This window comes from Pseudomonas putida, assembly GCF_003228315.1.
In the GTDB taxonomy this organism is placed as follows: Bacteria; Pseudomonadota; Gammaproteobacteria; order Pseudomonadales; family Pseudomonadaceae; genus Aquipseudomonas; species Aquipseudomonas putida_S.
The window spans coordinates 1,892,349-1,950,019 of the sequence record NZ_CP029693.1; the positions used below are offsets into that span (position 1 = coordinate 1,892,349).

Genomic DNA, 57,671 nt, shown 5'->3' on the forward strand with positions numbered 1-57,671 from the left:
CACCTTCAATATTATTCAGGGGCCCAAGGGCCTGCATGCGGTCGAGATTCATGACGCTGCGATCAAGAATACTGATGCGGCGGCAGTCGCGGTGCCCGACAGCGCCCATGACACGGCCCTGAGCTGATCGACCCGCTCGCAATCCAGTCATAAAAAACCGCCCGGCTCAATCACTTGAGCCGGGCGTATTTTTTTGCAGCCTGGACGGGCTTACATGTGCTTGATCAGGGCTTCACCGAATCCGGAAGACGAAACCAGCGTGGCGCCTTCCATCAGACGCTCGAAGTCATAGGTCACGGTCTTGGCCGCGATCGCGCCGTTGGTGCCCTTGATGATCAGGTCCGCCGCCTCGGTCCAGCCCAGGTGACGCAGCATCATCTCCGCCGAAAGAATCACCGAACCCGGGTTGACCTGATCCTTGCCGGCGTACTTCGGCGCAGTGCCATGGGTGGCCTCGAACATGGCCACGGTGTCCGAAAGGTTGGCGCCCGGTGCGATACCGATACCACCCACTTCCGCCGCCAGGGCGTCGGAGAGGTAGTCGCCGTTGAGGTTCAGCGTGGCAATCACGTCGTATTCGGCCGGGCGCAGCAGGATCTGCTGGAGCATGGCGTCGGCGATGGCATCCTTGACGATGACTTCGCGACCGGTTTTCGGGTTCTTGAACTTCATCCACGGGCCGCCATCGAGCAGCTCGGCGCCGAATTCGTTCTTCGCCACCTCATAGCCCCAGTCCTTGAAGGCACCTTCGGTGAATTTCATGATGTTGCCCTTGTGCACGATGGTCAGCGACTTGCGGTCGTTGTCCACTACGTACTGCAAGGCCTTGCGCACCAGGCGCTGGGTGCCTTCTTTCGACACCGGCTTGATGCCGATGCCGCAGTCCTGGTCGAAACGGATCTTGGTGACACCCATTTCTTCCTTCAGGAACTTGATGACTTTATTGGCTTCAGGCGAGCCGGCCTTCCATTCGATACCGGCATAGATGTCTTCGGAGTTCTCGCGGAAGATCACCATATCGACGTCGCCAGGCTTTTTCACCGGGCTCGGAACACCCTGGAACCACACCACCGGCCGCAGGCAGACATACAGATCCAGCTGTTGGCGCAGGGCAACGTTGAGCGAGCGGATACCACCACCGACTGGCGTGGTCAGCGGGCCCTTGATGGAAACCACGTAATCTTTCACGGCATCCAGGGTTTCCTGGGGCAGCCAGGTGTCCTGGTCATAGACCTGGGTGGCTTTCTCGCCGGCATAGACTTCCATCCAGGAAATCTTGCGCTTGCCCCCATAGGCCTTTTCCACGGCAGCATCAACCACTTTGATCATGACGGGACTGACGTCGACGCCAATACCGTCGCCTTCGATGAACGGGATGATCGGATTGTCAGGAACATTGAGAGAATGGTCTGCATTGACGGTGATTTTGTCGCCGACGGCTGGAACCTGAATCTTCTTGTAACCCATGCTGAACTCCATCGATTGGATTGAACATCTGGCTTGGTTCGAGCGTAACCCAGTTAAATCAACGCGCAAACCCTATGTTCCGTCGATCTGCTGCAAAGCCCCGTCTTTGGCGAGCTACAAGCCTGAAAGCAAAGGGAAAACCGCCATTCTCAAGCACGACGAATGACGTCGCCTGCGGGTCGCCCCTGCGACCTTTAGACCAATGGACGAGAATCGATCCGCATGAACCATCGGCAGATTGCCAGCTACCTATGTATAATGCCGCCCGCTGACCATCGGGTCACAACGGCTGACCTCTCCTGCTACCGGAAAACGTAGCCGAGACTTTCCGCCAAAAGCCGGGCTGTTACCTCAGCCCACCTGCTTGACGCTCGACTGATGCACCCAACATCACCGCATAGAAACCTCGATATTCGGCTCATGGATGACTTTGAACGAACGCGCTTACCCGGCGCCCCTCGAGTTTCTGCGCACGCTTTAGCAAAGAAGAGAGAGTTAATCCGAATATGCCCACCCGCTCGAAGATCATCTATACCTTCACCGACGAAGCTCCCGCCCTCGCCACCTATTCACTGCTGCCAATCGTAGAGGCCTTCACCGCCTCCGCCGATATCGCCATGGAAACCCGCGATATCTCCCTAGCAGGGCGCATCCTGGCCAGCTTCCCCGAGCAACTGGGCGACAAAGCCGTAGCCGACCACCTCGCCGAACTGGGCGAACTGGCCGTTACGCCTGAAGCCAACATCATCAAGCTGCCGAACATCAGCGCCTCGGTTCCGCAACTGCAAGCCGCGATCAAGGAACTGCAAGCCCAGGGCTACAACCTGCCGGACTACCCGGAAACCGTGACCTGCGACGCCGACAAAGAAGCCAAGGCCCGCTACGACAAGGTCAAGGGCAGCGCCGTGAACCCGGTTCTGCGTGAAGGCAACTCCGACCGTCGCGCCCCGCTGTCGGTCAAGAACTACGCGCGCAAGCACCCGCACAAAATGGGCGCCTGGGCTGCGGACTCCAAGTCCCACGTAGCGCACATGAGCACCGGTGACTTCTACGGCAGCGAAAAAGCCGCCCTGATCGACGCCGCTGACGCCGTGAAGATCGAACTGATCGCGCAAGACGGCACCGCCACCGTCCTGAAGGAAAAAACCAGCGTTCAGGCTGGCGAGATCCTCGACTGCGCCGTGATGAGCAAAAACGCCCTGCGTGCCTTCATCGCCGCCGAAATCGAAAGCGCCAAGCAACAAGGCGTGCTGCTGTCGGTTCACCTCAAAGCCACCATGATGAAGGTCTCCGACCCGATCATGTTCGGCCAGATCGTTGCCGAGTTCTATAAAGAAGCCCTGACCAAGCACGCTGACGTGCTGGCACAGATCGGCTTCAACCTGAACAACGGCATCGGCGACCTGTACGCCCGCATCAAATCCCTGCCGGCCGAGCAGCAAGCCGCTATCGAAGCCGATATCCAGGCGGTCTACGCCGCTCGTCCTTCGCTGGCGATGGTCAACTCCGACAAGGGCATCACCAACCTGCACGTGCCGAGCGACGTCATCGTCGACGCCTCGATGCCTGCCATGATCCGTGACTCCGGCAAGATGTGGGGCACCGATGGCCAGCTGCACGACACCAAGGCCGTGATCCCGGATCGCTGCTACGCCACCATCTACCAGGCAGTGATCGAAGACTGCAAGGCAAACGGTGCGTTCGATCCGACCACCATGGGCAGCGTGCCGAACGTTGGCCTGATGGCCAAGAAAGCCGAAGAGTACGGCTCCCACGACAAGACCTTCCAGATCAAGGTCGACGGCGTGGTTCGCGTGACCGACAGCAAAGGCACCGTGCTGATGGAGCAGGCCGTTGAAGCCGGCGACATCTTCCGCATGTGCCAGACCAAGGACGCGCCGATCCAGGATTGGGTCAAGCTGGCCGTCAACCGTGCCCGCGCAAGCGCCACTCCGGCCATTTTCTGGCTGGACCCGATGCGCGCCCACGACGGCGTGGTGATCGAGAAAGTTCAGGCTTACCTGAAGGATCACGACACTGCCGGCCTGGACATCCAGATCATGGCACCAGTCGCCGCGATGAAGTACACCCTGCAGCGCACCCGCGAAGGCAAGGACACCATTTCGGTCACCGGTAACGTTCTGCGTGACTACCTGACCGACCTGTTCCCGATCATGGAACTGGGCACCAGCGCCAAGATGCTGTCGATCGTGCCGCTGATGAACGGTGGCGGCCTGTTCGAAACCGGCGCCGGCGGTTCGGCTCCGAAGCACGTTCAGCAGTTGCTGGAAGAAAACTTCCTGCGCTGGGATTCCCTGGGCGAGTTCCTGGCCCTGGCCGCTTCCCTGGAACACCTGGGCGTGACCTACAACAACGCCAAGGCGCTGGTTCTGGCCAAGACCCTGGATCAGGCGACCGGCCTGTTCCTGGACAACAACAAGTCGCCATCGCGTAAAGTCGGCAACATCGACAACCGCGGCAGCCACTTCTACCTGGCGCTGTACTGGGCTCAGGCCCTGGCCGCCCAGACCGAAGACGCTGCACTGCAAGCACAGTTCGCACCGCTGGCCAAGACCCTGACCGAGAACGAAGCAACCATCGTTGCCGAGCTCAACGCCGTTCAAGGCAAGCCAGTGGACATCGGCGGTTACTACCACGCCAATGCCGAGCTGATCAGCAAGGCCATGCGCCCGAGCGCCACGCTCAACGCGGCGATTGCTGCGCTGGTGTAAGGTTGTAAGGAAGTAAAGAAACCCCGGCCTCCATGCCGGGGTTTCTGTTTCTGAATTGCCTAAAATCCCCACTGTAGGAGCGAGCCTGCTCGCGATAGCGGTTTATCATTCAACATTGGTGTCGACTGCCCCACCGCGATCGCGAGCAGGCTCGCTCCTACAGTGACTTATGTAATTCTGCTATGGAGGAACCCCATGGACTGGCAACCCCACATCACCGTCGCCACCATCGTCGAAGACAACGGCCGCTTCCTGATGGTCGAAGAATCCAAGGGTGGCCGTAACGTGCTCAACCAGCCCGCCGGCCACCTGGACCCGAACGAAACCCTGATCGAAGCGGCCGTACGCGAAACCCTCGAGGAAACCGGCTGGGACGTCGAGCCGACCGGCGTGCTGGGCATTTACCTCTATACCGCCCCCAGCAACGGCGTAACCTATCAACGGGTGTGCTTCATCGCCAAAGCGCTGAAACACCATCCCGATTACCCACTGGACGACGGCATCGTCGGCGCCAAGTGGTTGACCCACGAAGAATTAATCGAGCAGCGCGACAACTGGCGCAGCGAGCTGATCATTCGCTGCATCGATGATTATCTGGCCGGCAATCACTTCAGCCTCGAATTGATCCGCCCTTCCCTTTAGCCTTGCGCGCGCGAGCCTGATAGAATCGCGTCCTTTTTCAAGACACTCATTGAATTCCTATGCGTGATCCAGCCCCTTCTGATACACAAAAGAAGCGCGTCATTGTCGGCATGTCCGGCGGCGTGGACTCTTCCGTTTCCGCTCTCCTGCTGATCGAGCAGGGCTACGAGGTGGAAGGCCTGTTCATGAAGAACTGGGAAGAAGACGACGGAACCGAATATTGCACCGCCATGGATGACCTGGCGGACGCCCAGGCCGTTTGCGACAAAATCGGCATCAAGCTGCACACCGCCAACTTCGCCGCCGAATACTGGGACAACGTCTTCGAGCACTTCCTTGAAGAGTACAAGGCCGGCCGCACGCCGAACCCGGACATCCTGTGCAACCGCGAGATCAAGTTCAAGGCGTTCCTCGACTACGCGATGATGCTCGGTGCCGACCTGATCGCCACCGGTCACTACGTGCGCCGCCGCGACATCGACGGTCGCACCGAACTGCTCAAGGGCCTGGACCCGAACAAGGACCAGAGCTACTTCCTGCACGCCGTCGGCGGCGAACAGATCGCCAAGACCCTGTTCCCGGTCGGCGAACTGGAAAAGCCCCAGGTGCGCGCAATCGCCGAGAAGTACGAACTGGCGACCGCGAAGAAAAAGGATTCCACCGGGATCTGCTTCATCGGCGAGCGTCGTTTCACTGACTTCCTCAAGCAGTACCTGCCGGCTCAACCGGGTGAAATCAAAACCACCGAAGGCGAAGTCATTGGCCGTCATCACGGCCTGATGTACCACACGATCGGTCAGCGCCAGGGCCTGGGCATTGGCGGCCTGAAAGATGCTGGCGACGAGCCGTGGTACGTCCTGATCAAGGACCTGGAGCACAACGAACTGATCGTAGGCCAGGGCAATGATCATCCGTATCTGTTCTCCCGCGCCCTGCTCGCCTCCGACATCTATTGGGTTAATCCGATCGACCTGAGCCAGCCGCGCAGACTGACTGCCAAGGTCCGCTACCGCCAGTGCGACCAGCCCTGCACCCTGGAAAAAACCGCCACCGGCTACCGCGCAACCTTCGATGACCCGCAACGCGCGGTCACTCCAGGCCAGTCCGTGGTGTTTTACGACGGCGAAATCTGCCTCGGCGGCGGCGTGATCGAAGTCGCCGAGCCATGGACCAGCAAAGGCGCTCTCAAAGGCGAACAGCAATGAGCCCCATTCAGGAGCAACTGACAGCGCTGGGCGGCGTGTTTCTCGCCGCCGTGCTGGTGGACAGAATCGCCAAGACCGGTCAGACCAACGAAGCAGGCCTGACCTGCATGCTCGGCAGCCTGTTGATCCGCGACCCCAAGGACACCCTGGAAGTCTACGGCGGCGACGACATCAATCTGCGCGAAGGTTACCGCGCTCTGATCGGCGCCCTCGAACGCGACCCGAGCGCTCTGCAGCGCGAACCGCTGCGCTATGCACTGTCCATGCTCGGCCTTGAGCGACAGCTGGCCAAGCGCGATGACATGCTCGACATCATCGGCAAGCGCCTGCCGCAGATTCAGTCCCAGGTCGACCATTTCGGCCCGGCCCACGAAAACGTGGTCGCCGCCTGCGGCGCGCTGTACCAGGACACCCTGAGCACCCTGCGCCAACGCATTCAGGTGCACGGTGACATGCGCAACCTGCAGCAACCGAGCAACGCCTCGAAAATTCGCGCCCTGCTGCTCGCCGGCATCCGTTCGGCACGCCTGTGGCGGCAGCTGGGTGGTCACCGCTGGCAGCTGGTAATCAGCCGCCGCAAGCTGCTCAAAGAACTGTACCCGTTGATGCGCAGCAGCTGAAACGCATCGGCGGCACCCTTTTGTAGTCTGTAACGCGTAATACGCTGGTCAGTTGGCGACGGACCCGCGGATATTTTCATGTATGATACGCGCCCCATTTCGTTGCCCGACTGTCCGAGAACACCCCATGCAGCTCTCTTCGCTCACTGCGGTTTCCCCTGTTGACGGCCGCTACGCCGGCAAAACCCAGGCCCTGCGCCCAATTTTCAGCGAGTACGGCCTGATCCGTGCCCGCGTTCTGGTTGAAGTACGCTGGCTCCAGCGCCTGGCCGCTCACCCTGCCATCAGCGAAGTGCCGGCGTTCTCCGCCGAAGCCAACGCTGTACTCAACGCCTTGGCGGAAAACTTCTCTCTGGAACACGCCGAGCGCGTCAAAGAGATCGAGCGCACCACCAACCACGACGTCAAAGCCATCGAATACCTGCTCAAAGAGCAAGCGGCCAAACTGCCGGAACTGGCCAAGGTCAGCGAATTCATCCACTTCGCCTGCACCAGCGAGGACATCAACAACCTGTCCCACGCCCTGATGCTGCGCGAAGGCCGTGATGACGTGATGCTGCCGCTGATGCGCCAGACCGCCAACGCCATCCGCGAACTGGCCCAGCGTTTCGCTGACGTGCCAATGCTGTCGCGCACCCACGGTCAACCGGCTTCGCCGACCACCCTGGGCAAAGAACTGGCCAACGTGGTTTACCGCCTGGAGCGCCAGATCGCTCAGGTCGCCGCCGTTCCGCTGCTGGGCAAGATCAACGGCGCCGTCGGCAACTACAACGCGCACCTGTCGGCCTACCCGCAGATCGACTGGGAAGCCAACGCCCGCGCCTTCATCGAAGACGAGCTGGGTCTGGGCTTCAACCCGTACACCACGCAGATCGAGCCGCACGATTACATCGCCGAGCTGTTCGACGCGATCGCGCGTTTCAACACCATCCTGATCGACTTCGACCGCGATATCTGGGGCTACATCTCCCTGGGTTATTTCAAACAGCGCACCATCGCTGGCGAAATCGGTTCGTCGACCATGCCGCACAAGGTCAACCCGATCGACTTCGAAAACTCCGAAGGCAACCTGGGTATCGCCAACGCACTGTTCCAGCACCTGGCGAGCAAGCTGCCGATCTCACGCTGGCAGCGCGATCTGACGGACTCCACCGTCCTGCGCAACCTCGGTGTCGGCTTCGCCCACAGCGTGATCGCGTACGAAGCGAGCCTCAAAGGCATCAGCAAGCTTGAGCTGAACGCGCAGAAGATCGCCGAAGACCTGGACGCCTGCTGGGAAGTCCTCGCCGAGCCGATCCAGACCGTGATGCGCCGCTACAACATCGAAAACCCGTACGAGAAGCTGAAAGAACTGACGCGCGGCAAGGGCATCAGCCCAGAAGCGCTGCAGACTTTCATCGATGGCCTGGAGATGCCAGCCGAAGCGAAAGCCGAGCTCAAGCAACTGACTCCGGCCAACTACATCGGCAACGCTGTAGCGCAAGCAAAACGCATCTGATCGACTGCTTGACCCGTTTGAGACGCCCGGCCGCGCCGGGCGTTTTTATTCCCGTCTGAAAAATGCTTTTTTTCAATAGGTTACATATGAATCCCGATATTCCTCTTCAACTTCTGGGTGGTCTTACGGCGCGCGAGTTCATGCGCGATTACTGGCAGAAAAAACCACTGCTGATCCGTCAGGCGATTCCTGATTTCGAAAGCCCGATCGACGCCGACGAACTCGCCGGCCTGGCCCTGGAAGAAGAAGTCGAATCGCGCCTGGTGATCGAGAACGGCGAGCGCCCATGGGAGTTGCGTCGCGGCCCGTTCGCCGAAGACGAATTCAGCAAATTGCCGGAGCGCGACTGGACCCTGCTGGTGCAGGCGGTCGACCAGTTCGTGCCGGAAGTCAGCGAGTTGCTGGAAAACTTCCGCTTCCTGCCAAGCTGGCGCGTCGACGACGTGATGATCAGCTTCGCCGCTCCAGGCGGCAGCGTCGGTCCGCACTTCGACAACTACGACGTGTTCCTGCTGCAAGGCCACGGCAAGCGCAACTGGAAAATCGGCCAGATGTGCGACACCGAAAGCCCGCTGCTGCAGCACGCCGACCTGCGCATCCTCGCCGAATTCGAACAGACCGAAGAATGGGTACTGGAACCAGGCGACATGCTGTACCTGCCGCCGCGCCTGGCTCACTGCGGCGTGGCCGTGGACGACTGCATGACCTACTCGGTTGGCTTCCGCGCACCGAGCGCCGCTGAAGTGCTGACCCACTTCACCGACTTCCTCAGCCAGTTTTTGACTGACGAAGAGCGCTACACCGACGCTGATGCGAAACCAGTCAGCGATGATCCACATCAGATCCAGCATGACGCCCTCGGACGCCTCAAGGCCCTGCTCGCCGAACACATGAGCGACGAACGCCTGCTGCTGACCTGGTTCGGCCAGTACATGACCGAGCCACGTTATCCAGAGCTCGTGGTCGGCCCGGAAGACGTCGAAGAAGAAGACTTCCTCAGCGCACTCGAAGACGGCGCCATCCTGATCCGCAACCCGAGCGCACGCCTGGCGTGGTCCGAAGTCGATGACGATCTGCTGCTGTTCGCCAGCGGCCAGAGCCGTTATCTGCCGGGCAAGCTGCGCGAACTGCTGAAGCTGATCTGCTCGGCTGACGCCCTGCATACCGATAACCTCGGTGATTGGCTGAGCGACGAAGACGGCCGCGGCCTGTTGTGTGAACTGGTCAAGCAAGGAAGCCTGGGGTTTGCCGATGAATAAGATTCACGTACGTGTCGCAGACTGGCAAAAGGACAACGCCGAGATCCGGCGCATTCGTGAAGCGGTGTTCGTCGCCGAGCAGTCCGTTCCGCCTGAACTGGAATGGGATGCCGACGATGTGACGGCCGTGCATTTCCTCGCCCTCGAAGGCGACTTTCCCATTGGCACCGCACGCCTGCTGCCTGATGGCCACGTTGGCCGTGTGTCGGTGCTCAAGGACTGGCGCGGTCTGAAAGTCGGCGATGCACTGATGCACGCGGTGATCGACGAAGCCGAGAAGCGCGGCCTGAAGCAGCAGATGCTCAGCGCTCAGGTTCAGGCCACGGCGTTCTATGAGCGCCTGGGCTTCAGCATGGTCAGTGAGGAGTTTCTGGAAGCAGGAATTCCGCATGTGGACATGGTGCGCCATTCCGCCTGAGGCAATCGCGAACAGGCTGTGAAACACACCACAAAACGCCCCGCCATTTTCGGATGCCGGGGCGTTTTGCTGTCTAGGATTCAACTAGACCCAATACAGGCCGACAAACTGGCACTATCAACACATTCACCTTTACCTGTAGGAGCGAGCCTGCTCGCGATGCACTTGAGAGCACCGCGGGGTATCAGGCTTCCCACGTAATCGCTCAACACCATCGCGAGCAGGCTCGCTCCTACAGATCAAGAATTCGAAGTCGGAGATAACGGAAATGTCCCTACGCACCCTGCTCAGCACACTGCTGGTGGCATGCAGTTTTTCAGCCATGGCGGCCACCGAAATCGTGCCCCTGAACTATCACACCAGCGCTGACATGCTGCCGGTGGCGCAAAATTTCATCGGTAAGGAAGGCCAGGTCAGCGCCTACGGCAATCAACTCATTGTCAACGCCGATCAGCGCAAAATCGACGAACTTAAGACCTTGATCGGTCAACTCGATACCGCCCCCAAGCGCTTGCTGATCACCGTCGACACCAACGAAAACAACGTTCAGGGCGATCAGGGCTATTCGGTCAACGGCGCCAAACCCAGCCAGGTCCGCATCATCAATCGTAGCACCGATAGCCGTGACGGCGGCATTCAGCAAATCCAGGCCACCGATGGCATGCCGGCCCTGATCCAGGTTGGTCAGAGCGTACCGATCACCAGCAGCCAGAGCGACTCCTATGGCGGTTACAGCAGCCAGACCCAATACCGCAACGTCACCCAGGGTTTCTACGTCACCGCCAGCGTCACCGGCGAGATCGTCCACCTGTCGATCAGTACCAACCATGACCGCATGAGCCAGGAACGTCCCGATGTAGTGAACGTGCAAAGCACCGACACAACCGTCACCGGCCGCCTGGGCGAATGGATCCTGCTGGCCGGCGTCAATGGCCAGACACAGGCCGACAAACAAGGCATAGCCCGCAGTTACTCTACCCAGAGCCGCAATGACATGACCCTGCGGGTGAAAGTCGATACTTTGGACTGAGACACCGAAAACTGACTGGCGAGTCGTATTAGACCAAAGATGTAGTGCTGAAAAAAAAGCACTACAAAATGTTTGACGAGGCAAAAAAGCGAAGGCATGATGGCCTCGCTCCCGCTAATCAGAGGCCCTGGCAAGGGCCTTCGAGGCGATGTTCGCTACTACCCCCGCGAACCGCTTCGTGTCTGTACCGCCCACAAGGTGTGTTTGACGAGGTTGCCGACTGGAACGAAGTTGTCCCGAGGGACGGAAGCGTAATTAGGTAAACCCGGCACCACACTGATGTTCGTACCAAGGCCCACGACGCCCGAATGCGCCCGCAGTTTCGCCCTTACCTGCTCACTTCCCCTCGAGCCCATCGTTCATCCCGTCGCCATCCCCGCCGATACCGACCTGAGCACCAAAGTCTCTGGTCAGCGAGCGCATGAATATTCCACCGCAGAACAACTTTTCATAAAGACGCGACGAGGTTTATCTCCATGGCACTGACACGCGAACAGCAAATTGCAGCCCTTGAAAAAGACTGGGCTGAAAACCCGCGCTGGAAAGGCGTGACACGCACCTACTCTGCTGCTGACGTCGTCCGCCTGCGTGGCTCGGTTCAACCAGAGCACACCTTTGCAAGAATGGGCGCCGAGAAGCTGTGGAACCTGGTCACCCAGGGTGCCAAGCCATCCTTCCGTCCAGAGAAAGATTTCGTCAACTGCATGGGCGCCCTGACCGGCGGCCAGGCCGTACAACAAGTCAAAGCCGGTATCCAGGCGATCTACCTGTCGGGCTGGCAAGTAGCCGCGGACAACAACTCCGCCGAATCGATGTACCCGGACCAGTCGCTGTACCCGGTGGACTCGGTTCCAACCGTGGTCAAGCGCATCAACAACTCGTTCCGTCGCGCCGACCAGATCCAGTGGAAAGCCGGCAAGAATCCGGGCGACGAAGGCTACATCGACTACTTCGCGCCAATCGTGGCTGACGCTGAAGCCGGTTTCGGCGGCGTACTGAACGCCTACGAGCTGATGAAGAGCATGATCGAAGCAGGCGCCGCCGGCGTTCACTTCGAAGACCAACTGGCTTCCGTGAAGAAATGCGGTCACATGGGCGGCAAGGTACTGGTTCCTACCCAGGAAGCAGTGCAGAAGCTGGTCGCTGCCCGTCTGGCAGCTGACGTTGCCGGTACTCCGACCATCATCCTGGCCCGTACCGACGCCAACGCAGCCGACCTGCTGACCTCCGACTGCGACCCGTACGACCAGCCATTCGTGACTGGCGAACGCACCCAGGAAGGCTTCTACAAAGTACGCGCCGGCCTGGACCAGGCGATCGCTCGTGGCCTGGCCTACGCGCCGTACGCCGACCTGATCTGGTGCGAAACCGCCAAGCCGGACCTGGACGAGGCTCGTCGCTTCGCCGAAGCGATCAAGAAGGAATACCCGGACCAACTGCTGTCGTACAACTGCTCGCCTTCCTTCAACTGGAAGAAAAACCTGGACGACGCGACCATCGCCAAGTTCCAGCGCGAACTGTCCGCCATGGGCTACAAGCACCAGTTCATCACCCTGGCCGGCATTCACAACATGTGGCACAGCATGTTCAACCTGGCGCACGACTACGCCCGCAACGACATGACTGCCTACGTGAAGCTGCAAGAGCAGGAATTCGCTGACGCCGCCAAGGGTTACACCTTCGTGGCTCACCAGCAGGAAGTGGGTACCGGCTACTTCGACGACATGACCACCGTGATCCAGGGTGGTTCGTCTTCGGTGACCGCGCTGACCGGTTCGACTGAAGAAGAACAGTTCCACTGATTCTGCTTCGTCTAAGACATCAGCCGCTGCGGACCGACTGAAAAGCTAACCGCAACGCTGCACATCTGACGCCCCGCCTGGTTCGGGGCGTTTTTTTGCGCGCAATTCACACCGCAAATCCTTGTAGGAGCGAGCCTGCTCGCGATGAGGCACTCACATTTGGCAGAGATGTGGCCTGACAGACCGCTATCGCGAGCGGGCTCGCTCCTACAAGGGGCGGTGGTGTTCGCAGAAAATCACCTACGCAGAGCGCTATCGACGCCAGGAAAGTCCGCTAAAACCTCCACCACCGCTACTTGCAGTAACCCCCATATAAGACAACTTCCCAACTTCAAACCGGATAAACAGTTTAAAATCCAAGCCAAACAATATTGATTATCATTTAGCTAAAACTATCTTCGTTACATTACCTACAAAACATAATTGACGAAAAATCGGCTAATGCCCGCAACGCAAGGGCTACAGGGGTTTTGGGGCATCGCTATGTCCTTATTCCTATAAATAATTTCGCTATAGGAATTTTACTTGCAGGGTGTTTAGCCATAAAATCAGCGGGATTGATTGCTGCGACATATCGTCACTGCATTGTTTCTTTTCAAGCTCAGAGACCCTTGCTCTCTGTTAAGGATTACCAGCATGCCCGAAGCGACAGGACTCATGGCCCACAACTGGGGCTTTGCCATTTTCCTTCTAGGCGTCATCGGCCTCTGTGCCTTCATGCTGGGCGTCTCCAGCCTCCTCGGGTCAAAAGCCTGGGGCCGCAGCAAAAACGAACCGTTCGAGTCCGGCATGCTACCTACAGGTGGCGCCCGCTTGCGGCTCTCAGCCAAATTCTATCTGGTCGCGATGCTCTTCGTGATTTTCGATATCGAAGCCCTCTTTCTCTTTGCATGGTCTGTGTCCGTCCGCGAAAGCGGCTGGACCGGATTCGTCGAAGCTCTCGTTTTCATAGCAATTCTGTTGGCAGGTCTTGTCTACCTATTCCGAGTGGGCGCCCTTGACTGGGCTCCGGAAGCTCGGCGCAAGCGGCAAGCGAAGCTGAAACAATGAGGCTTTGGCAATGCAATACAATCTCACCAGGATCGACCCCGATGCTCCTAACGAGCAGTATCCGATTGGCCAACGGGAAACCGTTTCCGATCCGTTAGAAGATCAAGTCCACAAAAACATTTTCATGGGCAAGCTCGAAGACGTGCTTAGCGGCGCCATCAACTGGGGTCGCAAGAACTCCCTGTGGCCGTATAACTTCGGCCTTTCGTGCTGCTACGTGGAAATGACCACCGCCTTCACGGCGCCCCACGACATCGCGCGCTTTGGCGCCGAAGTTATCCGGGCATCACCGCGCCAGGCGGATTTCATGGTTATCGCCGGTACCTGCTTTATCAAGATGGCGCCGATCATCCAGCGTCTCTACGAGCAGATGCTCGAACCGAAATGGGTTATCTCCATGGGTTCGTGCGCCAACTCTGGTGGCATGTACGACATCTACTCCGTGGTTCAAGGGGTGGACAAGTTCCTGCCCGTGGACGTCTACGTGCCTGGCTGCCCGCCTCGCCCTGAGGCTTTCCTGCAAGGCTTGATGCTGCTGCAGGAGTCGATTGGCCAGGAGCGTCGCCCACTTTCCTGGGTCGTTGGCGATCAAGGCGTCTATCGCGCCGACATGCCATCGGAAAAGGAAAAGCGCCGCGAACAGCGTATTCAGGTAACCAACCTGCGCAGCCCCGACGAAGTCTGATCCAGTTCCGCTGTTTCAAAGAAACGAAAAACTGGCTTCATTCTTTACGTTGACCGAAAGCGATAAATAACCATGACTACAGGCAGTGCTCTGTACATCCCGCCTTACAAGGCAGACGACCAGGATGTGGTCGTCGAACTGAACAACCGTTTTGGCCCCGAGGCATTCACCGCCCAGCCTACCCGCACCGGCATGCCGGTGCTTTGGGTTGCCCGCGCCAAACTCGTCGAAGTCCTGACCTTCCTGCGCAACCTGCCCAAGCCGTACGTCATGCTCTATGACCTGCACGGCGTGGACGAGCGTCTGCGCACCAAGCGTCAAGGGCTGCCCAACGGCGTCGACTTCTCCGTCTTCTATCACTTGATGTCGATCGAGCGTAATAGTGACGTGATGATCAAGGTCGCCTTGTCCGAGAGCGACCTCAGCTTGCCGACCGTCACCAGCATCTGGCCGAACGCCAACTGGTACGAGCGTGAAGTCTGGGACATGTACGGCATCGACTTCAAAGGCCACCCGCACCTGTCGCGCATCATGATGCCGCCGACCTGGGAAGGTCACCCGCTGCGCAAGGACTTCCCGGCCCGCGCCACCGAGTTCGATCCGTTCACCCTGAACCTGGCCAAGCAGCAGCTCGAAGAAGAGTCCGCGCGCTTCAAGCCGGAAGACTGGGGCATGAAACGTTCCGGCCCGAACGAGGACTACATGTTCCTCAACCTCGGCCCGAACCACCCTTCCGCGCACGGTGCATTCCGCATCATCCTGCAGCTGGACGGTGAAGAGATCGTCGATTGCGTACCGGACATCGGTTACCACCACCGTGGTGCCGAGAAGATGGCCGAGCGTCAGTCCTGGCACAGCTTCATCCCGTACACCGACCGTATCGACTACCTCGGCGGCGTGATGAACAACCTGCCGTACGTGCTTTCGGTCGAGAAGCTGGCCGGCATCAAGGTGCCAGAGAAGGTCGACGTCATCCGCATCATGATGGCCGAGTTCTTCCGGATCACCAGCCACCTGCTGTTCCTGGGTACCTACATCCAGGACGTTGGCGCCATGACCCCGGTGTTCTTCACCTTCACCGACCGTCAGCGCGCCTACACCGTGATCGAAGCCATCACCGGTTTCCGCCTGCACCCGGCCTGGTACCGCATTGGTGGCGTCGCCCACGACCTGCCGCGCGGCTGGGAAAAGCTGGTCAAGGATTTCGTCGAGTGGATGCCAAAGCGTCTGGACGAATACCAGAAGGCCGCCCTGGACAACAGCATCCTGCGTGGCCGTACCATCGGCGTCGCCGACTACAACACCAAGCAAGCCCTGGAATGGGGTGTCACCGGTGCCGGTCTGCGTTCCACCGGTTGCGACTTCGACCTGCGTAAGGCGCGTCCGTACTCGGGCTACGAGAACTTCGAATTCGAAGTACCGCTGGCCGCCAACGGCGATGCCTATGACCGTTGCATCGTGCGCGTGGAAGAAATGCGCCAGAGCATCAAGATCATCGACCAGTGCCTGCGCAACATGCCGGAAGGCCCGTACAAGGCGGATCACCCGCTGACCACGCCGCCGCCGAAAGAGCGCACGCTGCAGCACATCGAAACCCTGATCACGCACTTCCTGCAAGTTTCGTGGGGCCCGGTCATGCCGGCCAACGAATCCTTCCAGATGATCGAAGCGACCAAGGGTATCAACAGTTATTACCTGACGAGCGATGGCGGCACCATGAGCTACCGCACCCGGATCCGTACCCCAAGCTTCGCCCACCTGCAGCAGATCCCTTCGGTGATCAAAGGCAGCATGGTCGCGGACTTGATCGCGTACCTGGGTAGTATCGATTTCGTTATGGCCGACGTGGACCGCTAAGCATGAACAGCACGCTTATCCAGACAGACCGTTTCACCTTGAGTGAAACCGAGCGCTCGGCCATCGAGCACGAGTTGCATCACTACGAAGACCCGCGCGCGGCGTCGATCGAAGCTTTGAAGATTGTTCAGAAGGAACGTGGCTGGGTGCCGGACGGCGCCCTGTACGCCATCGGCGAAATCCTGGGCATCCCCGCCAGCGACGTCGAAGGCGTTGCAACCTTCTATAGTCAGATCTTCCGTCAACCGGTGGGTCGCCACATCATTCGCGTCTGCGACAGCATGGTCTGCTACATCGGCGGCCACGAGTCCGTAGTCAGCGAAATCCAGAGCAAGCTGGGCATCGGCCTGGGCCAGACCACTGCCGACGGTCGTTTCACCCTGCTGCCGGTCTGCTGCCTCGGCAACTGCGACAAGGCGCCGGCGCTGATGATCGACGACGACACGTTCGGTGATGTGCAGCCAGCTGGCGTTGCCAAATTGCTCGAGGGCTACGTATGACCCTGACTTCCTTCGGTCCTGCCAACCGCATCAAGCGTTCGGCCGAGACTCACCCGCTCACCTGGCGTCTGCGTGACGACGGCGAAGCCGTCTGGCTCGACGAGTACCAGGCCAAGAACGGTTACGCCGCTGCGCGCAAGGCCTTCGCCGACATGGCTCAGGACGACATCGTCCAGACCGTGAAAGACTCCGGCCTCAAGGGCCGCGGCGGTGCAGGCTTCCCCACTGGCGTGAAGTGGGGCCTGATGCCCAAAGACGAATCCATCAACATCCGCTACCTGCTGTGCAACGCGGACGAAATGGAACCCAATACCTGGAAAGACCGCATGCTGATGGAGCAACTGCCCCATCTGCTGATCGAAGGCATGCTGATCAGTGCCCGCGCTCTGAAAACCTACCGTGGCTACATCTTCCTGCGTGGCGAGTACACCACCGCCGCCAAGCACCTGAACCGTGCCGTGGAAGAAGCCAAGGCTGCGGGCCTTTTGGGCAAGAACATTCTGGGTTCGGGTTTTGATTTCGAGCTGTTCGTCCACACCGGCGCCGGGCGTTACATCTGCGGTGAAGAAACCGCACTGATCAACTCCCTCGAAGGCCGCCGCGCCAACCCGCGCTCCAAGCCACCCTTCCCTGCCGCCGTTGGCGTGTGGGGCAAGCCGACCTGCGTGAACAACGTCGAGACCCTGTGCAACGTGCCGGCAATCATTGCCGACGGCGTGGACTGGTACAAATCCCTGGCTCGCGAAGGCAGTGAAGACATGGGCACCAAGCTCATGGGCTTCTCCGGCAAGGTCAAGAACCCTGGCCTGTGGGAGCTGCCGTTCGGCGTGACCGCACGCGAGCTGTTCGAAGACTACGCCGGCGGCATGCGCGACGGTTACAAGCTCAAGGCCTGGCAGCCAGGCGGAGCCGGTACCGGTTTCCTGTTGCCGGAACACCTGGATGCACAAATGTACGCCGGCGGCATCGCCAAAGTGGGCACCCGTATGGGTACCGGCCTGGCCATGGCGGTGGACGACAGCATCAATATGGTGTCCCTGCTGCGCAACATGGAGCAGTTCTTCGCCCGCGAATCCTGCGGCTTCTGCACCCCTTGCCGTGATGGATTGCCTTGGAGCGTCAAGCTCCTGATGGCGATCGAGAACGGTCAGGGGCAAGCCGGCGACATCGAGACCCTGCTGGGTCTGGTCGGTTACCTGGGCCCGGGCAAGACCTTCTGTGCTCACGCACCGGGCGCCGTGGAGCCATTGGGCAGCGCCATCAAATACTTCCGCCATGAGTTCGAAGCCGGTATCGCGCCTGCAAGCGCCGCCGTCCCGCCTCTAGCAAAGCCGATCGTAGTCGGCGCGTAAACGCTTAAAAAAAGCGAAGGGTCCGTGCCCTTCGCTTTTCGTGCGATGACGCCTTTACCGGCTGTGTTGATTCGCGCGGATGACAAGATTCCATTAGCCACGCCCGCTGACACCGGGCCAACGAAGAACTTTGAACCATGGCCACTATCCACGTAGACGGCAAAGCGCTCGAAGTCGACGGGGCAGACAACCTGTTACAGGCATGTCTGTCGCTAGGCCTCGATATTCCGTATTTCTGCTGGCACCCTGCCCTGGGCAGCGTTGGCGCTTGCCGCCAGTGTGCGGTCAAGCAGTACACCGACGAGAACGACACCCGTGGTCGCATCGTCATGTCCTGCATGACCCCTGCCACCGACAACACCTGGATCTCCATCGACGATGAAGAATCCAAGGCCTTCCGCGCCAGCGTTGTCGAATGGCTGATGACCAACCACCCTCACGACTGCCCGGTCTGTGAGGAAGGCGGTCACTGCCACCTGCAAGACATGACGGTAATGACCGGCCACAACGAGCGCCGTTACCGCTTCACCAAGCGTACCCACCAGAACCAGCAACTGGGCCCGTTCATTTCCCACGAGATGAACCGCTGCATCGCTTGCTACCGCTGCGTGCGCTTCTACAAGGACTACGCCGGCGGCACCGACCTGGGCGTCTACGGCGCCCACGACAACGTGTACTTCGGTCGCGTTGAAGACGGTGTGCTGGAAAGCGAGTTCTCCGGCAACCTCACCGAGGTCTGCCCGACCGGTGTGTTCACCGACAAGACCCACTCCGAGCGCTACAACCGCAAGTGGGACATGCAGTTCTCGCCGAGCATCTGCCATGGCTGCTCCAGCGGCTGCAACATTTCCCCGGGCGAGCGCTACGGTGAACTGCGTCGCATCGAAAACCGCTACAACGGTTCGGTGAACCAGTACTTCCTGTGCGACCGTGGCCGTTTCGGCTACGGCTACGTCAACCGCACCGACCGTCCACGCCAACCTCTGCTCGCCAACGGCGCCAAGCTGAGCCTGGACGAAGCACTGGATAAAGCCGCCGATCTGCTGCGCGGTCGCAACATCGTCGGTATCGGTTCGCCTCGCGCCAGCCTCGAAAGCAACTACGCGTTGCGCGAACTGGTCGGTGCCGAGCACTTCTACTCCGGTATCGAAGCTTCCGAGCTGGAGCGCATCCGTCTGGTCTTGCAGGTGTTGAAAGACAGCCCGCTGCCTGTGCCGAACATGCGCGACATCGAAGATCACGACGCCGTGTTCGTCCTCGGCGAAGACCTGACCCAGACTGCAGCTCGCATGGCCCTGGCCCTGCGTCAATCGGTCAAGGGCAAGGCCGAAGAGATGGCCGACGCCATGCGCGTTCAGCCTTGGCTCGACGCCGCAGTGAAGAACATCGGTCAGCACGCGCTGAACCCGCTGTTCATCGCCAGCCTGGCTGAAACCAAGCTCGACGACATCGCCGAAGAGTGTGTTCACGCCGCTCCGGACGACCTGGCCCGCATCGGTTTCGCCGTCGCTCACGCCCTCGACGCCAGCGCGCCTGCCGTCGAAGGTCTGGATGCCGAAGCCCTGGAGCTGGCCAAGCGAATCGCCGACGCCCTGCTCGCTGCCAAGCGCCCGCTGATCATCGCCGGTACTTCCCTGGGCTCCAAAGCCTTGATCGAAGCTGCCGCGAACATCGCCAAGGCCCTGAAGCTGCGCGAGAAGAACGGTTCCATCAGCCTGATCGTGCCAGAGGCCAACAGCCTCGGCCTGGCCATGCTCGGTGGCGAATCGGTCGATGCCGCACTGCAAGCAGTGATCGACGGCAAGGCCGACGCCATCGTCGTGCTGGAAAACGATCTGTACACCCGTACCGACAAGGCCCGTGTCGACGCGGCCCTGAACGCTGCGAAAGTGCTGATCGTCGCCGACCATCAGAAGACCGCCACCACTGACCGTGCCCACCTGATCCTGCCAGCCGCCAGCTTCGCCGAAGGCGACGGTACCCTGGTCAGCCAGGAAGGCCGTGCCCAGCGCTTCTTCCAGGTGTTCGACCCGCAATACATGGACGCGAGCATCCTGGTTCACGAAGGCTGGCGCTGGTTGCACGCCCTGCGCGCAACCCTGCTGAACCAGGCCATCGACTGGACCCAGCTGGACCACGTCACCGCTGCGGTCGCTTCGAGCACCCCGCAACTGGCCGCCATCGTCGACGCCGCACCGTCCGCCGCGTTCCGCATCAAGGGTCTGAAGCTGGCCCGTGAACCGCTGCGTTACTCCGGTCGTACCGCCATGCGCGCCGACATCAGCGTGCACGAACCGCGTACCCCGCAAGACAAGGACACCGCTTTCGCCTTCTCCATGGAAGGTTACTCGGGTTCGGCCGAACCACGTCAGCAAGTGCCATTCGCCTGGTCTCCGGGCTGGAACTCGCCGCAAGCCTGGAACAAGTTCCAGGACGAAGTCGGTGGTCACATCCGCGCTGGCGACCCGGGCACCCGCCTGATCGAAAGCACCGGTGACTCGCTGAACTGGTTCGCAGCTGTTCCGCGCGCGTTCAACCCGGCTCCGGGCACCTGGCAGGCCGTGCCGTTCTTCCACCTGTTCGGCAGCGAAGAGAACTCTTCGAAAGCCGCTCCGGTCCAGGAACGCATTCCGGCCGCTTACGTCGCACTGGCCAAGTCCGAAGCCGACCGCCTGGGTGTCAACGACGGCGCCATGCTCAGCTTGAACGTGGCTGGCCAGACCCTGCGTCTGCCACTGCGAATCAACGAAGAGCTGGGCGCCGGTCTGGTGGCACTGCCTGCGGGCATCGCCGGCATCCCGCCAGCAATCTTTGGCAAATCCGTTGACGGTCTGCAGGAGGCAGCTCAATGACCTGGTTCACTCCTGAAGTGATCGACATCATCATCGCGGTCCTCAAGGCCGTGGTGATTCTGCTGGCCGTGGTGATCTGCGGCGCCCTGCTCAGCTGGGTCGAGCGTCGTCTGCTCGCCCTCTGGCAGGACCGTTACGGTCCGAACCGTGTCGGTCCGTTCGGTGCGTTCCAGATCGCCGCCGACATGATCAAGATGTTCTTCAAGGAAGACTGGACGCCTCCATTCGCCGACAAGATGATCTTCACCCTGGCACCGGTCGTGGCCATGAGCGCCCTGCTGATTGCCTTTGCGATCATCCCGATCACCCCGACCTGGGGTGTGGCGGACCTGAACATCGGCATCCTGTTCTTCTTCGCCATGGCCGGTCTGTCGGTCTACGCGGTGTTGTTCGCCGGTTGGTCGAGTAACAACAAGTTCGCCCTTTTGGGCAGCTTGCGTGCCTCGGCTCAGACCGTGTCGTACGAAGTGTTCATGGGCCTGTCGCTGATGGGCATCGTGATCCAGGTCGGTTCGTTCAACATGCGCGACATCGTTGATTACCAGGCCCAGCACCTGTGGTTCATCATCCCGCAGATCTTCGGTTTCCTGACCTTCTTCATCGCCGGCGTCGCCGTGACTCACCGTCACCCGTTCGACCAGCCGGAAGCGGAACAGGAACTGGCCGACGGTTACCACATTGAATACGCCGGCATGAAATGGGGCATGTTCTTCGTGGGCGAGTACATCGGCATCGTGCTGATCTCGGCACTGCTGGTGACCTTGTTCTTCGGTGGCTGGCACGGTCCGTTCGGCATCCTGCCGCAGATCCCGTTCATCTGGTTCGCACTGAAAACCGGTTTCTTCATCATGATGTTCATCCTGCTGCGCGCTTCGATTCCGCGCCCACGGTATGACCAAGTGATGGATTTCAGCTGGAAGTTCTGCCTGCCGCTGACCCTCGTCAACATGCTGGTGACCGCTGCGATCGTGTTGCTCAACACGCCCGCCGTCGCGGCTCAGTGAGGATAGAGAATCATGAAGTACATTTTTGACATCGTGCATGGCCTCTACACCCAGCTTCGCAGCCTGGTGATGATTTTCGGCCACGCCTTCCGCAAGCGCGACACGCTGCAGTACCCGGAAGAACCGGTCTACCTGCCGCCGCGCTACCGTGGCCGTATCGTCCTGACCCGCGACCCCGACGGTGAAGAGCGCTGCGTAGCCTGCAACCTGTGCGCCGTGGCTTGCCCGGTCGGTTGCATCTCGCTGCAGAAAGCCGAAACCGAAGACGGTCGCTGGTACCCGGACTTCTTCCGCATCAACTTCTCGCGCTGCATTTTCTGCGGCCTCTGCGAGGAAGCCTGCCCGACCACCGCGATCCAGCTGACACCGGATTTCGAAATGGCCGAGTTCAAACGTCAGGACCTGGTGTACGAGAAAGAAGATCTGCTGATCTCCGGCCCCGGCAAAAACCCTGATTACAACTTCTATCGTGTTGCAGGTATGGCGATTGCCGGTAAGCCGAAAGGTACCGCGCAGAATGAAGCCGAACCGATCAACGTGAAGAGCTTGCTGCCTTAAGGAAGAAAGATGGAATTCGCTTTCTATTTCGCATCGGGTATCGCTGTGGTGTCCACGCTTCGCGTGATCACCAACACCAACCCCGTGCACGCCCTGCTCTACCTGATCATTTCGCTGATCGCCGTGGCCATGACGTTCTTCGCCCTCGGCGCACCGTTTGCCGGTGTTCTGGAAGTGATCGCCTACGCTGGCGCCATCATGGTGCTGTTCGTGTTCGTGGTGATGATGCTGAACCTGGGCCCGGCCTCGGTTCAGCAGGAGCGCGTCTGGCTCAAGCCCGGTATCTGGGGCGGCCCGGTCGCCCTCGCAGCCTTGCTGCTGGTTGAACTGCTGTATGTGCTGTTCTCCCACCAGAGCGGTCAGGCCGTCGGCCACACCACCGTAGACGCCAAGGCCGTGGGCATCAGCCTGTTCGGTCCTTACCTGCTGGTGGTCGAACTCGCCTCGATGCTGCTGCTCGCCGCAGCCGTCACGGCGTTCCACTTGGGCCGCAACGAAGCCAAGGAGCAATGACGATGCCTGCTATCCCCATGGAGCATGGTCTGGCGGTCGCCGGCATCCTGTTCTGCCTCGGTCTGGTCGGCCTGATGGTCCGCCGCAACATTCTCTTCGTGCTGATGAGCCTGGAGGTCATGATGAATGCCTCCGCACTGGCGTTCATCGTTGCCGGTAGCCGCTGGGCGCAGCCGGATGGACAGATCATGTTCATCCTGGTGATCAGCCTGGCAGCCGCCGAGGCCAGTATCGGCCTGGCGATTCTGTTGCAACTGTATCGCCGCTTCCACACGCTCGATATCGACGCTGCCAGTGAGATGCGCGGATGAACCTACTCTTTCTGACTTTCGTATTCCCTCTGATCGGTTTCCTGCTGCTGTCGTTCTCCCGTGGACGCATCTCGGAAAACCTCGCGGCTCTGATCGGCGTCGGCTCCATCGGCCTGTCGGCGATCGTGACCGCTTATGTGATCTGGCAATTCAACGTCGCCCCGCCGGAAGGCGGTCACTACACCCAGGTGTTGTGGCAGTGGATGGCCGTTGAAGGCTTCACGCCGAACTTCGCCCTGTACCTGGATGGTCTGTCCGTGACCATGCTCGGTGTGGTGGTGGGTGTCGGCTTCCTGATCCACCTGTTCGCCTCCTGGTACATGCGCGGTGAAGCCGGTTACTCGCGCTTCTTCGCCTACACCAACCTGTTTATCGCCAGCATGCTGTTCCTGGTCCTGGGCGATAACCTGTTGTTCCTGTACTTCGGTTGGGAAGGCGTGGGCCTGTGCTCGTACCTGTTGATCGGTTTCTACTACAGCAACCGCAACAACGGTAACGCCGCACTCAAGGCCTTCATCGTGACCCGTATCGGTGACGTGTTCATGGCCATCGGCCTGTTCATTCTGTTCGCCCAACTGGGCACGCTGAACGTTCAGGAACTGCTGGTGCTGGCTCCGCAGAAATTCCAGGCCGGCAACCCATGGATGGTCCTGGCCACCCTGATGCTGCTGGGTGGTGCTGTTGGTAAATCCGCGCAACTGCCGCTGCAAACCTGGCTGGCGGATGCGATGGCCGGCCCTACCCCGGTTTCGGCACTGATCCACGCTGCAACGATGGTAACTGCTGGTGTCTACCTGATCGCCCGTACCCACGGCCTGTTCACCCTGGCGCCGGAAATCCTGCATCTCGTAGGTATCGTCGGCGGCGTGACCCTCGTGCTGGCAGGTTTTGCAGCCCTGGTCCAGACCGACATCAAGCGTATCCTCGCCTACTCGACCATGAGCCAGATCGGCTACATGTTCCTGGCCCTGGGCGTTGGCGCCTGGGACGGCGCGATCTTCCACCTGATGACCCACGCCTTCTTCAAGGCCCTGCTGTTCCTTGCTTCCGGTGCGGTGATCGTTGCCTGCCACCACGAGCAGGACATCTTCAAGATGGGTGGCCTGTGGAAGAAACTGCCTCTGGCCTACGCCAGCTTCATCGTCGGCGGCGCGGCCCTGGCGGCCCTGCCACTGGTGACCGCAGGCTTCTACTCCAAGGACGAAATCCTCTGGGAAGCGTTTGCCAGCGGTAACCACGGTCTGCTCTACGCAGGTCTGGTCGGCGCGTTCATGACCTCGCTCTACACCTTCCGCCTGATCTTCATCGCGTTCCACGGTGAAGCGAAGACCGAAGCCCACGCCGGTCACGGCATTGCCCACTGGCTGCCACTGTCGGTGCTGATCGTATTGTCCACCGCCATCGGCGCGATGATCGTTCCACCGCTGCACGGCGTGCTGCCGGAAAGCGTCGGCCATGCCGGCGGCGAAGCCAAGCACAGCCTGGAAATCGCGTCGGGCGCCATCGCCCTGGCCGGTATCCTGCTGTCCGCCCTGCTGTTCCTGGGCAAGCGTCGCTTCGTCACCGCCGTCGCCAACAGCAGCATCGGCCGTGTCCTGTCGGCCTGGTGGTTCGCTGCCTGGGGCTTCGACTGGATCTACGACAAACTGTTCGTCAAGCCATACCTGGCGATCAGCCACATCCTGCGCAAAGACCCGCTCGACCAGACCATCGGTCTGATCCCGCGCATGGCCAAAGGCGGTCACACCGCCCTGAGCCGTACCGAGACCGGTCAACTGCGTTGGTATGCCGCCTCGATGGCTGCTGGTGCCGTGCTGGTAATCGGCGCCGTCGTGCTGGTAGCGGTCTGATATGAACCTTGCGAACTTGCGAAAGGAATTGAGCCCGTCATGATTCTGCCTTGGCTAATCCTGATCCCCTTCATCGGCGGCCTGCTGTGCTGGCTGGGTGAGCGCTTCGGCGCCACCCTCCCCCGCTGGATTGCGCTGATCACCATGTCCCTGCTGCTCGCCCTCGGCCTCTGGCTGTGGGCCCACGGCGACTATTCGTTTGCCCCGAAACCTGGCGCCGACCCGACCTGGGTGCTTGAGTTCAAGCACACCTGGATCCAGCGCTTCGGCATCAGCGTGCACCTGGCCCTCGACGGCCTGTCGCTGCTGATGATCATGCTGACCGGTCTGCTGGGTGTCCTCTCGGTACTCTGCTCCTGGAAAGAGATCCAGCGTCACGTGGGCTTCTTCCACCTGAACCTGATGTGGATCCTGGGCGGCGTCGTCGGCGTGTTCCTCGCCCTCGACCTGTTCATGTTCTTCTTCTTCTGGGAAATGATGCTGGTGCCGATGTACTTCCTCATCGCGCTCTGGGGTCACAGTTCTTCGGACGGCAAGAAAACCCGGATCTACGCGGCGACCAAGTTCTTCATCTTCACTCAGGCTTCCGGCCTGATCATGCTGGTGGCGATCCTGGGCCTGGTACTGGTCAACTTCAACGACACCGGCGTGATTACTTTCAACTACGCCGACCTGTTGAAAACCAAGATGTCGGCCGGTACCGAGTACATCCTGATGCTCGGCTTCTTCATCGCCTTCGCGGTCAAGCTGCCAGTCGTACCGTTCCACTCCTGGTTGCCTGACGCTCACGCCCAGGCGCCGACCGCAGGTTCCGTGGACCTGGCCGGTATCTTGCTGAAAACCGCTGCCTACGGTCTGCTGCGTTTCGCCCTGCCGCTATTCCCGAACGCGTCGGCCGAGTTCGCGCCGATCGCCATGACCCTGGGTCTGATCGGGATCTTCTACGGTGCGTTCCTGGCGTTCGCACAAACCGACATCAAGCGTCTGATCGCCTTCTCGTCCGTTTCCCACATGGGCTTCGTACTGATCGGCATCTACTCCGGCAGCCAACTGGCGCTGCAGGGCGCGGTGATGCAGATGCTGGCGCACGGTCTGTCCGCTGCCGCACTCTTTATCCTGAGCGGCCAGCTGTACGAACGCACCCACACCCGCGACATGCGTGAAATGGGTGGCCTGTGGTCGAAGATCGCCTACCTGCCGGCCCTGAGCCTGTTCTTCGCAGCCGCTTCCCTGGGTCTGCCGGGTACCGGTAACTTCGTCGGCGAGTTCCTGATCCTCATCGGCACCTTCCCGTTCGCGCCATGGGTCACCGTGATCGCCACGACCGGCCTGGTGTTCGGTTCGGTCTACTCGCTGATCATGATCCACCGTGCGTACTTCGGTCCGGCCAAGTCGGACGCGGTCATGCATGGCATGGACGGTCGCGAAATGATCATGGTGGTCGGTCTGGCGATGCTGCTGATCTACATCGGCGTCTACCCGCAACCGTTCCTCGATACCTCTGCCGCTACGATGCATGGCGTGCAGCAATGGCTCGGCACCGCCTTCACTCAACTCGCTTCGGCCCGGTAAGAGCGCTATGGAATTCACACTTCAACACTTTATTGCGCTGGGGCCGCTGCTGATCACCAGCGCCACGGTCATCGTGGTGATGCTGGCCATCGCCTGGCGCCGCAACCACTCCCAGACCTTCCTGCTGTCGGTGGCGGGTCTGAACCTGGCCTTGCTGTCGATCCTGCCAGCCCTGAAAGTCGCGCCATTGGCCGTGACCCCATTGCTGCAGATCGACACCTTCGCCTGCCTGTACATGGCGCTGATCCTGGTCGCCACCCTGGCTTGCGTAACCCTCGCCCACGCCTACCTCGGCGATGGTGGTTCGGGTTACCCGGGCAACCGTGAAGAACTGTACCTGCTGATCCTGATGGCCGCCGCCGGTGGCCTTGTTCTGGTCAGCGCGCAACACCTGGCCGGTTTGTTCGTGGGCCTGGAGCTGCTGTCGGTACCGGTCTACGGCCTGGTGGCCTATGCCTTCTTCAACAAGCGTTCGCTGGAAGCCGGCATCAAGTACATGGTGCTGTCGGCTGCCGGTTCCGCGTTCCTGTTGTTCGGTATGGCCCTGCTCTACGCTGACGCCGGTTCCCTGAGCTTCGTCGGCATCGGTCAGGCCCTGGCGGCCACCGGCATGCCAAGCTCGCTGGCACAGCTGGGTCTGGGCATGATGCTGATCGGCCTGGCGTTCAAACTGTCGCTGGTACCGTTCCACCTCTGGACCCCGGACGTCTACGAAGGTGCTCCGGCACCGGTGGCGGCGTTCCTGGCGACCGCTTCCAAAGTCGCGGTGTTCGCGGTGATGGTGCGTCTGTTCCAGATCTCGCCAGCGGCGAGCAGCGGCGTGCTGAGCAACGTACTGACCATCATCGCCATCGCGTCGATCCTGTTCGGTAACCTGCTGGCCCTGACCCAGAGCAACCTCAAGCGCCTGCTGGGTTACTCGTCCATCGCCCACTTCGGTTACCTGCTGATCGCCCTGGTGGCGAGCAAGGGTCTGGCCGTGGAAGCCATCGGCGTGTACCTGGTCACCTACGTGATCACCAGCCTGGGCGCCTTCGGTGTGATCACCCTGATGTCCTCGCCGTACAACGGTCGTGACGCGGATGCCCTGTACGAATACCGCGGCCTGTTCTGGCGCCGTCCGTACCTGACCGCCGTACTGACCGTGATGATGCTGTCCCTGGCCGGTATCCCGCTGACCGCGGGCTTCATCGGCAAGTTCTACATCATCGCCACCGGTGTCGAGTCGCACCAATGGTGGCTGGTCGGCTCCCTCGTACTGGGCAGCGCCATCGGCGTGTTCTACTACCTGCGCGTCATGGTCACCCTGTACCTGATCGAACCGAACCTGCGTCGCCACGATGCGCAACTGCACTGGGAACAACGTGCAGGCGGCGTAATGCTGCTGGCCATCGCGGTCCTGGCCTTCTTCCTCGGCCTGTACCCACAACCGCTGCTGACCCTGGTTCAGCAATCGGGCCTGGCGGGTTGATCGCTTAGGCGAACTTGGTAGAAAACAGAAACGGCACCTTCGGGTGCCGTTTTTGTTTTTGTGGGATTTGTTACCGCTGCCCTGCCCTCCCTATGTAACCCCGAAAGCACTCACTGAATGGGTCGACTCGTCCTACAGGTGTTTTGACGACCGGCGTCTACCGTTGAAAACGGGAACGAGAAGGTTGGTCTGGGAGACTTGACCGATTCGATTATTGAGATAAAACTATACGCAGGTAACGTACAGACTATGGATGCTCTGTTCATTGAATTACCTTTGTTTCAAAAACATCGAGACGATTATCTGGACGACGATTTGTTTCGCAGCTTTCAGTTGGAGTTGCTGCAGAACCCCGAAGCAGGCGATCTCATTGAGGGAACCGGCGGGCTGCGAAAAATTCGCTTCTGCGACCAACGAAGAGGTAAAGGCAAGCGCAGTGGCTTACGAGTAATTTACTACTGGTGGTCCGGCTTCAATCAATTCTGGCTGTTCACTGTGTACGGCAAAAACGAGCAAGACGACCTGTCGCCCTTCCAGAAGAAAGTTTTCAGACAAGCACTGGATAGAGAAATCAAAACGAGATCCCACTATGAAACGTGACATTTTTGCCGAACTGATGGATGGCCTCGAAGCCCTGGCCGATGAGCGCCAGGGCAAGATCACGCTGCGAACCCACAAGGTTCAGTTGCCAGAACTGATGCCCATCACCGCCGAGGAAGTAATCGCCATCCGCCAACAGCTCAACCTCTCCCGGTCGGTGTTTGCGATGTATCTGCGTACCAACACCCGAACACTGGAGAACTGGGAACAGGGGCGCGCAACGCCCAATGCCCAAGCCACGACTCTGATCCGTCTGGTCGAGCGTTTTCCACAGACGATCGAATATCTCGCAGCCCTGACCTGAACGCAGAAGGTCCGGCCCCCACGTCACTGAACCGCGCTGCCAGAAGTTTGTTCGGTAAATGACAGTAAGCAACCGGGATTCCCTCTTCGCGAGCAGGCTCGCTCCTACAGTGGTTCTGCGTAGCCCTGAAGATCCTTGTGGGAGCGAGCCTGCTCGCGATGGCCGCGATACAGACACCAACAAAAACGGCACCTTACGGTGCCGTTCGCCTTTCACAGTCCAGCCGTTTACTTACGCGCATCCGCCCATGACTTGAGCAGTTCGTTGTAGCTCACGGTTTCGCCCTTCGGCTTCTCGTTGGCCAGTTTCGGCTTCGGAGCGCCCGGCTGGTCGAACCAGTACTGCGCATCGCGCTCCGGGTTCATCTTCGGAGCGCAGGTGGTCTGCACTTTCGAGCGCTCCAGACGGGACATGATGGCGTCCTGATCCTTGGCCAGACCGTCCAGTGCCTCCTGCGGAGTCTTGTCGCCACTGGCGGCTTCGGCGATGTGGCTCCACCACAGTTGCGCCAAACGTGGATAATCCGGCACGTTGGTTCCGGTCGGGGTCCATTGCACGCGGGCCGGGCTGCGGTAGAACTCCACCAGGCCACCGAGTTTCGGTGCCAGGTCGGTCATGGCCTGCGAGTTGATGTCCGACTCGCGGATTGGCGTCAGGCCGACGATGGTTTTCTTCAGCGATACGGTTTTCGAGGTCACGAACTGCGCATAGAGCCAGGCCGCCAGTTTCTGCTTCTCAGGCGTGGACTTCATGAATGTCCAGGAACCCACGTCCTGATACCCCAGCTTCATGCCCTCCTCCCAGTACGGCCCACGAGGCGAAGGCGCCATGCGCCATTTCGGCGTGCCGTCGGCGTTCACCACCGGCAGGCCCGCTTTGGTCATGTCGGCGGTGAAGGCGGTGTACCAGAAGATTTGCTGGGCGATGTTGCCCTGGGACGGCACCGGACCGGACTCGGAGAAGGTCATGCCCGCCGCTTCCGGTGGCGCGTAGGCCTTGAGCCAGTCGACGTATTTCTGGGTGGCGAATACCGCGGCCGGACCGTTGGTGTCGCCGCCGCGCGTCACGCTGGAACCCACCGGGTGGCAATCCTCGACGCGAATGCCCCACTCATCCACCGGCAAGCCGTTGGGGATGCCCTTGTCGCCGCCACCGGCCATGGAGAACCAGGCATCGGTGAAGCGCCAGCCCAGGGACGGGTCTTTCTTGCCGTAGTCCATGTGCCCATAGACGCGCTTGCCGTCGATTTCCTTGACGTCCTCGCTGAAGAACTTGGCGATGTCCTCATAGGCCGACCAGTTCACCGGTACGCCCAGCTCGTAACCGTACTTCTCCTTGAACTTGGCTTTCAGCTCCGGCTTTTCGAACCAGTCGGCACGGAACCAGTACAGGTTGGCGAACTGCTGGTCGGGCAATTGATAGATCTTGCCGTCCGGCGCGGTGGTGAAGGAAATGCCGATGAAGTCCTTGATGTCCAGGGTCGGCGAAGTGAAGTTCTTGCCCTCGTTGGCCATCAGATCGGTGATCGCTTCGGTCTTGCCATAGCGGAAGTGCGTACCAATCAGGTCCGAGTCGTTGACCCAGCCGTCATAGATGCTCTTGTCCGACTGCATCACGGTCTGCAGTTTTTCCACCACGTCACCTTCTTGCAGCAAGTCGTGGGTGACCTTGATCCCGGTGATCTCGGTAAAGGCCTTGGCCAACACCTTGGATTCATATTCGTGGGTGGTCAGGGTTTCCGAGACGACCTTGATGTCCATCCCGCGAAACGGCTCGGCCGCCTTGATGAACCACTTCAGTTCCGCCATTTGCTGATCCGCCGTCAACGTGGACGGCTTGAACTCGCTTCCAATCCATTTCTTGGCAGCTTCTTCATAAGCATCGGCCCAGGCCGAAGCGCTCAAACCGCTGAGTGCCAGCAGGGCTGCCAATGAAATGCTATGTCGCAGCTTATTGTTTTTGTCGAACATAGAGACCTCCTGTTTAATTTTCGGAGCAACATTGCCGAGCGATTCGACTAGCCCCAACGCATCACCACCAACAGCCACACCAGGGACAGCGCGAACGCCACCCATATGCTCCAGTCGGTCACGCCGATTACCAGCAAATGCAGGTAGGCGCTGCCGAGAAGACCGATGAACAACCGATCGCCACGGGTGGTGGCAATCGGCAGGAAACCACGCCGAAGAACGCTCGGCGACCGTAACTCCCAGGTGGTCATGCCCACCAGGATCAAGGCAATCACGCCGAAAAAGGCCGCCGTCGGGACGGTCCAGCTCATCCATTCCATCATCAGTTCCTCATACCCGGCCCAGGGCGAAGCCCTTGGCCACGTGGTTGCGAACAAACCAGATCACCAGCATGCCCGGCAGGATAGTCAACACCCCCGCCGCCGCCAGCACGCCCCAGTCGATGCCGGACGCCGAGACCGTACGGGTCATCACCGCCGCGATCGGTTTGGCGTTCACCGACGTCAGGGTTCGCGCCAGCAGCAGTTCGACCCAGGAAAACATGAAGCAGAAAAACGCTGTCACGCCGATGCCTGAGCCGATCAGGGGGATGAAAATCTTCACGAAGAACTTGGGAAAACTGTAGCCGTCGATGTAGGCCGTTTCGTCGATTTCCTTCGGCACGCCGGACATGAAGCCTTCCAGAATCCACACCGCCAACGGCACGTTGAACAGGCAATGGGCCAACGCCACCGCGATGTGCGTATCGAACAGGCCGATCGAGGAATACAGCTGGAAAAACGGCAGCAGGAACACCGCCGGTGGCGCCATGCGGTTGGTCAGCAGCCAGAAGAACAGGTGCTTGTCACCGAGGAAGCGATAGCGCGAGAACGCGTAAGCCGCCGGCAGCGCCACGCTCAGGGAAATCACCGTGTTCAGGCTCACGTAGTACAACGAGTTGAGGTAACCGGTGTACCAGCTCGGGTCGGTGAAGATCACCTTGTAGTTATGCAGCGTGAAGTCCGCGGGAAACAGCGTCAGGCCGCCGAGGATTTCGGTGTTGCTCTTGAAGGACATGTTCAGCAGCCAGTAGATCGGCACCAGCAGGAACAGGATGTAGAGCAGCAATGGGACAAGTTTTCTCTTGCTCATGGCGGGCCTCAACGGTTGGCGTCAGAGTGAGTCATGGCGGTGTAGAACAGCCAGGACACCAACAGGATGATCAGGAAGTACACCAGCGAAAATGCAGCGGCCGGCCCCAGGTCGAATTGCCCTACAGCCATCTGGGTCAGGGTCTGACTGAGGAAGGTCGTGGCATTGCCCGGTCCGCCACCGGTCAGCACGAACGGCTCGGTGTAGATCATGAAACTGTCCATGAAACGCAGCATCACCGCGATCAGCAACACGCTCTTGAGCTTGGGCAGCTGGATATGCCGGAACACCGCCCAGGCCGAGGCCCGGTCAATCCGTGCCGCCTGGTAGTACACGTCCGGAATCGCCCGCAACCCGGAGAAGCACAGCAGCGCCACCAGCGAGGTCCAGTGCCAGACGTCCATCACCAGCACGGTGACCCAGGCGTCCATGGTATTGGCCGCATAGTTGTAGCTGATGCCCAAGGCGTTGAGGCTCGATCCCAGCAGGCCGATGTCGGCCCGACCGAAGATCTGCCAGATGGTGCCCACCACGTTCCACGGAATCAGCAGCGGGATCGCCAGCACGATCAACACCACCGACGACCAGCGCCCCTTGGTCGGCATGGTCAGGGCAATCGCGATGCCCAGGGGGATTTCGATCAGCAACACGCAAGCCGAATAAATGAACTGGCGCAGCAGCGAATCATGCAGGCGCGGGTCGAGCAGCACCTGCTTGTACCAGTCGGCCCCGACGAAATAGCGGCTGGACTGGTCGAAGATGTCCTGCACCGAGTAGTTGACCACGGTCATCATCGGGATCACCGCACTGAACGCCACCAGCAGGAACACTGGCAACACCAGCCACCAGGCCTTGTTGTTCTGCACCTTGTTCATGGCTGCGCCCCTTTGTTAGCAATCTGCTGGTCCATGGTCTGTGGCTCGAGCAGGAATTCATCGGCGTAGACCATCAGCCACTGTCCCGGAAAACTGATGTAAGCCGTGCCTTCCGGTACCGGCTTGTCTTCGGCCAGGCGCACTTTCAGCGGTACACCGTCGAGGTTCAGGGTCATGATTTTGTAGGTGCCTAGGTCTTCGACGTGTACGACTTTTGCCCGCAGGGCGTCATCGAACGGTTCTTCCCACACGTGGACGAACTCCGGGCGAATGCCGACCTTCAGGGTTTGCCAGGAGGACTCGGCGATGCGTTTTTGCATGGCGTCGGGCAGCGGCAGATGGGTCGAGGCGAAACCGACGCCGCCCGGTTGCGGCTGCACGTCGATCAGGTTCATGCCGGGACTACCGATGAAATAGCCGACAAAGGTGTGGCTTGGCCGCTCGAACAGTTCCCGTGGCGTGCCGAACTGCACGATCTGCCCGCCATACATCACCGCGATCTTGTCGGCGAAAGTCGACGCCTCCAGCTGATCGTGGGTGACGTAGACCATGGTGATGTTGAACTGCTCGTGGATCTGTTTGAGCTTGCGCCGCAGCTTCCACTTCAGGTGCGGGTCGATCACCGTCAGCGGTTCGTCGAACAGGATCGCCGACACATCGTCACGCACCAGGCCGCGGCCCATGGAGACTTTCTGTTTTTCGTCGGCGGTGAGGTTCCGGGCCTTTTTGCTCAGCAGGTTCTGCAGGTCGAGGACTTCGGCAATTTCCTGCACCTTGGTGTGAATTTTCGCTTCGGCCATGCCCTGGTTACGCAACGGGAAGGCCAGGTTGTCGAACACCGTCATGGTGTCGTAGACCACCGGAAACTGGAAAACCTGGGCGATGTTGCGCTTCTCCGGCGTCAGGTCGTTGACCGCCTTGCCGTCGAACAGTACATGCCCCTGGGACGGGCTGAGCAACCCGGAAATGATATTGAGCAAGGTCGACTTGCCGCAGCCCGAAGGACCGAGCAAGGCGTAGGCGCCACCCTGTTCCCAGATATGGTCCATCTCGCGAATAGCGTAATCCTCGGGGCCGCTCGGCGTTCTGGTGTAGCTGTGGGCGAGGTTCTGCAAACGGATTTCGGCCATCAGGCAACCCTCGCGACACGCCGTCCCGGCGCCTGCACCAGGCGCCCCTGCGTATCGAACACAAACAGTTTATGGGTCGGGATGTAGATGCGAATCGGCGCATCGACGTCGTATTCGTGAACGCCGGGCAAGTGCAGCACCAGCAGGAAATGCTCGTTGCGCACGTGCAGGAAGGTTTCCGAGCCGCTGATTTCGGCTACTTCGACGGTCACCGCCAGTTCGAGATCATCGTCGTTGCTCGGCACCAGCGAGATATGGCTGGGGCGCACACCGAAGCGGAATTCGCCCTCGCCCACCGGACGCAGATCGACGTTCAACGGGAAGTGCACGAAATTGGCGAAGCTCACTTCATTGCCAGCGATACGCCCCGGCATCAGGTTGATCGGCGGCTCGGAAAACAGCTCGGCCGCCAGCACGGTCTGCGGCTGGTGATAGACCGCGGACGACTGGCCACTCTGGATCACCCGCCCTTCGTGAAGAATGGTGGTGGTGCCGCCCAGCGCCAGAGCCTCGTTGGGTTCGGTGGTCGCGTAAATGGCGATGGTATGGCGGGCCTTGAACAGCTCGCGCATTTCCTGGCGCAGTTCTTCGCGCAGTTTGTAGTCAAGATTGACCAGAGGCTCGTCGAACAGGATCAGTTCGGCATCCTTGACCAGCGCCCGGGCCATGGCCGTGCGTTGTTGCTGGCCGCCGGAGAGCTCAAGGGGATAGCGCTTGAGGAATTTCTCGATGCGCAACATCTTCGCGGTTTCCAGCACCTTGCTCTGGATCTGCTCGTTGGACACACCGGCCTGGCGCAGCGGCGAGGCGATGTTGTCGAAGACAGTCATGGTCGGATAATTGATGAACTGCTGATACACCATCGATACGTTGCGCAAACGCACCGGGCGCTGCGTGACGTCGACGCCATTCATCAGGATGCGACCGCTGTCGGGCTTGTCCAGCCCGGCCATCAGGCGCATGAGACTGGTTTTGCCGGACAGTGTGCGCCCCAGCAAAACATTGAAGGATCCGGGTTCGAACTTGAGGCACGCATCGTCAATCCAGGTCTGGCCCTCGACGGTGCGGCTGACATGCTCCAGGGTTAATGACATGGCTCGGCCTTTTTTATTTTTTGGAGTCAAGCGACCGGAGCTAAAAAGCGACATTCGTGCCAGAAATCACATGTCATTGATAAATATGAAGATTATTGAAAATTGGGTGCCAATCGCTTTCGATGCTGAACACAAATGAACAATCGAGACTGAACAACTGAACACCCGGGCGATTGACAATGAACATTAGTGAACAACACTCTATGGATGCTTTTTTGCCCTTACCGGGACATTAAACAGATACAAAACCTGTAGGAGCGAGCCTGCTCGCGATGGCGTCAGGTCAGCCGACATTCATGTCGACTGACACTCCCTCATCGCGAGCAGGCTCGCTCCTACAGGGAAATACCCATAACAACAATAAAAGCGTTATTCAGAGGCTGACTTGAATGGCCGCACCTGCCCCCGCGTTATCTCACGACGCCATCATCCAGGACTCCTGGTCCCGTTGCCGTGCGTTCGGTCTGAGCCATCAGAGCACTCCGGCGTTCGATCAACTGCCCGCCGCCGATATCGCGCATTTGCTGGAAAGCCAGCATTCACTGGTGCAGACCACCCACCAGGAAGTGCTGCCGTACTACGAGAACATCCTGAGCAATTCCAATTGCCTGATCATGCTTGCGGACCATCAGGGTCAGGTGCTGACGTCCTGGGGCACCCAGCGTTTTATCGAGCCGGGCCTGGCCCGGGGTTTCAGTGCCGGCGCCAGCTGGATGGAGCGTTGCAGCGGCACCAACGCCATCGGCACCGCACTGGCTTGCGAACAGGCGGTGCACATCGAGCACGATGAACACTTTCTCAAGGCCAACCGCTTCATGACCGGTTCCGCCGCGCCGATCTTCGATGCCGAGCGCAAGGTCATCGCCGTGCTGGATGTGTCCAGCGACAGCTACCTGCCGCCGTCGCACACTTTGGGCATGGTCAAGATGATGAGTCAGACCGTGGAGAACCGGCTGATTCTTAACTTGTTCCACGGCCAGCATTTCCAGCTGACCTTCAACACCGGCCTGAACAACCTCGACAGCCAGTGGGCCGGGTTGCTGATCTTCGACGAGAGTGGGCATGTGCTGTCGGCCAATCGCCGCGCGGATAATCTGCTGGGCGTGCGTTTGTCGCGGGTCAGTGTCGAGAGCCTGTTCAAGGTGTCGCTGCTGGAACTGCTCAACCAACCCGAAGGCCTGCCCTTCTCGCTCCAGGCCTCGGGGCGCAATCGCTTTCAGTGCCTGCTCAAACGTCCGAAGCAGGCGTCGATTCAGCCCAGAGTATTCACTGAAGCCCGGAGCGCCGAGCCGCCCCCGGCGGTCTCGGCCAGCATCAGCCTCGGCACCCTGCACTTTGGCGACAGCCGCGTGGAAAAAGCCGTGCGTCAGGCCGAACGCCTGCTGGAGAAAGACATTCCGTTGCTGATCCACGGTGAAACCGGGGTCGGCAAAGAGGTCTTCGTCAAAGCCTTGCATCAGGCCAGCTCTCGCAGCAAACAGTCGCTGATTGCCGTCAACTGTGCAGCGATCCCCGCCGAACTGGTGGAGTCCGAGCTGTTCGGTTACGAAAAAGGCGCGTTCACCGGCGCCAACCAGAAAGGCAGCATCGGCCTGATTCGCAAGGCCGACAAAGGCACGCTGTTTCTCGACGAAATCGGCGACATGCCACTACCAACCCAGGCTCGGTTGCTGCGGGTATTGCAGGAGCGTTGCGTGCAGCCGGTGGGCAGCAGCGAGCTGTTCCCGGTGGATATCCGCATCATCTCGGCAACCAACCGCTCCCTGCGCGAGCAAGTGCAGTTGGGGCGCTTCCGCGAGGATTTGTATTACCGCATCGGCGGCCTGACCCTGGAATTGCCACCGTTAAGAGAACGCAGCGACAAGCAGGCCCTGTTCAAGCGTCTGTGGGAGCAACACCGCGAACCGAGCCAGTGGGCCGGTTTGAGCCGTGAGGTACTGGAATTGTTCGACCGCCACCCGTGGCCGGGCAACTTGCGCCAGGTCAGCAGCGTGATGCAGGTGGCACTGGCCATGGCCGAGGAACAACCGGTGCGAGCGGAGCATTTGCCGGATGATTTTTTTGTCGATCTGGAGATGGATCCGCTGGAGTCGCCTGAGCCGCTGGCGGTGGATCTGGATGATGCCGAGGAGTTGAATCGGCAGTTGCAGGCGGTGGGGGGGAATATTTCCCATTTGGCGCGGCGGTTGGGGGTTAGTCGCAATACCCTTTACAAGCGACTGCGCCAGTCAGAAAGCTGACTGCGCTTTGATCGTTCCCACGCTCTGCGTGGGAATGCATCAACGGACGCTCCGCGTTCGGCTTTTGATTTGGGACGCGGAGCGTCCCGGGCTGCATTCCCACGCAGAGCGTGGGAACGATCATCAGTCAGCCAACCGCCAGGTCGTGCCACCCTTGCCATCTTCCAGCACTACGCCCATGGCGGTGATCTGGTCGCGGATGCGGTCGGATTCGGCCCAGTCCTTGTTGGCACGGGCAATCAGGCGAGCCTGGATCAGCGCTTCGACTTCAGCGGCATCCACACGCCCTTCGGCGCCGGCTTGCAGGAACTCGTCGGCTTCAAGCTGCAGAACGCCCAGCACACCGGCCAGCTCCTTCAAGCGCGCCGCCAGACCCGCCGCCGCTTGCAGATCGCTCTCACGCAGACGGTTGATCTCGCGCACCATCTCAAACAGCACCGCGCAGGCTTCCGGCGTACCGAAGTCGTCGTTCATCACCTGGGTGAAACGCTCGACGAACGCTTCGCCACCGGCCGGGGCCACGCTCGGCAGGCCTTTCAACGCGTGGTAGAAACGCTCCAGGGCGCCCTTGGCGTCCTTGAGGTTGTCTTCCGAGTAGTTGATGGCGCTGCGGTAGTGGCTCGACACCAGCAGGTAGCGCACGACTTCCGGGTGGTACTTGTCGAGCACGTCGCGGATGGTGAAGAAGTTGTTCAAGGACTTGGACATCTTCTCGCCGTTGATCCGGATCATGCCGCAATGCATCCACGCGTTGGCGTAGGTCTTGCCGGTGGCCGCTTCGCTCTGGGCGATCTCGTTTTCGTGGTGCGGGAATTCCAGGTCACTGCCGCCGCCATGAATGTCGAAGGTCTCGCCCAGGCAGCAGGTGGACATCACCGAGCACTCGATGTGCCAGCCCGGACGCCCGGCGCCCCATGGCGATTCCCAGCTCGGCTCGCCTGGCTTGGCGGCTTTCCACAGCACGAAGTCCAGCGGGTCCTGCTTGGACTCGTCGACTTCGATGCGCGCGCCGATGCGCAGGTCTTCGATCTTCTTGCGCGACAGCTTGCCGTAGCCCATGAACTTGCCGACGCGGTAGTACACGTCGCCATTGCCCGGGGCATAGGCGTAGCCCTTGTCGATCAGAGTCTGGATCATCGCGTGCATGCCAGGGATATGGTCCGTGGCACGCGGCTCCATGTCCGGCTTCTTGATGTTCAGGCGCGCTTCGTCTTCGTGCATCGCCGCGATCATGCGCTCGGTCAGGGCTTCGAACGACTCGCCGTTCTCGTTGGCCCGGTTGATGATCTTGTCGTCGATGTCGGTGATGTTGCGCACGTAGGTCAGGTCATAACCGCTGAAGCGCAGCCAGCGGGTCACCAGGTCAAAGGCGACCATGCTGCGGCCGTGGCCAAGGTGGCAGTAGTCGTACACGGTCATGCCGCACACGTACATGCGCACCTTGTTGCCATCGAGCGGTTTGAAGACTTCTTTGCTCTTGGTGAGCGTGTTGTAGATCGTTAGCACGTCATAAATCCTTGAATCACTGGCCCCACGAATCACGCAGGGTCACGGTACGGTTGAATACCGGCTGACCTGGTTTCGAATCCTTGATATCGGCGACGAAGTAGCCTTCGCGCTCGAACTGGAAACGGTCTTCCGGCTGTGCGTTGCCCAGCGAAGGCTCGGCACGACAACCGGTGAGTACCTGCAGCGAATCAGGGTTGATGTTGTCCAGGAAGCTCGCGCCGTCCTCGGACTTCTCCGGGTTGGCGGAGCGGAACAGACGGTCGTACAGACGGACTTCGCACTCGACGCTGCCAGCAGCCGGTACCCAGTGCACCACGCCCTTGACCTTGCGGCCCTCGGGGTTCTTGCCCAGGGTGTCCGGATCGTACGAGCAACGCAGCTCGACGATGTTGCCGTCGGCGTCCTTGATCGCTTCGTCGGCGCGGATCACGTAGCTGCCACGCAGGCGCACTTCACCGGCCGGCTCCAGGCGCTTGTAGCCCTTCGGCGGCTCTTCCATGAAGTCGTCGCGGTCGATGTAGATCTCGCGGGCGAACGGCAGGACGCGCACGCCCATGTCTTCCTTCGGGTGGCACGGCAGTTCGAGGTTTTCGACCTGGCCATCCGGATAGTTGGTGATCACGACTTTCAGCGGACGCAGCACGCACATGGCGCGCGGGGCGCTCTGGTCGAGGTCGTCACGGATGCTGAACTCGAGCATGCCGAAGTCCACCACGCCGTCGGAACGGTTGGTGCCGATCATTTCGCAGAAGTTGCGGATCGATTTCGGCGTGTAGCCACGGCGACGGAAGCCCGACAAGGTGGACATGCGTGGATCGTCCCAACCGTTGACGTGCTTTTCGTCAACCAGTTGCTTGAGCTTGCGCTTGCTGGTGATGGTGTAGTTCAGGTTCAGGCGGCTGAACTCGTACTGACGCGGATGCGCCGGCACCGACAGGTTGTCGAGGAACCAGTCGTACAGCGGACGGTGGCCTTCGAACTCCAGGGTGCAGATCGAGTGGGTGATGCCTTCGATGGCGTCCGACTGACCGTGGGTGAAGTCATAGTTCGGGTAGATGCACCACTTGTCACCGGTCTGGTGGTGGTGGGCGTGACGGATGCGATACAGGATCGGGTCGCGCATGTTCATGTTCGGCGAAGCCATGTCGATCTTGGCCCGCAGCACCCGTGCACCGTCCGGGAACTCGCCGGCGCGCATGCGGGCGAACCAGTCCAGGTTCTCTTCGACGCTACGGTCGCGGAACGGGCTGTTCTTGCCAGGCTCAGTCAGGCTGCCACGGTATTCCTTGGCCTGCTCTGGGGTCAGGTCGTCGACATAGGCTTTGCCGGCCTTGATCAGCTCGACGGCCCAGTCGTGCAACTGGTCGAAGTATTGCGAGGCATAGCGCACTTCGCCGGCCCACTGGAAGCCCAGCCACTTGACGTCGCTTTCGATCGCGTCGATGTATTCCTGGTCTTCCTTGGCCGGGTTGGTGTCGTCGAAGCGCAGGTGCGTGACGCCGCCGAATTCCTGGGCCAGACCGAAGTTCACACAGATCGACTTGGCGTGGCCGATGTGCAGGTAACCGTTGGGCTCAGGCGGGAAACGGGTGACGATCTGCGTGTGCTTACCCGAATCCAGGTCTGCCTGGATGATCGGCCGCAGGAAGTTGACCGGCACGGCAGGGCCGGTCTTGGCATTCGAGGTAGGGTCGACAGTGGGCTTGCTCATAGAATCCTTGGCGAAGTGCGTGGCCTGGGTGGAGGCCGGACAAAACAAAGCCGCTATCATAGCCGATGCCGTCAAGCCCCTGACAGAGCGCGCCTGGCAATCGGTCGCATTTAATCGGCGGCAAAAGAAAAAACAGCCTCGAAATTCGCGCCTGTCACGCTAAACTGCGCACCTTGGCCGATCAGGCTGAACCGGTAGCGGAGCAAAATGTTCCAATGCCCACGAATTCCCTATAAAGAGTACCGATCATGACTCAAGTCAAACTGACTACCAACTTTGGCGACATCGTTCTGGAACTGAACGATGAAAAGGCTCCGATCACCGTGGCCAACTTCGTTGAATACGTCAAAGCCGGTCACTACGAAAACACCGTTTTCCACCGCGTCATCGGTAACTTCATGATCCAGGGCGGCGGTTTCGAGCCAGGCATGAAAGAGAAGAAAGACAAGCGTCCAAGCATCCAGAACGAAGCCGACAACGGTCTTTCGAACGACAAGTACACCATCGCCATGGCCCGAACCATGGAGCCGCATTCGGCTTCGGCTCAGTTCTTCATCAACGTGACCGACAACAGCTTCCTGAACCACAGCGGCAAGAACGTTCAAGGCTGGGGCTACGCAGTATTCGGTAAAGTGACCGCAGGCCAGGACGTTGTCGACAAGATCAAAGGTGTTGCCACCACTTCCAAGGCCGGCCACCAGGACGTACCAGCAGACGACGTGATCATCGAGAAAGCCGAGATCATTGAGTGATATTGCTGATTTCAGACTTGCATCTGGAAGAGGAGCGCCCGGACATCACCCGGGCGTTTCTGGATTTGCTCGCCGGACGCGCCCGCTCGGCGAGTGCGTTGTACATTCTGGGCGACTTTTTCGAAGCGTGGATTGGCGATGACGCCATGACCCCCTTCCAGCGTTCCATCTGCCAGGCCCTGCGCGAATTGAGCGACAGTGGCACGGCCATCTTTCTGATGCACGGCAATCGCGACTTCATGCTCGGCCAGGCTTTCTGCAAACAGGCCGGCTGCACGCTGCTGAAAGATCCGAGTGTCGTGCCGTTCAACGGCGAGCCGGTGCTGTTGATGCACGGCGACAGCCTGTGCACCCGCGACGAAGCCTACATAAAGCTGCGTCGCTACCTGCGCAACCCCATCACCCTGTTCATCCTGCGTCATTTGCCACTGAGCACGCGGCATAAGCTGGCGCGCAAGCTGCGCAGTGAAAGCCGGGCGCAAACGCGGATGAAGGCCAATGACATCGTCGATGTCACACCCGAAGAAATTCCGCGGATCATGCAGCAATACGGCGTGAAAACCCTGATCCACGGGCATACCCATCGCCCCGCCATCCACAAGCTGCAGCTGGGTGATCAGGCGGCGCGGCGGATTGTGCTGGGGGATTGGGATCGTCAGGGTTGGGCGTTGCAGGTGGATGAGCAAGGGTTTGCGCTGGCACCGTTCGACTTCACCCCGCCGCCGCAGTTGGCTGCGCCTGCCACCTGACTACCGAACACAAAACCCCTGTAGGAGCGAGCATGCTCGCGATGAACCTGAGAACGACGCGGGGTATCAGGCACCCAGCGTGATCGTTGACGTCCATCGCGAGTGAACTCGCTCCTACAGGGTTATGCGGTGTTTAGTGGCCGGCGGAAGCGGCTGGCCCCGCCTTCGCGGTAAACGGCGGCTTGGCCAGCCAAACGATCAATATCAACCCCATGAACATCCAGCCCAGCAAGGTGAAGTAGTCCACCGTGGACATGATGTACGCCTGGCTGATCACCGTCTGCTCTAGCTGTGTATACGCCTTGGCCCCTGCCCCGCCCAGATGCGTCAACGCCTCGCGAGTGGCCGGGTCGAACTGGGTGATGCTTTCGGTCAGGTACGCATGGTGCTGGTCGGCGCGGCGGATCCAGATCCAGGTAGTCAGGGAGGCCGCGAAACTGCCGCCCAGGGTCCGCAGGAAGGTGGCCAGGCCTGAGCCGTCGGCGATCTGGTGCGGTGGAAGGTCCGACAACAGGATGGTCAGGGTCGGCATGAAGAACAGTGCCACGCCAATGCCCATGAACAGCTGCACCATGGCGATGTGCTGGAAGTCCACTTCATTGGTGAAGCCGGCGCGCATGAAGCAGCTCAGGCCGATGGCCAGGAACGCCAATCCCGCCAGCAAACGCATATCGAACTTCGGCGCGTATTTACCGACAAACGGGGCCATCAGTACCGGCAGGATCCCCAGCGGTGCCACGGCAAAACCGGCCCAGGTCGCGGTGTAGCCCAAGCGTGTCTGCAACCACTGCGGCAGGATCAGGTTGATCCCGAAGAAGCCGGCGTACCCGAGGATCAGCACGATGGTGCCGTAGCGGAAGTTCCGGTGGGCAAACAGCCGCAGGTTCACCACGGGATGCTCGTCGGTCATTTCCCAGATCACGAAGAACGCCAGGGCCACCACGGAAATCACCGACCCGATGATGATGAAATTCGATTCGAACCAGTCCGCGTCGTTGCCTTTGTCGAGAACGATCTGCAACGCACCGACACCGATGATCAACGCAATCAGGCCGACGTAATCCATGGGTTGGCGGCTGGTGACCACCGGACGCTTCTTCATCTGCTGCGTCACCACCCACGCGGCGAACAGGCCGACGGGCACGTTGATGAAGAATATCCACGGCCAGCTGTAGCTGTCGGTGATCCAGCCGCCGAGAATCGGACCGGCAATCGGCGCCACCACCGTGACCATTGCCAGCAATGCCAGTGCCAGCCCCCGTTTCGCCGGGGGATAGACCGCAATCAACAGGGTCTGGGTCATCGGATACAACGGCCCCGCCACCACCCCTTGCAGAACCCGAAAGCCCACCAGTTCCGGCATCGAGGTGGAAATCCCGCACAGAAACGATGCGAGCACGAACAACAGCGTGGCCCAGACAAACAGCTTCACCTCGCCGAAGCGCCGGCTCAACCAGCCGGTCAATGGCAGGGCGATGGCGTTGCTCACCGCAAACGAGGTGATGACCCAGGTACCCTGCTCCGCACTCACCCCCAGGTTGCCGGAAATCGTCGGCAACGCCACGTTGGCGATGGTGGTGTCGAGCACCTGCATGAAGGTCGCCAGCGACAGGCCGATGGTGCTGAGCACCAGGCTGGGCGGGCTGAAAGAGGCGTTATTGCTCATCGCAAATCCTTTGAAACTCGGCTGGCGCCGCTAACCCTGTAGGAGCGAGCCTGCTCGCGATTGCGGTGGTTCTGTCGACATTGATGTTGAATGTCAGTCCGCTATCGCGAGCAGGCTCGCTCCCACAGGGTCCGATTGATGGCAGATTGGCGAATCAGCGGTTCGCAGTCTTGCTGACCGAGGCGCTGTTGTCGTGAATCAATTGCGTGATCATCGCGTCGGCCTCGGCCAACTGACGGTCATAGATGCTGGTACTGAACGAAGCCTTTTGTGGCGGTTGTTGCGCCAGCACCGGACCGCTCTGGTCACGCAGGTTCACATCGACCATGGTCGACAGGCCGACCCGCAACGGGTGCTTGGCCAGCTCCTGGGCATTCACGTGAATCCGCACCGGCACCCGCTGCACGATCTTGATCCAGTTACCGGTGGCGTTCTGCGCCGGCAGCAAGGCAAACGCGCTGCCGGTACCGGCGCCAAGGCTGTCGATGGTGCCGCTGTATTTCACGCTGCTGCCATAGAGGTCGGTTTCGATCTCCACCGGTTGGCCGATGCGCATGTCACGCAGCTGGGTTTCCTTGAAGTTGGCATCGATCCACAGCTGATCCAGCGGGATCACCGCCATCAGCGCCTCACCCGGCTGCACACGCTGGCCCAGTTGCACGGAACGTTTGGCCACGTAACCTGTGACCGGTGCGATCAAGGTGCTGCGGGCCTTGTTCAGGTAGGCCTGGCGCAACTGCGCGGCGGCGGCCATCACGTCCGGGTGCGAAGACACCACAGTGTCGTCGACCAGCGCGCTGGTGGTTTTGAGCTTCTGCTTGACGTCTGCCAGGGCGTTTTGCGCCGAGGTCAGGTCATCACGGGCGTGGGACAGTTCTTCCTGGGAAATCGCCCCGCCAGCGGCAAGGTTTTTCCGGCGGTTGAAGTTGTCCTGGGCCTTCTGTACTTCGGCCTGTTGCGCATTGACCTGGGCCTTCATGCCATCGACGTTGCTGTACAGGCCACGTACCTGACGCACGGTACGCGCCAATTGGGCCTGGGCATTTTGCAGGCCGATTTCGGCATCGTTGGGATCGAAGTTCACCAGCACCTGGCCTTCCTGCACCAGATCGCCATCGTCGGCGCCAATGCTCACTACGGTCCCGGTGACCAGCGGGGTGATTTCCACCACGTTGCCGTTGACGTAGGCGTCGTCAGTGCTTTCGCTGAAGCGTCCGTAGAACTCGTGATAAGCCCAGACACCGACGCCGCACAGCACAACCACGACGGCGAGGATCAGCAACATGAATTTGCGCTTGCCCGCGTTAGGGTTGCCGGGCGCGTTTTCAGAAGATTGAGTTGTATCGGCAGTGGCCATGACAAATACCTTGAATTAGTGGGTCAGCGTGGCTGGGCTAGCGTTAGCCGAGGCAACCGCCTCAGGCTGAAACCCGCCACCCAGCGCCTGCATCAGTTGGATCGACAGGTCGATCTGCTCGGCATTCAGGTTGGCCAGCTGACGCTGGGCCTGGAGCAATTGCTGCTCGATGCTGAGCACGTCCAGGTAGTTACCGATGCCGGAACCGTACCGCTGGACCACGGTGTTGTAGGAATCCTGGGCGATGTCGGTGGCGTGCTGCTGGGCAGCGATCTGCCGGCCGATATCGCGCAACTGGTTGATGCTGTCACTGACATCCCCCAGCGCCTTCACCAGGCTTTTGTTGTACTGCGCCACCGCCAGGTCATAGTCGGCGTCGCGCGAATCGAGGTCGGCGCGCAGACGCCCGCCATCGAAAATCGGCACGGAAATCGTCGGCGCGATGTTGAAGAAGCGACTGGCCGAACCGAACATCGCGTCACCCAACAAGGATTCGGCACCAGCAGCGGCACTGAGGTTCAAGTTGGGATAGAAACGGGTCTTGCCGGCGTCGATGTTCTTGCTCGCCGCCTCGACCCGCCAGCGCGCGGCCACCAGGTCCGGGCGACGGCCGAGCAGCTCGGCGGGCAGTACCGACGGCAACGCCACGGCGCTGGCCTTGAGGATTTGTGGCCGGGCGATTTCATTGCCACGGTCCGGGCCCTTGCCGAGCAGCACGGCCAGGGCGATTTTCGCGCTGTTCAGGCGTTTTTCGGCGTCGATCAGATTGGCTTGCGAGGTGGCTTCCAGGCTTTCGGTCTGCTGGAACTGATACTGACTGTCGATCCCGGCACTCAGGCGACGCTTGCTCAGGTCGAGCATTTGCCGGGTGCGCTTGAGGTCCTCGGCGGACAGGTCGTAGACGATGTGCGCCTGCCCCAGGTCGCTGTAGGCACGGGCCACGTCGGCGGACAGGGTCAGTTGCGCGGCCTGGCGATCGACTTCGGCGGCACGGGCTTCGCCCAACGCAGCTTCCCAGGCGTCACGCTGGCCGCCCCACAGGTCGAAGTTGTAATTGAAGTTCGCCCCGAGGCTGCGCAAGGTCGCGTAACGGCCGCCCTGCCCGCTCGGGTCCTGGTCCCGGGCCAGCCGCGAACGGCTGATACCGGCGCTGGCATCGAGGGTCGGCATCCGCTCGGCATCGGCAGCAGACGCCGCAGCGGCGGCCTGATGGGCGCGGGCGTCGGCGATTTGCATGTCCGGGCTGTCGTGCAGGGCTTCACGGATCAGGCCGTCGAGTTGTGGGTCGCCGAGGGTTTTCCACCAGTCGCTTTTCGGCCAGGCCGCCGGCGACAGGGTGACACCGTTGAGGGATTGCCCGGCCTTGAGGCTTTTCGCATCGAGGCTGACGCCTTCGGGGTTCAGGCCGCTGTAATTGGCGCAACCGGCCAGGGTCATGGCCAACAGCACCAGGCTCAGGCCAGTGCGCAAGGTCTTACTGTTCATCGATACCACCTACCCGCAGCAGGGTGATCGAGTCACCGGCGGCCACCAGGATTTTCTTGAGGATCTGTTCCAGGGTTTTCAGTTCTTGCGGCGTCACCGCGCCCGCCAGTTCGTTCATCGCGTCGGCGCCGATGTGCGGCAGACGGTCGGCCAGTGACTGGCCCTCTTCGGTGAGTACCAGTCGAACCTGGCGACGATCTTCCTCGGAGCGTTGGCGAGCGAGGAAGCCTTTCTGCTCCAGACGATCGAGCATGCGGGTCATCGAACCGCTGTCCAGGGACAGGTGCCGGCACAGCTCGCCCGGCGAATCGACGCCGTACTGGGCGATGATGATCAACACCTTGAACTGCGCGGCGGTGATGCCGTGGGGTTCCATGTGCGTGTCGAGAATCCGGTCCTTGAGCAGCGCGGCGCGTCCGAGCAGGAGGCCGAGATGGCAATTGTGGAAGTTGTCCGGGGAGAAATGCTTCATCTGAACACCAATTAGCTGCCTAGGCAGTGAATGTATGTCGAGATATTACTGCCTAGGCAGCCGATGTCAACGTAATAGTTAGGTTGCTTAGTAAATAGTTGACCAATGGTGTCGGAATTTGTGGTGATCACACGAACGCCATCGCGAGCAAGCTCGCTCCCACAGGGATCTCATTGGACCTTGTGGGAGCGAGCTTGCTCGCGATTGGGGGCGATGCGGAATTGAGAGAACCGGGACTTAGAAATCCCGCTTGTAGAAGATGTCCAGCGAACTGGCCACGCCACCCGCGGCCTCGAGGTAAACCTTTTTGCTCAGCTTGTAGCGCAAGGCAATGGTGTTGGCCGGTTCGAACACGCCCACGCCATAACGCAGGCTGAGCTTCTCGGAGAGGTTGCCGCTGGCGACCACGCTGGTGGCGTTGCCGCTGCCTTCGGTATCGAGCTGGAAGTCCTCGATGCCGAGGTTCTTCGCCAGGCCGCCGGTCACCCCGGAGCTGCCCATCAGCCCCAGACCGAGCGCGGCCTGGGCGAGCATGTTGTTGTCCTCGCCGTTGCTGCTCAGCGGCCGGCCCAGCACCAGATAGGACAATGCCTGCTCCTGGCTCATGGCAGGTTCCGAGAAGATCTGCGTGGTCGGCTGCTCGGCGCTGCCGCTCAGGCGAATACCGGCAATCACGTCGTCAGTCTGGCGAACGGCTTCGATATCCAGGTACGGCTGGTCGATGGGCCCGGCAAACAGCAGGCGCGCGCGGCGCACGGTCAGTCGCTGGCCGTAGGCACGGTAACGCCCGTCGTTGAGCCACAATTCGCCCCGGGTGTCGAGGTTGTCGCCGATGTGCACATGCCCTTTCAGGTTCGCGGTCAGGCCGAACCCGGCGAAGCTCAGTTTGTCGTCGCCCACCACTACATCGATGTCCATGACCGTGGCCATCGGTGCCTTGCCCTCCTCGGTCTGCTGGCCAACGATCACCGTGTCATCGGAGACCTTGACCGTCGACGGCGGCAATTCGCGAATGGTGATGTCGCCCTTGGGCACGAGCACCTTGCCGGCGACCGCCAACTTGTCGTCCTTGATCGAGATCTTCAGGTCCGGCGCCACTTCGAGCTTGGCGTAAGGCTCGACGGTGACCGGCAACTGCGAGCCCTTGAGTGCCAGGTCCACCACCAACGCCTGCCCCCAGGCGACGTTGCCGTTGAGGCTGCCCTGCCCGGTCTTGCCGCTTTTCCAGTCGCCGTTGAGCTGTACGGTTTCGCCGGCGATCACCGCCCGCAGTTGCAGGGCCTGGATCTCCAGCGGCAACTCGGGCCCGGACACTTCGCCATCACCGAGCAGCAGATTACCGTTGACCTGCGGCGCCAGCAAAGTGCCTGCAATCGTGCCGTTGCCGTTCAGGCGCCCGCTGATTTTCTCGACCATGGGCACGAACGGACGCGCCACCGACAGGTCCAGCCCGGTCAGGCGGAATGAACCAGTCAGGGGTTTGTTTTTCGGCAGCGGGTTGATCTGCGCCTGCACCATCAATTCGCCGAGCTTGCCGCCGACGAAGTTGAGGGTGGTGTCGATGCGCTTGGGCGTGAGTTTGCTGGTGAGGTTCAGGGTCTGGTACGGGAAGTCCAGCCACTGATCCTTTTCCTTGATCCGCAGGGTGCCGCCGCTGGCATCGACGCTGATCTGGCCGTTCGGACCGCTGGCCGGCACGTCCAGTTGCACGTCGGCATTGAGGCGGCCCTGCCAGGCGAAATCCTTCGGCAACCATTGGGCAAGGCTTTCGATGGGGAATTGCTTGAGGTGATAGCGCAGCTTCGGTTCAGGCATCAGCCGCTGATCCTCGCCACACAGACTGGCCGCGCCGGACATCCAGCAATGGGCGCCAAAATTGATTTTGCCGTCGGCCAGCCGCTCGAGTTTGGCCGGGCCTTGCAGCTTCCAGTCCTGGCCGCCGGCCTGGATATCACCGCTGGCCAAGCGCCCGCGCCAGTTGCCCTTGTCCAGCGCGCCATCGAGACCCAGGGCCAGTTTCAGCTTCGGTCCTTGCAGGTCGAGGTTGAGCTTCTGGTTCTTGATGTCGCCCTGGCCACTGGCGGTCAGGGCGCCCAGCGAGGTGTCACCGGTCTGGATGCCGCTGCCCTTGAGGTCGATTTTTGCCCGTTGCGCACTGTCGAGGGTGGCATCGAGGTTCAGGCTTTGCAGGCGATTGTCGGCGAACGCCAGTTGCGAGCCTTGCAGGCCGAGCTTGCCCTGCGGCGCCTTGAGCGTGCCAGCGACATCGACCCGTCCGTTGATCTGGCCGCGCAGTTGCGGCCAGAGCTGAGCGAGACGCGGCAGCTTGATGTCGATCTGCCCGGCGAGCTTCTGTTGCAGGCTGCCCTTGCCGTTGATGCTGTTATCGCCGAGGCGGATTTGCAGTGCGTTGAGATTCCACTGCTCGCCGCCGCCATCGGCCTTGGCTTGCAGCACGGCCGGCTGACCCCGCAGTTTGCCCTTCAGATCCAGATCGGCATTCAGGCTGAGTTTTTCATTCTTCAGCTCACCTTTGCTGCGCAACGGCCCGGCGAGAGTGCCCGGCAGTTCCGCGACCCAGTACGCCGGGTTGATCGCCGACAGGTCCAGCGCGGTGTCCCAGGCAATGCCATCGGCGAACTGCAGGTTCAGGTGCCCGTCGGCCTTGCCCTGCCCGGCCGTCAGCTGGATTTGTTGCAGGTAGATTTTCGTCAGGTCGCCAGCGAACGGGCTGGTCAGGCTGAAGGCACCGGCCGGGCCGTCCGCCGCGGCGTCGAAATGGCCGAGATATTTACCGTCGGTGTAGGAGACTTCGCCCTTGAAGGTACGCAAGGCGACTTCCGGTTCGTCAATCACCAGATAGAGACGGTGCCAAGGGAAATCCAGCCAGTCGACTTTCGCCTCGGCGCTGAACCCCTTGCTCCAGTCCAGTTGCCCCGTGAGCTTGAGGCTTTGCTTGTCGCTGGCGGTCAGGTCCAGCGCCGCGATCTGTGCGCCATTGGCGTCGACCTTGCCTTGCAACGCCAGCGCCACCGGGCCTTGCTCTGCGGGCAGCGTCGCGTTACCGAGCAGTTGGTAACCGTTTTTCAGGTCGCCTTCACCGGTGAGTACCAGTTGGTTGAATTGCAAAGTATCCGGCAGGTCCGCGGCGGGCTTGAAGCCGTCAGTGGTGATGCGCACCTTGGCCGGCAGGTTGTCTGCCAATGGTTGCAGTTCACCGGTCAGTTGGCCGTTCAGGTAACCGCTACTGTCGGCTTTGAGGTTCAGGGTCTTGAGCAAGTCGCCATCGACTTTCAGGGCCAGAGCCCACGGTTCGGTGCCGGGCGCAGGCAGCGTGAGTTGGCCTTCGGCCTTGAGCGGCCAGTTGCCGGTCGGTTGCAACAGGCCGGACAGATTCAGGCTCAGCTCGTCGCGCTGCAGGCTGACCGAGTCGATCTGCAAGCCGTTGGCCGTCCAGTGCGCAGCCAGTTGCAGGCCCTTGAGCTGTTCGCTGCCATTGAACAAAAGGCTGCCGACCTGAATGTCGCCCAGTTCCAGGGCTACGGGCAGCTTCAAGTCCGGAAGACTGATCGGCCCGCTGCTTTCCTCCTTTGCTCCGGGTGGCAATTGCAGGCTGACCTGATCGGCCTTCAGTTGCTCGATGCACAAAGTCATGCGCGTCAGGCACAGCGGCGACCAGGCGAAGATCACTTTATTCAGTTCAACCCGGTCGCTGCCCTGTTGCCACAACACATGGTCGGCGCTCCACTGTCCGCCGAGTCGTCCCTGAAAATTGTCCAGCGTCAGGCCCGGCACAAAACCCAGCGCCCAGCGGCTGCCCGCCGCTGTTCCCAGCACGCAGGCCAGCGTAAGGACGATCAACAACACCAGCACGAGTATCGCCAGCAGCGTTATTTTCAAAGCACGCTTCACAGCTCTGGCCCCATGGAAAAGTGCAATCGGATACCGCCATCGTCGTCCAGCGCGTGGGCCAGGTCGAGGCGGATCGGCCCCACCGGCGATACCCAGCGCACGCCGATACCGACACCGGTCTTGAGGCTCGGCAGTTCGAGGTTATTGAAAGAGTTGCCCTGGTCGACGAAGGTCGCGACCCGCCATTTCTCGGCGATGGAATATTGATATTCGGCACTGGCGGCGACCATGTAACGGCCGCCGATACGGTCGCCCTGGTTGTTTTCCGGGGACAGGCTCTGATAGTCGTACCCGCGCACACTCTGGTCACCACCGGCGAAGAAGCGCAGCGAAGGCGGTATCGAGTTGAAGCCGTTGGTGGCACTGCCGCCGACCTGCACGCGACCGAGCAAGCGGTGATTGTCAAAGACCGTGGTCAGGCCTTTGACCAGGGCCGTTCCCCACACCACGTTGTTGTCCGAACCCAGGCCTTCCTTGGCCACCCGGGTTTCGAAGGCCAGGCGATAGCCGTTGTGCGGATCGATGCGGTTGTCACTCTTGAGGTACGTATAACTCACGCCCGGCATCAGCAAGGTACTGAGCCCGGAGTCGTCGCCGAGGCGGTATTCCTCGCGCTGCCATTTGAGCGAGACCACCCGCTGCCAGCCGCTGGGCAACTTGCTGTGCCACTCGGGGCCCAGGGTCAGCATCTTGCTGAGGCTGTCCTTGTCGGCGATTTCTTCGTTCTGGTAGCCGCCGGCGAAACGCAGTTTGTCGGTCAGCGGCGGGTCCAGCGGGATGTCGTAGAACAGGCCGACGTTTTGCCGGGGTGCCGAGATTTCGGTTTCCCAGCCATAGCTGTGGCCTTGGGGGTTGACCCAGTGCCGGGTCCAGTTGGCCTTGACCCGCGGGCCGACGTCGGTGGAATAGCCAAGACCCAGGCCCATGGTTCGCGGCTTGCGGGTTTCCAGCTTGACGTCCACCGGGATCACATTGTTCTGCGCTGCGGTGGGTGCGGCATCGACCCGCACACCCTCGAAGTAGCCGCTCGATTGCAGCGCCTGGTTGAGTTCGGCGATCAGTTCAGAGTCATAAGGCGTACCGGGCTTGAACGGCACCATGCGTTGCAGCAGGTCTTCATCGAACGGCGTATCCCCTTCGAAACTGACCTTGCCCATGGAATAACGCGGGCCGCTGTCGTAGATCAGTTCGATATCGGCAACGCCGGCTCGTGGGTCGACGGACAGTTTCGAGCTAGTGAAACGTCCGTTGAAGAAGCCGAAGCGCGAGGCCTGGTTCTGGATCAGCCGCTTGGCATCATCGTATTGGCCATGGTTGAGCACGGCACCGGTTTGCAGTGCATGGCCCTTGGGCACACGAAAGGATTTGAGGGAGGCCGCCGGACCGTCGATGCGGATGGTGACATTGCGCAGATGCACCGGCTCGCCGGGCTCGATCGTGAGGATCAGGTGCGGGGTCTTGCCACCGGTGACGGTGCTGTCGATCTGCGGCTGGTAATAACCCAGGGCCTGGGCGGCCTTGCGCGCCTGCTCTTCGGCACCGCGACTGAAGCGCAACAGGGCTTCTTCGTCACGATCGCCGAGACTGCCGATATAGCCTTCTATATTGGCTTTGAGTGCATCGTTGGACGGTTTGATCCGCACATCCAATTCACTTTGGGCCAGTGCCGTGCAGCTGCTTAAAAGCAGGAGCACGCCACTGGTAATTCTTCCTGGAAACTTCATAGGCGCGGATGCTATCACGAGCAAAGGAGGGTGATAGAGCCGGACCTGTCCGGAAAGTTCGCCGCCTAAGCCGATGCTGTTTGTAATACCTGGGGATTGGGGTGAAAAAACACGTGTTCGCGGACAGGCCCTACGGCCACCTCGCCAATTTCCTCATAGCCCTGGCGCTTGTAAAACTCCAGATAGCGCGCGTCACCGGTATCCAGGACCACGCCCTGGGAGCTTTCATCCACCGCGCACCAGTTATGCACCGCTTGCAGCAGTTGCTCGCCGAAATGCTTGCCCTGGAATTGCGGATGAATGCCCAGCAACGGCAGGACGTGCACCGAGTCGGACGGCGCACAGGCCGCCACCGCCTCGTGATATTCAAGGTAGCGACGGGTGCAACGGAAACCGGTACTGAGCACCATGCGCAGGCGCCAGGCCCAGCTTTCGGTAATACCCAGCCGGCGTTGCGGTGGCGCGATCAGGGCGATGCCGATCAAGCGGTCATTGACCAACAGGCCGATGGCTGGCAGGTCCTGAAGAAAGTGTTGCGTGACCAGCTCCCGCACGGTGGCCCGCACTCGCTGCTCATAGCCCGGGCGTTCGGCTTCGAACAGGTAACCGAAGGTCGGTTCGTGCCGGTACGCCTGGTACAACAGGGAACGCGCTTCGCGGGAATAACCGCTGTCGAGCATGTGGATATCGGCGATGGCGGTGGAGGTTTCGGGCATGACGGTTGATCTCCCCGGCGCGGCTCGGGTGGCTGCGCTCTTGTTGGTAGGAGCCTTTGGGTGACGACACAGTTCCCCCACAGGTATAGACCAGACTCTTAATCTGTGGGAGCGAGCCTGCTCGCGAAGAGGCCGATACTGGCAATAGAGATCTGACAGTTCACAACGAATAACCTCACCCCCACACTGGCCCCATTCCTACATGTCAGCTAGCATCGCCCTTTTGCCAGGACTGCCGACCATGAAGATCGTCTCCTTCAACATCAACGGGCTGCGCGCCCGTCCCCATCAGCTGGCGGCGCTGATCGAAAAGCACCAGCCCGATGTGATCGGCCTGCAGGAAACCAAGGTCCACGACGACCAGTTCCCCCTCGATGAAGTCAAGGCCCTGGGCTACCACGTGTACTTCCACGGGCAAAAGGGGCATTACGGCGTCGCCCTGCTCTCGCGCCAGGAACCGATCGCCGTGCACAAGGGTTTCGCCAGCGACGAAGAAGACGCCCAGCGACGCTTCATCTGGGGCACTTTCGCCGACGCCAATGGCGTGCCGGTGACCATCATGAACGGCTACTTCCCACAGGGCGAAAGCCGCGACCATCCGACCAAGTTCCCGGCCAAGGAGCGTTTCTACAGCGATCTGCAACTATTGCTGGAAAGCCAGTTCAAGAACGATCAGGCGCTGGTGGTCATGGGCGACGTGAACATTTCCCCGGAAGACTGCGACATCGGCATCGGCCCGGACAACATGAAGCGCTGGCTGAAAACCGGTAAGTGCAGCTTCCTTCCGGAAGAACGCGAGTGGATGGCGCGCCTGAAGAACTGGGGCCTGGTGGACAGCTTCCGCCACCTCAACCCGGACGTGGCCGATCGTTTCAGCTGGTTCGACTACCGCAGCCGCGGGTTTGAAGATGAGCCCAAGCGCGGCCTGCGCATCGACTTGATCCTGACGTCCCACGGCTTGTTGCCACGGGTCAAGGATGCGGGTGTGGACTATGAATTGCGGGGCATGGAAAAACCCTCGGATCATGCGCCGATCTGGCTTGAACTGAGCTGATCTCAAGCTCAAGACCACTCCCTTTAGGAGCGAGCCTGCTCGCGATAGCGGTATCTCAAACACAGTTGTAGTGACTGTAGAACCGCCATCGCGAGCAGGCTCGCTCCCACATTGAAAACCGTCATATTTCAGACATGTTACTGACTTATTCTCCCGGCACTCTCATTGGCTATAGAAGGTGCCGGCATGACGCTGCGCGTGTTGTTCCTGTTGATGCTCTGCAACTGGCTGCCGCTGACGGCTTCGGCCAGTAGTCTGCCGACACCCGAACAAGGGTCGGCGCTGCGCATCCACGGTTCCAACACCATCGGCGCAGCATTGGGCCCGGCGCTGGTCCAGGGCCTGATGCGCCAACAGGGCCTGGTCAAGATCCACAGTGAAACCCCGGACACTGCCAATGAGCTGCGCATCGTCGGCGAAACCGCTCAGGGACGCCGGATCGAAGTGGAGCTGGCAGCCCATGGTTCCAGCACCGGCTTCACGGCGCTGAAAAACGGCACCGCCGATCTCGCCGCCTCATCCCGCCCGATCAAGGATCGCGAGCTGACCGAGCTGCAAGCCCTGGGCGACTTGAAAAACCCCGGCGCCGAGCAGGTCATTGCCATCGATGGCCTGGCGATCATTCTTCACCCGCAAAACCCGCTGAACCAACTCGACACCGTGCAATTGGCGCGGATTTTCAGCGGTGAAGTCAAAACCTGGGAAGAAGTCGGTGGCAGCGGCGGGCCGATTCATCTGTATGCGCGCGACGATCAGTCCGGCACCTATGACACCTTCAAGGAGCTGGTCTTGAGCGGTCACGGGAAAACCCTGAGCAGCACCGCAAAACGCTTCGAATCCAGCGAGCAACTGTCCGATGCGATCAGCCAGGACCCGCAAGGCATCGGTTTCATTGGCCTGCCCTACGTGCGCCAGGCCAAGGCGGTGGCGATTGTCGATGGCCAATCCCAGGCCATGCTGCCGTTGAACAATCTGATCGCCACCGAAGACTATCCCTTGTCCCGCCGTCTTTTCCTTTATCTGCCGCCCGCCGGGAATAACCCTTGGGCCGAGGCGCTGGTGGCGTTCGCCCAGAGCAGCCAGGGCCAGGCGATTGTCGCCGCCAACGGATTCATCGCCCAGACCGTGCAAGCCATGGCCGTCACGCCCAATGCGCTGATGCCCGAGGGCTACCAGGGTCTGAGCCGCCATGCCCAGCGGTTGTCGGTGAACTTCCGCTTCGAAGAAGGCAGCGCCACCCTCGACAACAAGGCCCGCCAAGACCTGACGCGAGTGCTCGACTATATAAAGCAGCATGACAAGAACGATCGCCGGGTCACGCTGGTGGGCTTTGGCGATGCCAAGAGCGACCCGGCCCGCGCTGACCTGTTGTCGAAACTGCGTGCCATGGCGGTACGGCGGGAGCTGGTGAAAAGTGGGGTGGTGTTGCGCGAGGTGCGCGGCTTCGGCGCGGAAATGCCGGTGGCAGCCAACAGCGAAGATGAAGGTCGGATCAAGAATCGGCGGGTTGAGGTTTGGGTGTATTGAATCTGATGTAGTTGTGGTGAGCCTGACGACGCCATCGCGGGCAAGCCTTGCTCCCACAAGGTTCACACCGAACCTGTGGGAGCAAAGCTTGCTCGCGATGAGGGCTCTAGGGTATTACTGCCCGCTACGCAACATCTCTTTCGGCACGTACTTGCCGATCTCGAACTTGCCGATCGCCGCGCGGTGCACTTCGTCCGGGCCATCGGCCAGGCGCAGGGTACGCTGCATGGCGTACATGTAGGCCAGCGGGAAGTCGTTCGACACCCCTGCCCCGCCATGAATCTGGATCGCCCGGTCGATCACCCGCAGGGCCACATTCGGCGCCACCACCTTGATCTGCGCGATCTCGCTCCTGGCCACCTTGTTGCCCACGGTGTCCATCATGTACGCCGCTTTCAGCGTCAGCAGGCGCGCCATGTCGATCTCCATCCGCGAGTCGGCAATCTTGTCGACGTTACCGCCCAGACGCGCCAAAGGCTTGCCGAACGCCGTGCGCTCCACCGAACGCTTGCACATCAGTTCCAGCGCGCGCTCGGCCATGCCGATCGAACGCATGCAGTGGTGAATCCGGCCCGGGCCAAGGCGGCCCTGGGCAATTTCAAAGCCCCGTCCTTCACCCAACAGGACGTTTTCGTACGGCACCCGCACGTTGTCGAACAGCACTTCCGCGTGACCGTGGGGCGCGTCGTCGTAACCGAACACCGGCAACGGACGCAGGATTTTCACCCCGGGGGTATCGACCGGCACCAGGATCATCGAGTGCTGGGCGTGACGCGGTGCATCCGGGTTGCTCAGGCCCATGAAGATCAAAATCTTGCAGCGTGGGTCGCAGGCGCCGGACGTCCACCATTTCTTGCCGTTGATCACCCACTCGTCGCCATCGCGCACCGCACGGGCCGCCATGTTGGTGGCATCGGAGGACGCCACGTCCGGTTCGGTCATGGCAAACGCCGAGCGGATCTCGCCGCGCAGCAGGGGCTCGAGCCAGCGCTGTTTCTGCTCCTCGTTGGCGTAACGCACCAGCACTTCCATGTTGCCGGTGTCCGGCGCCGAGCAGTTGAAGGGCTCGGGGCCCAACAGCGAGCGGCCCATGATTTCCGCCAATGGCGCGTATTCGAGGTTGGTCAGGCCGGCGCCGAGTTCGGACTCAGGTAGAAACAAATTCCACAACCCCTCAGCCTTGGCCTTGGTTTTGAGTTCTTCCATGATCGCCGTCGGCTGCCAGCGGTCGCCCTCGGCGACCTGGCGCTCGAACACGGCTTCGGCGGGGTAAACGTAGGTGTCCATGAACGCAGTCACGCGTTCGCGCAGTTCTTGCACCTTGGGCGAATAAGCGAAATCCATGAGCAGATCTACCTTTTTTGCTGGGGTCAAAGGAGTTGTTTAGTTCATGCAATCGATGCTAGAACAGCTACGAAAATTTACCTAGCCTATTCTCGGCGTGT

At 60.6% G+C, this 57,671-nt stretch carries 47 protein-coding genes (1 of these 47 only partly in view); 30 read left to right on the forward strand and 17 right to left on the reverse strand.

Going from position 1 to position 57,671, the window contains the following annotated elements:
* A protein-coding gene (cspD, locus tag DKY63_RS32875; protein WP_110967887.1) for a cold shock domain-containing protein CspD crosses the window boundary here: on the forward strand, positions 1 to 127 show its final stretch. It extends 143 nt beyond the left edge of the window; only the last 127 of its 270 coding nucleotides appear in the window; its start codon lies beyond the left edge, outside the window; its stop codon occupies positions 125 to 127.
* 83 nt (positions 128 to 210) lie between these two features.
* Here the strand turns inward: cspD and icd are convergent, their stop codons facing one another.
* Positions 211 to 1,467 (reverse strand): NADP-dependent isocitrate dehydrogenase, encoded by a 1,257-nt coding sequence (gene icd / locus DKY63_RS08630; RefSeq protein ID WP_110963726.1) that lies wholly within the window; start codon positions 1,465 to 1,467, stop codon positions 211 to 213.
* Positions 1,468 to 1,973: 506 nt separating this feature from the next.
* Here icd and DKY63_RS08635 point away from each other — a divergent pair.
* The 24 genes from DKY63_RS08635 to DKY63_RS08750 all read left to right on the forward strand — a co-directional run bounded on the left by DKY63_RS08635 (position 1,974) and on the right by DKY63_RS08750 (position 29,152).
* Positions 1,974 to 4,199, forward strand: coding sequence for an NADP-dependent isocitrate dehydrogenase (locus DKY63_RS08635; protein WP_110963727.1), 2,226 nt, complete (start codon positions 1,974 to 1,976; stop codon positions 4,197 to 4,199).
* A 195-nt stretch (positions 4,200 to 4,394) separates the two neighbouring features.
* Positions 4,395 to 4,841, forward strand: a complete 447-nt coding sequence (locus tag DKY63_RS08640; protein ID WP_110963728.1) for an NUDIX hydrolase — start codon at positions 4,395 to 4,397, stop codon at positions 4,839 to 4,841.
* Between the two features lie 59 nt (positions 4,842 to 4,900).
* Positions 4,901 to 6,046 carry a tRNA 2-thiouridine(34) synthase MnmA gene (gene mnmA / locus DKY63_RS08645; protein ID WP_110963729.1) on the forward strand — a complete coding sequence of 382 codons (1,146 nt, stop codon included), beginning with the start codon at positions 4,901 to 4,903 and terminating at the stop codon, positions 6,044 to 6,046.
* Positions 6,043 to 6,666 carry a high frequency lysogenization protein HflD gene (gene hflD, locus DKY63_RS08650; protein ID WP_110963730.1) on the forward strand — a complete coding sequence of 208 codons (624 nt, stop codon included), beginning with the start codon at positions 6,043 to 6,045 and terminating at the stop codon, positions 6,664 to 6,666. The genes mnmA and hflD overlap by 4 nt, the downstream gene beginning before the upstream one ends.
* 127 nt (positions 6,667 to 6,793) lie before the next feature.
* Entirely contained in the window at positions 6,794 to 8,164 is a 1,371-nt protein-coding gene (gene purB / locus DKY63_RS08655) for an adenylosuccinate lyase (protein ID WP_110963731.1), read from the forward strand.
* 86 nt (positions 8,165 to 8,250) lie between these two features.
* Positions 8,251 to 9,423: a cupin domain-containing protein gene (locus DKY63_RS08660; protein WP_110963732.1), complete on the forward strand. Its 1,173-nt coding sequence runs from the start codon at positions 8,251 to 8,253 to the stop codon at positions 9,421 to 9,423.
* On the forward strand, positions 9,416 to 9,841 hold the full coding sequence (locus DKY63_RS08665) for a GNAT family N-acetyltransferase (RefSeq protein WP_110963733.1): 426 nt from the start codon (positions 9,416 to 9,418) through the stop codon (positions 9,839 to 9,841). The genes DKY63_RS08660 and DKY63_RS08665 overlap by 8 nt, the downstream gene beginning before the upstream one ends.
* A gap of 268 nt (positions 9,842 to 10,109) precedes the next feature.
* Positions 10,110 to 10,871, forward strand: a complete 762-nt coding sequence (locus DKY63_RS08670; RefSeq protein ID WP_110963734.1) for a secretin N-terminal domain-containing protein — start codon at positions 10,110 to 10,112, stop codon at positions 10,869 to 10,871.
* Positions 10,872 to 11,347: 476 nt separating this feature from the next.
* On the forward strand, positions 11,348 to 12,673 hold the full coding sequence (gene aceA / locus DKY63_RS08675) for an isocitrate lyase (protein ID WP_110963735.1): 1,326 nt from the start codon (positions 11,348 to 11,350) through the stop codon (positions 12,671 to 12,673).
* A 636-nt stretch (positions 12,674 to 13,309) separates the two neighbouring features.
* Positions 13,310 to 13,723, forward strand: a complete 414-nt coding sequence (locus tag DKY63_RS08680; protein ID WP_077045930.1) for an NADH-quinone oxidoreductase subunit A — start codon at positions 13,310 to 13,312, stop codon at positions 13,721 to 13,723.
* Positions 13,724 to 13,733: 10 nt separating this feature from the next.
* Positions 13,734 to 14,408, forward strand: a complete 675-nt coding sequence (locus DKY63_RS08685) for a NuoB/complex I 20 kDa subunit family protein (RefSeq protein WP_110963736.1) — start codon at positions 13,734 to 13,736, stop codon at positions 14,406 to 14,408.
* Between the two features lie 72 nt (positions 14,409 to 14,480).
* Positions 14,481 to 16,265, forward strand: a complete 1,785-nt coding sequence (nuoC, locus tag DKY63_RS08690; RefSeq protein WP_110963737.1) for an NADH-quinone oxidoreductase subunit C/D — start codon at positions 14,481 to 14,483, stop codon at positions 16,263 to 16,265.
* Between the two features lie 2 nt (positions 16,266 to 16,267).
* Positions 16,268 to 16,765: an NADH-quinone oxidoreductase subunit NuoE gene (nuoE, locus tag DKY63_RS08695; protein WP_008020715.1), complete on the forward strand. Its 498-nt coding sequence runs from the start codon at positions 16,268 to 16,270 to the stop codon at positions 16,763 to 16,765.
* Entirely contained in the window at positions 16,762 to 18,117 is a 1,356-nt protein-coding gene (gene nuoF / locus DKY63_RS08700; RefSeq protein ID WP_110963738.1) for an NADH-quinone oxidoreductase subunit NuoF, read from the forward strand. The genes nuoE and nuoF overlap by 4 nt, the downstream gene beginning before the upstream one ends.
* Before the next feature lie 137 nt (positions 18,118 to 18,254).
* Positions 18,255 to 20,969, forward strand: coding sequence for an NADH-quinone oxidoreductase subunit NuoG (nuoG, locus tag DKY63_RS08705; protein ID WP_110963739.1), 2,715 nt, complete (start codon positions 18,255 to 18,257; stop codon positions 20,967 to 20,969).
* Positions 20,966 to 21,973 (forward strand): NADH-quinone oxidoreductase subunit NuoH, encoded by a 1,008-nt coding sequence (gene nuoH / locus DKY63_RS08710; protein ID WP_110963740.1) that lies wholly within the window; start codon positions 20,966 to 20,968, stop codon positions 21,971 to 21,973. Before nuoG ends, nuoH begins: the two co-directional genes overlap by 4 nt.
* Before the next feature lie 12 nt (positions 21,974 to 21,985).
* A complete protein-coding gene (nuoI, locus tag DKY63_RS08715) occupies positions 21,986 to 22,531 on the forward strand; it encodes an NADH-quinone oxidoreductase subunit NuoI (protein WP_178131195.1) in 546 nt (181 codons plus the stop codon).
* A gap of 9 nt (positions 22,532 to 22,540) precedes the next feature.
* Complete coding sequence (gene nuoJ, locus DKY63_RS08720) at positions 22,541 to 23,044, forward strand: NADH-quinone oxidoreductase subunit J (protein WP_085718312.1); 504 nt, start codon at positions 22,541 to 22,543, stop codon at positions 23,042 to 23,044.
* A gap of 2 nt (positions 23,045 to 23,046) precedes the next feature.
* Positions 23,047 to 23,355, forward strand: coding sequence for an NADH-quinone oxidoreductase subunit NuoK (gene nuoK / locus DKY63_RS08725; protein WP_007946416.1), 309 nt, complete (start codon positions 23,047 to 23,049; stop codon positions 23,353 to 23,355).
* Positions 23,352 to 25,205 (forward strand): NADH-quinone oxidoreductase subunit L, encoded by a 1,854-nt coding sequence (gene nuoL / locus DKY63_RS08730; RefSeq protein WP_110963742.1) that lies wholly within the window; start codon positions 23,352 to 23,354, stop codon positions 25,203 to 25,205. The genes nuoK and nuoL overlap by 4 nt, the downstream gene beginning before the upstream one ends.
* A gap of 39 nt (positions 25,206 to 25,244) precedes the next feature.
* Positions 25,245 to 26,777, forward strand: coding sequence for an NADH-quinone oxidoreductase subunit M (nuoM, locus tag DKY63_RS08735; RefSeq protein WP_110963743.1), 1,533 nt, complete (start codon positions 25,245 to 25,247; stop codon positions 26,775 to 26,777).
* 7 nt (positions 26,778 to 26,784) lie between these two features.
* Entirely contained in the window at positions 26,785 to 28,248 is a 1,464-nt protein-coding gene (nuoN, locus tag DKY63_RS08740; RefSeq protein WP_110963744.1) for an NADH-quinone oxidoreductase subunit NuoN, read from the forward strand.
* 249 nt (positions 28,249 to 28,497) lie between these two features.
* Positions 28,498 to 28,848 carry a toxin gene (locus tag DKY63_RS08745; RefSeq protein ID WP_110963745.1) on the forward strand — a complete coding sequence of 117 codons (351 nt, stop codon included), beginning with the start codon at positions 28,498 to 28,500 and terminating at the stop codon, positions 28,846 to 28,848.
* The gene (locus DKY63_RS08750) at positions 28,838 to 29,152 is read left to right on the forward strand and encodes a helix-turn-helix domain-containing protein (protein ID WP_110963746.1); all 315 of its coding nucleotides are present in this window, start codon (positions 28,838 to 28,840) and stop codon (positions 29,150 to 29,152) included. The genes DKY63_RS08745 and DKY63_RS08750 overlap by 11 nt, the downstream gene beginning before the upstream one ends.
* Positions 29,153 to 29,379: 227 nt before the next feature.
* Here the strand turns inward: DKY63_RS08750 and DKY63_RS08755 are convergent, their stop codons facing one another.
* The 6 genes from DKY63_RS08755 to DKY63_RS08780 are packed head-to-tail and all read right to left on the reverse strand — an operon-like array spanning position 29,380 to position 35,352.
* Positions 29,380 to 31,122 carry an extracellular solute-binding protein gene (locus tag DKY63_RS08755; RefSeq protein WP_110963747.1) on the reverse strand — a complete coding sequence of 581 codons (1,743 nt, stop codon included), beginning with the start codon at positions 31,120 to 31,122 and terminating at the stop codon, positions 29,380 to 29,382.
* Positions 31,123 to 31,169: 47 nt separating this feature from the next.
* Positions 31,170 to 31,442 carry a DUF2160 domain-containing protein gene (locus tag DKY63_RS08760; RefSeq protein WP_110963748.1) on the reverse strand — a complete coding sequence of 91 codons (273 nt, stop codon included), beginning with the start codon at positions 31,440 to 31,442 and terminating at the stop codon, positions 31,170 to 31,172.
* Positions 31,443 to 31,452: 10 nt separating this feature from the next.
* Positions 31,453 to 32,253 (reverse strand): carbohydrate ABC transporter permease, encoded by an 801-nt coding sequence (locus DKY63_RS08765; RefSeq protein WP_110963749.1) that lies wholly within the window; start codon positions 32,251 to 32,253, stop codon positions 31,453 to 31,455.
* Between the two features lie 8 nt (positions 32,254 to 32,261).
* The gene (locus tag DKY63_RS08770) at positions 32,262 to 33,128 is read right to left on the reverse strand and encodes a carbohydrate ABC transporter permease (RefSeq protein ID WP_110963750.1); all 867 of its coding nucleotides are present in this window, start codon (positions 33,126 to 33,128) and stop codon (positions 32,262 to 32,264) included.
* Positions 33,125 to 34,258, reverse strand: coding sequence for an ABC transporter ATP-binding protein (locus DKY63_RS08775; protein WP_110963751.1), 1,134 nt, complete (start codon positions 34,256 to 34,258; stop codon positions 33,125 to 33,127). The genes DKY63_RS08770 and DKY63_RS08775 overlap by 4 nt, the downstream gene beginning before the upstream one ends.
* Entirely contained in the window at positions 34,258 to 35,352 is a 1,095-nt protein-coding gene (locus DKY63_RS08780) for an ABC transporter ATP-binding protein (protein ID WP_110963752.1), read from the reverse strand. Before DKY63_RS08780 ends, DKY63_RS08775 begins: the two co-directional genes overlap by 1 nt.
* Before the next feature lie 389 nt (positions 35,353 to 35,741).
* On the opposite strand from DKY63_RS08780, the gene DKY63_RS08785 reads away from it, so the two are divergent.
* Positions 35,742 to 37,592, forward strand: a complete 1,851-nt coding sequence (locus DKY63_RS08785; RefSeq protein WP_110963753.1) for a sigma-54-dependent Fis family transcriptional regulator — start codon at positions 35,742 to 35,744, stop codon at positions 37,590 to 37,592.
* Positions 37,593 to 37,715: 123 nt separating this feature from the next.
* Here DKY63_RS08785 and cysS read toward each other — a convergent pair whose 3' ends face one another.
* A complete protein-coding gene (cysS, locus tag DKY63_RS08795; protein WP_110963754.1) occupies positions 37,716 to 39,098 on the reverse strand; it encodes a cysteine--tRNA ligase in 1,383 nt (460 codons plus the stop codon).
* A gap of 16 nt (positions 39,099 to 39,114) precedes the next feature.
* Entirely contained in the window at positions 39,115 to 40,812 is a 1,698-nt protein-coding gene (locus tag DKY63_RS08800) for a glutamine--tRNA ligase/YqeY domain fusion protein (protein WP_110963755.1), read from the reverse strand.
* A gap of 248 nt (positions 40,813 to 41,060) precedes the next feature.
* Here DKY63_RS08800 and DKY63_RS08805 point away from each other — a divergent pair, with 248 nt between their 5' ends.
* Positions 41,061 to 41,564 (forward strand): peptidylprolyl isomerase, encoded by a 504-nt coding sequence (locus DKY63_RS08805; RefSeq protein ID WP_110963756.1) that lies wholly within the window; start codon positions 41,061 to 41,063, stop codon positions 41,562 to 41,564.
* Positions 41,561 to 42,313 (forward strand): UDP-2,3-diacylglucosamine diphosphatase, encoded by a 753-nt coding sequence (gene lpxH, locus DKY63_RS08810; RefSeq protein ID WP_110963757.1) that lies wholly within the window; start codon positions 41,561 to 41,563, stop codon positions 42,311 to 42,313. Before DKY63_RS08805 ends, lpxH begins: the two co-directional genes overlap by 4 nt.
* A 133-nt stretch (positions 42,314 to 42,446) precedes the next feature.
* Here the strand turns inward: lpxH and DKY63_RS08815 are convergent, their stop codons facing one another.
* The 7 genes from DKY63_RS08815 to DKY63_RS08845 form a co-directional block, all read right to left on the reverse strand.
* Positions 42,447 to 43,979 carry a DHA2 family efflux MFS transporter permease subunit gene (locus DKY63_RS08815; RefSeq protein ID WP_110963758.1) on the reverse strand — a complete coding sequence of 511 codons (1,533 nt, stop codon included), beginning with the start codon at positions 43,977 to 43,979 and terminating at the stop codon, positions 42,447 to 42,449.
* 154 nt (positions 43,980 to 44,133) lie between these two features.
* Positions 44,134 to 45,336 carry an efflux RND transporter periplasmic adaptor subunit gene (locus DKY63_RS08820; RefSeq protein WP_110963759.1) on the reverse strand — a complete coding sequence of 401 codons (1,203 nt, stop codon included), beginning with the start codon at positions 45,334 to 45,336 and terminating at the stop codon, positions 44,134 to 44,136.
* Positions 45,337 to 45,351: 15 nt separating this feature from the next.
* Positions 45,352 to 46,821, reverse strand: coding sequence for an efflux transporter outer membrane subunit (locus DKY63_RS08825; RefSeq protein ID WP_110963760.1), 1,470 nt, complete (start codon positions 46,819 to 46,821; stop codon positions 45,352 to 45,354).
* Positions 46,811 to 47,293 carry a MarR family winged helix-turn-helix transcriptional regulator gene (locus tag DKY63_RS08830; RefSeq protein WP_110963761.1) on the reverse strand — a complete coding sequence of 161 codons (483 nt, stop codon included), beginning with the start codon at positions 47,291 to 47,293 and terminating at the stop codon, positions 46,811 to 46,813. The genes DKY63_RS08825 and DKY63_RS08830 overlap by 11 nt, the downstream gene beginning before the upstream one ends.
* 237 nt (positions 47,294 to 47,530) lie before the next feature.
* Positions 47,531 to 51,205: a translocation/assembly module TamB domain-containing protein gene (locus DKY63_RS08835; RefSeq protein ID WP_110963762.1), complete on the reverse strand. Its 3,675-nt coding sequence runs from the start codon at positions 51,203 to 51,205 to the stop codon at positions 47,531 to 47,533.
* On the reverse strand, positions 51,202 to 52,929 hold the full coding sequence (locus DKY63_RS08840; protein WP_110963763.1) for an autotransporter assembly complex protein TamA: 1,728 nt from the start codon (positions 52,927 to 52,929) through the stop codon (positions 51,202 to 51,204). The genes DKY63_RS08835 and DKY63_RS08840 overlap by 4 nt, the downstream gene beginning before the upstream one ends.
* Positions 52,930 to 52,994: 65 nt before the next feature.
* A complete protein-coding gene (locus DKY63_RS08845) occupies positions 52,995 to 53,645 on the reverse strand; it encodes a GNAT family N-acetyltransferase (protein ID WP_110963764.1) in 651 nt (216 codons plus the stop codon).
* 241 nt (positions 53,646 to 53,886) lie between these two features.
* Between DKY63_RS08845 and xthA the strand changes: the two genes are divergently transcribed.
* Entirely contained in the window at positions 53,887 to 54,699 is an 813-nt protein-coding gene (gene xthA / locus DKY63_RS08850; protein ID WP_110963765.1) for an exodeoxyribonuclease III, read from the forward strand.
* A gap of 186 nt (positions 54,700 to 54,885) precedes the next feature.
* Positions 54,886 to 56,226 carry a substrate-binding domain-containing protein gene (locus DKY63_RS08855; RefSeq protein ID WP_110963766.1) on the forward strand — a complete coding sequence of 447 codons (1,341 nt, stop codon included), beginning with the start codon at positions 54,886 to 54,888 and terminating at the stop codon, positions 56,224 to 56,226.
* Between the two features lie 114 nt (positions 56,227 to 56,340).
* On the opposite strand, the gene DKY63_RS08860 is transcribed toward DKY63_RS08855, so the two are convergent.
* Positions 56,341 to 57,570, reverse strand: coding sequence for an acyl-CoA dehydrogenase (locus tag DKY63_RS08860; protein WP_110963767.1), 1,230 nt, complete (start codon positions 57,568 to 57,570; stop codon positions 56,341 to 56,343).
* Positions 57,571 to 57,671: the final 101 nt, after the last annotated feature.

What these genes read in the sequence shown, in the direction of transcription:
- icd (WP_110963726.1), bottom strand. Translation starts at nt 1,467, where the DNA reads ATGGGTTACAAGAAGATTCAGGTTCCAGCCGTCGGCGACAAAATCACC.
- DKY63_RS08635 (WP_110963727.1), top strand. Translation starts at nt 1,974, where the DNA reads ATGCCCACCCGCTCGAAGATCATCTATACCTTCACCGACGAAGCTCCC.
- DKY63_RS08640 (WP_110963728.1), top strand. Translation starts at nt 4,395, where the DNA reads ATGGACTGGCAACCCCACATCACCGTCGCCACCATCGTCGAAGACAAC.
- mnmA (WP_110963729.1), top strand. Translation starts at nt 4,901, where the DNA reads ATGCGTGATCCAGCCCCTTCTGATACACAAAAGAAGCGCGTCATTGTC.
- hflD (WP_110963730.1), top strand. Translation starts at nt 6,043, where the DNA reads ATGAGCCCCATTCAGGAGCAACTGACAGCGCTGGGCGGCGTGTTTCTC.
- purB (WP_110963731.1), top strand. Translation starts at nt 6,794, where the DNA reads ATGCAGCTCTCTTCGCTCACTGCGGTTTCCCCTGTTGACGGCCGCTAC.
- DKY63_RS08660 (WP_110963732.1), top strand. Translation starts at nt 8,251, where the DNA reads ATGAATCCCGATATTCCTCTTCAACTTCTGGGTGGTCTTACGGCGCGC.
- DKY63_RS08665 (WP_110963733.1), top strand. Translation starts at nt 9,416, where the DNA reads ATGAATAAGATTCACGTACGTGTCGCAGACTGGCAAAAGGACAACGCC.
- DKY63_RS08670 (WP_110963734.1), top strand. Translation starts at nt 10,110, where the DNA reads ATGTCCCTACGCACCCTGCTCAGCACACTGCTGGTGGCATGCAGTTTT.
- aceA (WP_110963735.1), top strand. Translation starts at nt 11,348, where the DNA reads ATGGCACTGACACGCGAACAGCAAATTGCAGCCCTTGAAAAAGACTGG.
- DKY63_RS08680 (WP_077045930.1), top strand. Translation starts at nt 13,310, where the DNA reads ATGCCCGAAGCGACAGGACTCATGGCCCACAACTGGGGCTTTGCCATT.
- DKY63_RS08685 (WP_110963736.1), top strand. Translation starts at nt 13,734, where the DNA reads ATGCAATACAATCTCACCAGGATCGACCCCGATGCTCCTAACGAGCAG.
- nuoC (WP_110963737.1), top strand. Translation starts at nt 14,481, where the DNA reads ATGACTACAGGCAGTGCTCTGTACATCCCGCCTTACAAGGCAGACGAC.
- nuoE (WP_008020715.1), top strand. Translation starts at nt 16,268, where the DNA reads ATGAACAGCACGCTTATCCAGACAGACCGTTTCACCTTGAGTGAAACC.
- nuoF (WP_110963738.1), top strand. Translation starts at nt 16,762, where the DNA reads ATGACCCTGACTTCCTTCGGTCCTGCCAACCGCATCAAGCGTTCGGCC.
- nuoG (WP_110963739.1), top strand. Translation starts at nt 18,255, where the DNA reads ATGGCCACTATCCACGTAGACGGCAAAGCGCTCGAAGTCGACGGGGCA.
- nuoH (WP_110963740.1), top strand. Translation starts at nt 20,966, where the DNA reads ATGACCTGGTTCACTCCTGAAGTGATCGACATCATCATCGCGGTCCTC.
- nuoI (WP_178131195.1), top strand. Translation starts at nt 21,986, where the DNA reads ATGAAGTACATTTTTGACATCGTGCATGGCCTCTACACCCAGCTTCGC.
- nuoJ (WP_085718312.1), top strand. Translation starts at nt 22,541, where the DNA reads ATGGAATTCGCTTTCTATTTCGCATCGGGTATCGCTGTGGTGTCCACG.
- nuoK (WP_007946416.1), top strand. Translation starts at nt 23,047, where the DNA reads ATGCCTGCTATCCCCATGGAGCATGGTCTGGCGGTCGCCGGCATCCTG.
- nuoL (WP_110963742.1), top strand. Translation starts at nt 23,352, where the DNA reads ATGAACCTACTCTTTCTGACTTTCGTATTCCCTCTGATCGGTTTCCTG.
- nuoM (WP_110963743.1), top strand. Translation starts at nt 25,245, where the DNA reads ATGATTCTGCCTTGGCTAATCCTGATCCCCTTCATCGGCGGCCTGCTG.
- nuoN (WP_110963744.1), top strand. Translation starts at nt 26,785, where the DNA reads ATGGAATTCACACTTCAACACTTTATTGCGCTGGGGCCGCTGCTGATC.
- DKY63_RS08745 (WP_110963745.1), top strand. Translation starts at nt 28,498, where the DNA reads ATGGATGCTCTGTTCATTGAATTACCTTTGTTTCAAAAACATCGAGAC.
- DKY63_RS08750 (WP_110963746.1), top strand. Translation starts at nt 28,838, where the DNA reads ATGAAACGTGACATTTTTGCCGAACTGATGGATGGCCTCGAAGCCCTG.
- DKY63_RS08755 (WP_110963747.1), bottom strand. Translation starts at nt 31,122, where the DNA reads ATGTTCGACAAAAACAATAAGCTGCGACATAGCATTTCATTGGCAGCC.
- DKY63_RS08760 (WP_110963748.1), bottom strand. Translation starts at nt 31,442, where the DNA reads ATGGAATGGATGAGCTGGACCGTCCCGACGGCGGCCTTTTTCGGCGTG.
- DKY63_RS08765 (WP_110963749.1), bottom strand. Translation starts at nt 32,253, where the DNA reads ATGAGCAAGAGAAAACTTGTCCCATTGCTGCTCTACATCCTGTTCCTG.
- DKY63_RS08770 (WP_110963750.1), bottom strand. Translation starts at nt 33,128, where the DNA reads ATGAACAAGGTGCAGAACAACAAGGCCTGGTGGCTGGTGTTGCCAGTG.
- DKY63_RS08775 (WP_110963751.1), bottom strand. Translation starts at nt 34,258, where the DNA reads ATGGCCGAAATCCGTTTGCAGAACCTCGCCCACAGCTACACCAGAACG.
- DKY63_RS08780 (WP_110963752.1), bottom strand. Translation starts at nt 35,352, where the DNA reads ATGTCATTAACCCTGGAGCATGTCAGCCGCACCGTCGAGGGCCAGACC.
- DKY63_RS08785 (WP_110963753.1), top strand. Translation starts at nt 35,742, where the DNA reads ATGGCCGCACCTGCCCCCGCGTTATCTCACGACGCCATCATCCAGGAC.
- DKY63_RS08800 (WP_110963755.1), bottom strand. Translation starts at nt 40,812, where the DNA reads ATGAGCAAGCCCACTGTCGACCCTACCTCGAATGCCAAGACCGGCCCT.
- DKY63_RS08805 (WP_110963756.1), top strand. Translation starts at nt 41,061, where the DNA reads ATGACTCAAGTCAAACTGACTACCAACTTTGGCGACATCGTTCTGGAA.
- DKY63_RS08815 (WP_110963758.1), bottom strand. Translation starts at nt 43,979, where the DNA reads ATGAGCAATAACGCCTCTTTCAGCCCGCCCAGCCTGGTGCTCAGCACC.
- DKY63_RS08820 (WP_110963759.1), bottom strand. Translation starts at nt 45,336, where the DNA reads ATGGCCACTGCCGATACAACTCAATCTTCTGAAAACGCGCCCGGCAAC.
- DKY63_RS08825 (WP_110963760.1), bottom strand. Translation starts at nt 46,821, where the DNA reads ATGAACAGTAAGACCTTGCGCACTGGCCTGAGCCTGGTGCTGTTGGCC.
- DKY63_RS08830 (WP_110963761.1), bottom strand. Translation starts at nt 47,293, where the DNA reads ATGAAGCATTTCTCCCCGGACAACTTCCACAATTGCCATCTCGGCCTC.
- DKY63_RS08840 (WP_110963763.1), bottom strand. Translation starts at nt 52,929, where the DNA reads ATGAAGTTTCCAGGAAGAATTACCAGTGGCGTGCTCCTGCTTTTAAGC.
- DKY63_RS08845 (WP_110963764.1), bottom strand. Translation starts at nt 53,645, where the DNA reads ATGCCCGAAACCTCCACCGCCATCGCCGATATCCACATGCTCGACAGC.
- xthA (WP_110963765.1), top strand. Translation starts at nt 53,887, where the DNA reads ATGAAGATCGTCTCCTTCAACATCAACGGGCTGCGCGCCCGTCCCCAT.
- DKY63_RS08855 (WP_110963766.1), top strand. Translation starts at nt 54,886, where the DNA reads ATGACGCTGCGCGTGTTGTTCCTGTTGATGCTCTGCAACTGGCTGCCG.
- DKY63_RS08860 (WP_110963767.1), bottom strand. Translation starts at nt 57,570, where the DNA reads ATGGATTTCGCTTATTCGCCCAAGGTGCAAGAACTGCGCGAACGCGTG.